The organism is Labrys miyagiensis (assembly GCF_030160835.1).
Classification (GTDB): Bacteria; Pseudomonadota; Alphaproteobacteria; order Rhizobiales; family Labraceae; genus Labrys; species Labrys miyagiensis.
On the sequence record NZ_BSPC01000009.1, the window covers coordinates 1 to 55818 of the forward strand.

56 protein-coding genes, 1 tRNA gene and 3 pseudogenes (1 of these 60 only partly in view) are annotated in these 55818 nt (G+C 60.9%); 40 read left to right on the forward strand and 20 right to left on the reverse strand.

Features of this window, described 5'->3' with window-relative positions:
- Positions 1-205: 205 nt before the first annotated feature.
- Positions 206-615, reverse strand: a pseudogene (locus QQL24_RS05615) (2Fe-2S iron-sulfur cluster-binding protein); the annotation flags it as partial.
- Between the two features lie 1933 nt (positions 616-2548).
- On the opposite strand from QQL24_RS05615, the gene QQL24_RS05620 reads away from it, so the two are divergent.
- The gene (locus tag QQL24_RS05620) at positions 2549-2719 is read left to right on the forward strand and encodes a hypothetical protein (protein ID WP_284310924.1); all 171 of its coding nucleotides are present in this window, start codon (positions 2549-2551) and stop codon (positions 2717-2719) included.
- Positions 2720-2948: 229 nt separating this feature from the next.
- Here the strand turns inward: QQL24_RS05620 and QQL24_RS05625 are convergent, their stop codons facing one another.
- Entirely contained in the window at positions 2949-3137 is a 189-nt protein-coding gene (locus QQL24_RS05625) for an Arm DNA-binding domain-containing protein (RefSeq protein WP_284310925.1), read from the reverse strand.
- Positions 3138-3587: 450 nt separating this feature from the next.
- On the opposite strand from QQL24_RS05625, the gene QQL24_RS05630 reads away from it, so the two are divergent.
- The 12 genes from QQL24_RS05630 to QQL24_RS05685 all read left to right on the forward strand — a co-directional run bounded on the left by QQL24_RS05630 (position 3588) and on the right by QQL24_RS05685 (position 11495).
- Entirely contained in the window at positions 3588-4796 is a 1209-nt protein-coding gene (locus QQL24_RS05630) for a tyrosine-type recombinase/integrase (RefSeq protein ID WP_284310926.1), read from the forward strand.
- Positions 4796-5473, forward strand: coding sequence for a hypothetical protein (locus QQL24_RS05635; protein WP_284310927.1), 678 nt, complete (start codon positions 4796-4798; stop codon positions 5471-5473). Before QQL24_RS05630 ends, QQL24_RS05635 begins: the two co-directional genes overlap by 1 nt.
- A gap of 120 nt (positions 5474-5593) precedes the next feature.
- Positions 5594-5797 carry a helix-turn-helix domain-containing protein gene (locus QQL24_RS05640; RefSeq protein ID WP_284310928.1) on the forward strand — a complete coding sequence of 68 codons (204 nt, stop codon included), beginning with the start codon at positions 5594-5596 and terminating at the stop codon, positions 5795-5797.
- Between the two features lie 273 nt (positions 5798-6070).
- The gene (locus tag QQL24_RS05645) at positions 6071-6562 is read left to right on the forward strand and encodes a hypothetical protein (RefSeq protein WP_284310929.1); all 492 of its coding nucleotides are present in this window, start codon (positions 6071-6073) and stop codon (positions 6560-6562) included.
- Entirely contained in the window at positions 6559-6978 is a 420-nt protein-coding gene (locus QQL24_RS05650; protein WP_284310930.1) for a hypothetical protein, read from the forward strand. Before QQL24_RS05645 ends, QQL24_RS05650 begins: the two co-directional genes overlap by 4 nt.
- Before the next feature lie 109 nt (positions 6979-7087).
- Complete coding sequence (locus tag QQL24_RS05655; RefSeq protein WP_284310931.1) at positions 7088-7405, forward strand: hypothetical protein; 318 nt, start codon at positions 7088-7090, stop codon at positions 7403-7405.
- Positions 7406-7410: 5 nt separating this feature from the next.
- Positions 7411-9615 carry a DUF3987 domain-containing protein gene (locus QQL24_RS05660; RefSeq protein WP_284310932.1) on the forward strand — a complete coding sequence of 735 codons (2205 nt, stop codon included), beginning with the start codon at positions 7411-7413 and terminating at the stop codon, positions 9613-9615.
- Between the two features lie 105 nt (positions 9616-9720).
- Complete coding sequence (locus QQL24_RS05665; protein ID WP_284310933.1) at positions 9721-10167, forward strand: hypothetical protein; 447 nt, start codon at positions 9721-9723, stop codon at positions 10165-10167.
- A gap of 9 nt (positions 10168-10176) precedes the next feature.
- Positions 10177-10380, forward strand: coding sequence for a hypothetical protein (locus QQL24_RS05670; RefSeq protein WP_284310934.1), 204 nt, complete (start codon positions 10177-10179; stop codon positions 10378-10380).
- Positions 10381-10418: 38 nt separating this feature from the next.
- Positions 10419-10826 (forward strand): DUF5681 domain-containing protein, encoded by a 408-nt coding sequence (locus QQL24_RS05675; protein WP_284310935.1) that lies wholly within the window; start codon positions 10419-10421, stop codon positions 10824-10826.
- Positions 10823-11185: a hypothetical protein gene (locus tag QQL24_RS05680; protein ID WP_284310936.1), complete on the forward strand. Its 363-nt coding sequence runs from the start codon at positions 10823-10825 to the stop codon at positions 11183-11185. The genes QQL24_RS05675 and QQL24_RS05680 overlap by 4 nt, the downstream gene beginning before the upstream one ends.
- Complete coding sequence (locus QQL24_RS05685) at positions 11169-11495, forward strand: hypothetical protein (RefSeq protein ID WP_284310937.1); 327 nt, start codon at positions 11169-11171, stop codon at positions 11493-11495. The genes QQL24_RS05680 and QQL24_RS05685 overlap by 17 nt, the downstream gene beginning before the upstream one ends.
- 247 nt (positions 11496-11742) lie before the next feature.
- Here the strand turns inward: QQL24_RS05685 and QQL24_RS05690 are convergent, their stop codons facing one another.
- Positions 11743-12000 carry a hypothetical protein gene (locus QQL24_RS05690; RefSeq protein WP_284310938.1) on the reverse strand — a complete coding sequence of 86 codons (258 nt, stop codon included), beginning with the start codon at positions 11998-12000 and terminating at the stop codon, positions 11743-11745.
- Between the two features lie 234 nt (positions 12001-12234).
- Entirely contained in the window at positions 12235-12492 is a 258-nt protein-coding gene (locus QQL24_RS05695) for a hypothetical protein (RefSeq protein WP_284310939.1), read from the reverse strand.
- 163 nt (positions 12493-12655) lie between these two features.
- Here QQL24_RS05695 and QQL24_RS05700 point away from each other — a divergent pair.
- Together QQL24_RS05700 and QQL24_RS05705 are read left to right on the forward strand one after the other, a co-directional pair.
- Positions 12656-13513, forward strand: a pseudogene (locus QQL24_RS05700) (ExeA family protein); the annotation flags it as partial.
- 276 nt (positions 13514-13789) lie between these two features.
- Entirely contained in the window at positions 13790-14539 is a 750-nt protein-coding gene (locus QQL24_RS05705) for an aminoacyl--tRNA ligase-related protein (RefSeq protein ID WP_284310940.1), read from the forward strand.
- Positions 14540-15137: 598 nt separating this feature from the next.
- Here the strand turns inward: QQL24_RS05705 and QQL24_RS05710 are convergent.
- From QQL24_RS05710 to QQL24_RS05720, 3 genes are all read right to left on the reverse strand, one after another.
- Positions 15138-15491, reverse strand: coding sequence for a hypothetical protein (locus tag QQL24_RS05710; protein WP_284310941.1), 354 nt, complete (start codon positions 15489-15491; stop codon positions 15138-15140).
- A gap of 59 nt (positions 15492-15550) precedes the next feature.
- Positions 15551-16090, reverse strand: a complete 540-nt coding sequence (locus tag QQL24_RS05715) for a recombinase family protein (RefSeq protein WP_284310942.1) — start codon at positions 16088-16090, stop codon at positions 15551-15553.
- A gap of 196 nt (positions 16091-16286) precedes the next feature.
- The gene (locus QQL24_RS05720; protein WP_284310943.1) at positions 16287-18284 is read right to left on the reverse strand and encodes an acyltransferase family protein; all 1998 of its coding nucleotides are present in this window, start codon (positions 18282-18284) and stop codon (positions 16287-16289) included.
- A 380-nt stretch (positions 18285-18664) separates the two neighbouring features.
- Here QQL24_RS05720 and QQL24_RS05725 point away from each other — a divergent pair, with 380 nt between their 5' ends.
- The gene (locus QQL24_RS05725) at positions 18665-19225 is read left to right on the forward strand and encodes a sulfite exporter TauE/SafE family protein (RefSeq protein ID WP_284310944.1); all 561 of its coding nucleotides are present in this window, start codon (positions 18665-18667) and stop codon (positions 19223-19225) included.
- Positions 19226-19292: 67 nt separating this feature from the next.
- Here QQL24_RS05725 and QQL24_RS05730 read toward each other — a convergent pair whose 3' ends face one another.
- The 4 genes from QQL24_RS05730 to QQL24_RS05745 are packed head-to-tail and all read right to left on the reverse strand — an operon-like array spanning position 19293 to position 20618.
- Entirely contained in the window at positions 19293-19622 is a 330-nt protein-coding gene (locus tag QQL24_RS05730; RefSeq protein WP_284310945.1) for a hypothetical protein, read from the reverse strand.
- 3 nt (positions 19623-19625) lie between these two features.
- Positions 19626-19946 (reverse strand): hypothetical protein, encoded by a 321-nt coding sequence (locus tag QQL24_RS05735; RefSeq protein WP_284310946.1) that lies wholly within the window; start codon positions 19944-19946, stop codon positions 19626-19628.
- The gene (locus tag QQL24_RS05740) at positions 19930-20190 is read right to left on the reverse strand and encodes a hypothetical protein (protein WP_284310947.1); all 261 of its coding nucleotides are present in this window, start codon (positions 20188-20190) and stop codon (positions 19930-19932) included. Before QQL24_RS05740 ends, QQL24_RS05735 begins: the two co-directional genes overlap by 17 nt.
- A complete protein-coding gene (locus QQL24_RS05745) occupies positions 20187-20618 on the reverse strand; it encodes a hypothetical protein (protein WP_284310948.1) in 432 nt (143 codons plus the stop codon). Before QQL24_RS05745 ends, QQL24_RS05740 begins: the two co-directional genes overlap by 4 nt.
- A gap of 150 nt (positions 20619-20768) precedes the next feature.
- Between QQL24_RS05745 and QQL24_RS05750 the strand changes: the two genes are divergently transcribed.
- A complete protein-coding gene (locus tag QQL24_RS05750) occupies positions 20769-21419 on the forward strand; it encodes an SOS response-associated peptidase (RefSeq protein WP_348536435.1) in 651 nt (216 codons plus the stop codon).
- A 117-nt stretch (positions 21420-21536) separates the two neighbouring features.
- Here QQL24_RS05750 and QQL24_RS05755 read toward each other — a convergent pair whose 3' ends face one another.
- On the reverse strand, positions 21537-22478 hold the full coding sequence (locus QQL24_RS05755) for a hypothetical protein (RefSeq protein ID WP_284310950.1): 942 nt from the start codon (positions 22476-22478) through the stop codon (positions 21537-21539).
- A 106-nt stretch (positions 22479-22584) separates the two neighbouring features.
- Between QQL24_RS05755 and QQL24_RS36545 the strand changes: the two genes are divergently transcribed.
- Together QQL24_RS36545 and QQL24_RS05760 are read left to right on the forward strand one after the other, a co-directional pair.
- Positions 22585-22875 (forward strand): ATP dependent DNA ligase, encoded by a 291-nt coding sequence (locus tag QQL24_RS36545; protein WP_431310643.1) that lies wholly within the window; start codon positions 22585-22587, stop codon positions 22873-22875.
- A 481-nt stretch (positions 22876-23356) separates the two neighbouring features.
- On the forward strand, positions 23357-24112 hold the full coding sequence (locus QQL24_RS05760; RefSeq protein WP_284310951.1) for a DUF3800 domain-containing protein: 756 nt from the start codon (positions 23357-23359) through the stop codon (positions 24110-24112).
- Between the two features lie 8 nt (positions 24113-24120).
- Here the strand turns inward: QQL24_RS05760 and QQL24_RS05765 are convergent, their stop codons facing one another.
- Positions 24121-24510 carry a hypothetical protein gene (locus QQL24_RS05765; protein ID WP_284310952.1) on the reverse strand — a complete coding sequence of 130 codons (390 nt, stop codon included), beginning with the start codon at positions 24508-24510 and terminating at the stop codon, positions 24121-24123.
- Positions 24507-24737, reverse strand: a complete 231-nt coding sequence (locus QQL24_RS05770) for a helix-turn-helix domain-containing protein (RefSeq protein WP_348536436.1) — start codon at positions 24735-24737, stop codon at positions 24507-24509. Before QQL24_RS05770 ends, QQL24_RS05765 begins: the two co-directional genes overlap by 4 nt.
- A gap of 126 nt (positions 24738-24863) precedes the next feature.
- Between QQL24_RS05770 and QQL24_RS05775 the strand changes: the two genes are divergently transcribed.
- From QQL24_RS05775 to QQL24_RS05795, 5 genes are all read left to right on the forward strand, one after another.
- Complete coding sequence (locus QQL24_RS05775) at positions 24864-25283, forward strand: hypothetical protein (RefSeq protein WP_284310953.1); 420 nt, start codon at positions 24864-24866, stop codon at positions 25281-25283.
- Positions 25280-25621 (forward strand): hypothetical protein, encoded by a 342-nt coding sequence (locus QQL24_RS05780; RefSeq protein WP_284310954.1) that lies wholly within the window; start codon positions 25280-25282, stop codon positions 25619-25621. The genes QQL24_RS05775 and QQL24_RS05780 overlap by 4 nt, the downstream gene beginning before the upstream one ends.
- Positions 25614-25838 (forward strand): hypothetical protein, encoded by a 225-nt coding sequence (locus QQL24_RS05785; RefSeq protein ID WP_284310955.1) that lies wholly within the window; start codon positions 25614-25616, stop codon positions 25836-25838. Before QQL24_RS05780 ends, QQL24_RS05785 begins: the two co-directional genes overlap by 8 nt.
- Complete coding sequence (locus QQL24_RS05790; RefSeq protein WP_284310956.1) at positions 25829-26149, forward strand: hypothetical protein; 321 nt, start codon at positions 25829-25831, stop codon at positions 26147-26149. The genes QQL24_RS05785 and QQL24_RS05790 overlap by 10 nt, the downstream gene beginning before the upstream one ends.
- A 208-nt stretch (positions 26150-26357) precedes the next feature.
- Entirely contained in the window at positions 26358-26846 is a 489-nt protein-coding gene (locus QQL24_RS05795) for a hypothetical protein (RefSeq protein ID WP_284310957.1), read from the forward strand.
- 325 nt (positions 26847-27171) lie between these two features.
- Here the strand turns inward: QQL24_RS05795 and QQL24_RS05800 are convergent, their stop codons facing one another.
- Together QQL24_RS05800 and QQL24_RS05805 are read right to left on the reverse strand one after the other, a co-directional pair.
- Complete coding sequence (locus QQL24_RS05800; RefSeq protein ID WP_284310958.1) at positions 27172-27528, reverse strand: hypothetical protein; 357 nt, start codon at positions 27526-27528, stop codon at positions 27172-27174.
- A gap of 1 nt (position 27529) precedes the next feature.
- Positions 27530-29119, reverse strand: a complete 1590-nt coding sequence (locus QQL24_RS05805) for a hypothetical protein (RefSeq protein WP_284310959.1) — start codon at positions 29117-29119, stop codon at positions 27530-27532.
- 313 nt (positions 29120-29432) lie between these two features.
- On the opposite strand from QQL24_RS05805, the gene QQL24_RS05810 reads away from it, so the two are divergent.
- A complete protein-coding gene (locus QQL24_RS05810) occupies positions 29433-32114 on the forward strand; it encodes a hypothetical protein (protein WP_284310960.1) in 2682 nt (893 codons plus the stop codon).
- 288 nt (positions 32115-32402) lie between these two features.
- Here QQL24_RS05810 and QQL24_RS05815 read toward each other — a convergent pair whose 3' ends face one another.
- A complete protein-coding gene (locus QQL24_RS05815; protein ID WP_284310961.1) occupies positions 32403-32672 on the reverse strand; it encodes a hypothetical protein in 270 nt (89 codons plus the stop codon).
- 219 nt (positions 32673-32891) lie between these two features.
- Positions 32892-32981 (reverse strand) — tRNA-Ser (locus QQL24_RS05820).
- 141 nt (positions 32982-33122) lie between these two features.
- Between QQL24_RS05820 and QQL24_RS05825 the strand changes: the two genes are divergently transcribed.
- The 6 genes from QQL24_RS05825 (at position 33123) to QQL24_RS05850 (ending at position 41621) form a co-directional block, all read left to right on the forward strand.
- Positions 33123-33443, forward strand: a complete 321-nt coding sequence (locus tag QQL24_RS05825) for a hypothetical protein (RefSeq protein WP_284310962.1) — start codon at positions 33123-33125, stop codon at positions 33441-33443.
- 213 nt (positions 33444-33656) lie between these two features.
- Complete coding sequence (modA, locus tag QQL24_RS05830) at positions 33657-34427, forward strand: molybdate ABC transporter substrate-binding protein (RefSeq protein ID WP_284310963.1); 771 nt, start codon at positions 33657-33659, stop codon at positions 34425-34427.
- A 422-nt stretch (positions 34428-34849) separates the two neighbouring features.
- Positions 34850-35536: a TetR/AcrR family transcriptional regulator gene (locus tag QQL24_RS05835; protein WP_284310964.1), complete on the forward strand. Its 687-nt coding sequence runs from the start codon at positions 34850-34852 to the stop codon at positions 35534-35536.
- Complete coding sequence (locus tag QQL24_RS05840) at positions 35533-37017, forward strand: DHA2 family efflux MFS transporter permease subunit (RefSeq protein WP_284310965.1); 1485 nt, start codon at positions 35533-35535, stop codon at positions 37015-37017. The genes QQL24_RS05835 and QQL24_RS05840 overlap by 4 nt, the downstream gene beginning before the upstream one ends.
- Before the next feature lie 174 nt (positions 37018-37191).
- Positions 37192-38439 (forward strand): efflux RND transporter periplasmic adaptor subunit, encoded by a 1248-nt coding sequence (locus tag QQL24_RS05845; RefSeq protein WP_284310966.1) that lies wholly within the window; start codon positions 37192-37194, stop codon positions 38437-38439.
- 2 nt (positions 38440-38441) lie between these two features.
- Complete coding sequence (locus QQL24_RS05850; RefSeq protein ID WP_284310967.1) at positions 38442-41621, forward strand: efflux RND transporter permease subunit; 3180 nt, start codon at positions 38442-38444, stop codon at positions 41619-41621.
- 120 nt (positions 41622-41741) lie between these two features.
- On the opposite strand, the gene QQL24_RS05855 is transcribed toward QQL24_RS05850, so the two are convergent.
- The gene (locus tag QQL24_RS05855) at positions 41742-42569 is read right to left on the reverse strand and encodes a class I SAM-dependent methyltransferase (protein WP_284310968.1); all 828 of its coding nucleotides are present in this window, start codon (positions 42567-42569) and stop codon (positions 41742-41744) included.
- Positions 42570-42832: 263 nt separating this feature from the next.
- Here QQL24_RS05855 and acs point away from each other — a divergent pair, with 263 nt between their 5' ends.
- Complete coding sequence (gene acs, locus QQL24_RS05860) at positions 42833-44776, forward strand: acetate--CoA ligase (RefSeq protein WP_284310969.1); 1944 nt, start codon at positions 42833-42835, stop codon at positions 44774-44776.
- 414 nt (positions 44777-45190) lie between these two features.
- Positions 45191-46978, forward strand: coding sequence for a chloride channel protein (locus tag QQL24_RS05865; RefSeq protein WP_284310970.1), 1788 nt, complete (start codon positions 45191-45193; stop codon positions 46976-46978).
- A gap of 102 nt (positions 46979-47080) precedes the next feature.
- On the opposite strand, the gene QQL24_RS05870 is transcribed toward QQL24_RS05865, so the two are convergent.
- Positions 47081-48283, reverse strand: a complete 1203-nt coding sequence (locus QQL24_RS05870) for a pyridoxal phosphate-dependent aminotransferase (RefSeq protein WP_284310971.1) — start codon at positions 48281-48283, stop codon at positions 47081-47083.
- 567 nt (positions 48284-48850) lie between these two features.
- On the opposite strand from QQL24_RS05870, the gene QQL24_RS05875 reads away from it, so the two are divergent.
- The 7 genes and pseudogenes from QQL24_RS05875 to queC all read left to right on the forward strand — a co-directional run.
- Positions 48851-49012, forward strand: a complete 162-nt coding sequence (locus QQL24_RS05875) for a hypothetical protein (protein ID WP_284310972.1) — start codon at positions 48851-48853, stop codon at positions 49010-49012.
- Positions 49013-49257: 245 nt separating this feature from the next.
- Positions 49258-49968, forward strand: a complete 711-nt coding sequence (locus QQL24_RS05880) for an NAD-dependent epimerase/dehydratase family protein (RefSeq protein ID WP_284310973.1) — start codon at positions 49258-49260, stop codon at positions 49966-49968.
- Positions 49969-50015: 47 nt separating this feature from the next.
- A complete protein-coding gene (locus QQL24_RS05885; RefSeq protein ID WP_284311051.1) occupies positions 50016-51287 on the forward strand; it encodes an aconitase X catalytic domain-containing protein in 1272 nt (423 codons plus the stop codon).
- Entirely contained in the window at positions 51284-51715 is a 432-nt protein-coding gene (locus tag QQL24_RS05890) for an aconitase X swivel domain-containing protein (RefSeq protein ID WP_284310974.1), read from the forward strand. Before QQL24_RS05885 ends, QQL24_RS05890 begins: the two co-directional genes overlap by 4 nt.
- Before the next feature lie 171 nt (positions 51716-51886).
- Entirely contained in the window at positions 51887-53974 is a 2088-nt protein-coding gene (locus tag QQL24_RS05895) for an elongation factor G (RefSeq protein ID WP_284310975.1), read from the forward strand.
- Between the two features lie 282 nt (positions 53975-54256).
- Positions 54257-55159, forward strand: a pseudogene (gene trhO / locus QQL24_RS05900) (oxygen-dependent tRNA uridine(34) hydroxylase TrhO); the annotation flags it as partial.
- A gap of 283 nt (positions 55160-55442) precedes the next feature.
- Positions 55443-55818, forward strand: the 5' portion of a protein-coding gene (queC, locus tag QQL24_RS05905) for a 7-cyano-7-deazaguanine synthase QueC (protein WP_284310977.1). Its footprint extends 320 nt past the window's final position; 376 of the gene's 696 nt are visible here — the first part of the coding sequence; the start codon lies at positions 55443-55445; its stop codon lies off the right edge, out of view.

Sequence of the window (55818 nt, forward strand, 5' to 3'; positions counted from 1 at the left end):
ATGGCGGCCAGCAGTTCGTGCCTTGACATACCCCGCTGGAGTATCCCCGGCAGTTTCAAGCGGGTAGGCCGTCACGAACCACCGAAGCGGTTCTCGGCGATGTCGGCGGATAGCATACGGTGCCGCCGAATGCGCCTACCGGCGTCGGAGTGCGGAAAATCCCACCCGGCGAGCTGCACACAAGATGTGTGGCATGTCCAACGCATCAAAGATCGACCACGACGTCGCCCTGAGGCTGGGCGCAGCATACCAGCACACTGCCGGCCGCTGGCGGATCGATCGGATAGGGCCGGTAGGCGACTGTTCCGGCCACAAGCCCGGTTTCGCAAGTGTGACAGATGCCTGAGCGGCACGACCATCGTGTGGGGATGTCGCACGCTTCGGCAAGCTCCAGGAGGGTCTGAAAGGCCGAACCCCACCGGACGCTCAGGCCGCTCCGGGCGAATGACACCAGCGGTCCCGCACCAGGCGGCCCTGGTGGCTGGTGGGGACGATGCGATGAGGTGGCGATGCCTGGTGTAATCGATGGTCCCGAGCCGAACAGCTCCGTATGGATGCGGTCCGTCGTGATGCCCCAGCAGTCAGGTCACTTATAAAGGCGGATGGTCCACAGATGGCTTTGGAGAGGCTCCGAGAGGAGTGGCGCCAGCGTTACGAGGAAGAGGCGCGCCAGCGGCGCAAAGGGCCGAAAGCGACGAAAGCGAAGACCACCCGCAGCAAGTGGAGCAAGATCTCTCTCTAACGGCTGGCCGCCCTGACCTGCTCGGCGCGCAACCGCTCCTCTGCCTGGCGCTGTGCCTTGTCCGTCGGCTCGATCCAGAAGCCTCCGAAACGATCCTGGAAGGTCTGCGCCACCTTGGACCGTCAAATCAGGCTAATAGTCAAGATTAGATACAACATATGGTGAGATTAAAACACAAACCCATACTGCAACGAGAACTATGAGCCAATGAAAGGCACTGTCCCGCCGAAATAATATCGATGCAATTCCACTAGCTGCGATTAAACATGCCAGGAGTAAAAATATAAGCCTAACTAAATCAACAGTGTCCACTAGTTTGCTCGCACTCTGCGTGCTCATCTATATAATATTGTAGACGTTACCATTAAGCGTCAATTCTGCAAATAGCGGTAATAGTAGAAGAATAAGGGGGATACCAACAAAGTCAGGGAGGTACCCTGCAATAATCCTTCGGCGGATTCCACACTCGTTCCACCTCCCGCCACGAAAAAGCGCATAACTTCAGCACGCTGATGACGCGATACCGATGGCAAGACGTGCTTACTCCTAATGCACCACGCCACTCTCCATCGGCCCCCAGTTCTGCGTCGACCTTGAAGTCTCAATCTGGCGAATACCCCCGAAAGACCCTATCCTACCGGCCGCGGCGCGTCCCTGGGCAGCACCTTGTCTCGGCGAGGTGCGGGCCTGTCGCTTCCAACTTCAAGCCTTGGGGCGTGTAGATCCTTCTTCGTGCCAGTGCAAAAGCGCAGACGTCGGGCACTCGCAAGGACAAGGGCTATGCCGTCGTAAGACCACTACTACAAACATTCCCAGAGCGCCCTATGTATCTGGAAGCGCATGCCAGTGGGCGCGCCAAGCCGTCGATATCGGCAGATCGGCGTAGGAGGTTCTGGTGTGGACAAGTCTCCTCACTCTTTGTCTCATCATTGCGACGCTATTAACGGGGCTCAAGGCCGCCCGAGATTGGCGACGATCGACAACGGTGCCGATCGCTTCAGATTGGCAATGGTGGTCCGAGCCTGTCGGCGCCACTCAGAGAAACGAAGCCTAGTCGGCTGAGATAATGAAAGCCGCAAACATTTCAAACCGATTGAACTATTCGGCCGCATTCTGGGCTGCAATCGCAGCGGTTTTGGCCTTCCTGGCGGCATTAAGTGGCTTGTGGTCTCAATTTCCCGCGATTGTTGGATGAAGGCATTCGCCCCATTCTGCCCCGTCGATTGCCGGCATTATTGTGCCGCATCCCGCGGAGTTGATGGCCATGTGGCCGATATCGAGCAAGGTCAACAGCCCGAGCTACAACCAGCCCGATGTGGCAGATCTGATCGACGGGCCAGGGCCGCCGCCACCGTCAGAGGATGGCTTTACAGACGAACCAGACCTCATTTGAATGCGGTGAAGACGCTGACCTTTCCTTTCAATTTGCTGGGACCGAACTTGTGGGGTCTCCTTGAAAAAGCGATGGAAGATTTTCAACAGAACCCACGGCTGCCTTAGCTTCAAGGCGATTCCCTTGGGTCCTCAGAAACGTAAAAAAAGCCCCTCCAGCCCGAAGGCCAAAGGAACTGATCTTGACGTGCTGGGTTCATCTTGCATTCAGATCAACCTGCTAGACATTGAGGCATGGAACTGAGGGAGGTAGCTATGAAACTCACCCGAAATCTGCTTATCGCAGCTTGCCTGGCGGCCGGAAGCATGACGATTGCTCCGCAGATTGCCTCGGCAATGCCGATAGCACCATCTGCGCAATCTCAGGCTGACAACGGGCTTGTCCAGCAAGCTCGTCGTTTATGTCCCTATGGGATGCACCGCTCCCCCTATGGCTGCATCAGAGATCGGTATTATGGCTATGGCTATCGCGGTTACGGCTATGGCTATCGCGGTTACGGCTATGGCTATCGCGGTTACGGCTATGGCTATGGCCATCGCGGTTACGGCTATGGCTATCGTCCTCGCATGTATTATCGCTATTAGGCCGGTCGGCCCGAAACGGCGATCTTGGCCAACTTACATGGCGAACACAAAATCCGCTCTGTTTGATCGATTCTAGCCGGATTCGCCCATCGCACTGTAAAGAGCCGCCCGTTTTACTATCATTAGATGCGGTTCACGCCTGCGTCAAAGGGCGCCAAAACGCAAATGAGCCCGCTGCCCTTCGGGGCGGCGGGCTCAATGCTTGCCTGAGATCGATGACAGGCGGCGATCAAGGACCGCCGCTGATCAGCCTCTTTGCGAAGGCCAGCACCTCCCAGAAATGCGTGAAGAGCATCCAGAGGCCCCTGCCGAGCATGGATAAGGCCAGGCTGGCGAGCGCGAAGATCCGCTCCTTGCCATGAAATTCGTACCGATAGCGCCAAAGTTTGCCGCCAGCGGTCGAAATTTCTAGGTGCAAACCACCTCCATCGGACAGCCGATAGGCCTTCTCTCAGCCTTCTTCGCCTTTCGGATCTGTGCGTCGGTGAGTTTGCCGATCATTCCCTGCCACCTGGTTCATCACCGTTTGATATAAGGTTTCCCGAAGCAGGATATACGGTTTGCCGAGGGCCATATACGGTTAGATACCCGGTTTTGCGTGCGCTTACATGGGAAGACCTGGGATAGGTTGGGAAACGATAAAGCCCGATACGCCAAGCTTTTACAGGGCATTTGGGCAGGCTTGGGAATGTCTGGGAATGAAATATGGCGGAAGGGGCGTCCGCTGAACTACCCTTCACCAGCCTTCGTTAGACTGTCGAGAGAGTCCTGATTATCTTCACTTATTTAGGCTCCCGTGTCATTATCCTTCATAGCGCTTCGCAGGAAATCGCGTTTCTTGTTGGGGTAGAAATTAGGGTAAGCCGAAATGGCACGGGAAATAAATCGACTGAATGCCCGCTCGGTTCTTTCGCTCGCAAAGCCGGGGCGCCATGCCGATGGCGGCAACCTGTTCCTTGTCGTCGATAGCAGCGGCGCCAAGCGCTGGGTGTTTCTGTTCCGATGGGAAGGCAAACTGAAGGAGATGGGCCTTGGCGGTCTGACTTCAGTATCGCTTGCTCGAGCACGGGAACTGGCTACGGATGCTCGTGCGCAGGTTGCCGACGGGGTGAATCCGATTGTCGCGAGAAAGGCTGAAAAGCCGGTCCCTACGTTTGGCGAGGTGGCCGATGACCTGATCAAATCGATGTCCTCAGAATGGCGCAACGAGAAGCATCGGGAGCAGTGGTCCATGACCTTGCGCGAATATGCCAAGCCTTTGCGCGGCATGAAGGTCAATGCCATCACCACTGAGGACGTTTTGCGTACGCTGAAGCCCATCTGGGTGGACAAGCCCGAAACGGCGTCCCGAGTCCGGGGCCGAATTGAGCGCGTCCTCGACGCGGCCAAGGCCCTTGGGCATCGCAACGGCGAGAACCCCGCGGCCTGGCGCGGCAATCTCAAGAACTTGCTGCCAGCTGCCAGGAAGCTCTCGCGCGGTCATCATGCGGCCCTGCCGTATGCCAAATTGCCGGCCTTTGTGCAGGATCTGCAGAAACGGGAAGGCGTTGCAGCTTTGGCACTGGAATGGACCATTCTCTGCGCCGCGCGCACAGGCGAAATAACTGGCGCGACGTGGGCAGAGATAGATACGGCCGCAAAGGTCTGGTCGATTCCCGGCAGCCGCATGAAGGCTGGACGCGCGCACCGTGTCCCCTTGAGCGGCCGTGCAATCGAAATTCTGGAGCAGGCGGCGAAGGTGCGAACGGACGAGGAGCCAGAGGCTTTCGTTTTCCCTGGCCTGCGTCCTGGCCGGCCGCTCTCTAATCAAGCCATGGAAATGCTTCTGCGGCGCATGAAAGTCGACGTGACGACTCATGGCTTCCGGAGCACGTTTAAGGATTGGTGCTCAGAAGCCACTTCGACGCCCAACGAAATAAGCGAAATGGCGTTGGCGCATGCTGTCCGCGATAAGGTTGAAGCGGCTTATCGCCGTGGCGATTTGTTCGACCGGCGTCGCCAGCTGATGGAGAGCTGGGCAGCCTTTTGTATCACGCCACCTGAGGAAAACGTGGTCTCGATCGGCAAGAGGGTGTGATGGATGATCCCGCCAACGTTGACCTAAACGCTGCCGTCGAACGCATCGTTGCGGGGGCCGAAATGCCCGATAATTGCGACAGAACCGCAATACGCAATTTTATCAACCCGTTCGGGTGGCGGGCTGCGTTAGTTCGATCAAAGCTAGCTATCACGAAGAAAGGTCTCTGGAGCAACAGGAAAAAAAGATTGGCGAAGATCCACAAGACTGTCGTCGGCTTGAGGCAACTTCTTAATGAGGAGCGAGACTGGACACTTCGCGAAATGGAAACCTATTGGCCGCGCGACCCTCATAACGCACTCTTTGATATGGAAGTTCTAGCTGAAATCGAGACGGCCGCAGCCGCCTCGCTATCCCGCCGGAACTGGAACCACGAGTGGAAGGAGGGGATAAACGGCCAGATTAAAGTTGATGCCGGCAACTGGACGCCATTTCAACGGCTGGTAAATGAAGAAATTTTGTCGCTGTACCGAAAATGCTTGAGGAAGGCGCCGGCCGACACGGTGGAGCTGTCTGAGCAATTCTATCGGTTTGGGCAAATCGTCTGCGTAGAGATGGGAATAGGAACATACAAGCTGGACACGTTCCGCACCGCAATAGGCACCCACAAGATTAAGCCACTGCCGAAAATTCGCGCCGCAGGCGAAGGACGTGCGAGAAGAAAAACGAGCCGGTAGAACCGTTTAGCGCTCGGATAAATTTTTTAGAAAAAGAATTTTCATCCAAATCTGCCCAACTCGCCGGGCATCACGCAACGATGTCCTCACTAGGGACCACCCTAGGTCAAGAGGACGAACATGAACATCAACCCTGAGCAGATTGCTTACAGCGTGCCTGGCGCCGCGAAAGCAATTGGATCTGGCGAAACCCGCGTTTGGGAAGCCATCCGCCGCCGAGAGCTCCATGCCGTTCGCATGGGCAGACGCACCCTAATTCCGGTTGCCGCGCTGCGCGATTACATAGCCAAGCTGCCCCCGGCCCGCCCTCCCGAGAAGTCCTGAGACGGAAACAGCCCGCTGCTGATCAGAGCAACGGGCCGTCTCAATTCGTCTGCAATCCATCCCTCGCAAGGACAATCGCAATGACTAGTCTTATGCAGTCAAAGACCGGCAAAATCAACAAATTTAAGCGCAGCAAGCGCGCAATTGAGGCTTGGCAGCCTTCTCCTTCCCTGTCGCCAGCAGCCCGTCGCATCGCTCGCCGCTTTCGGCTGGCGCCCGCGACAGCCGAGCTCATTTGCCGGCTTTCCGGCCTCGGTCAAGAGGTCGGCGCCAATGGGTAAGCCTCTCCCTCAGACCTACAATGCGCTTGAGCCCGGCCGCCATCATCATATCTATGACAAGGCGGTACTCGCCGGCACGATCATCCAGCGCGATGAGCATTTCGGTGCGTACTCGGTTCACGGATATTTGGTCGGACGCTTCTGTGATGGCCATGACGCCATCCGCTCGCTTATTACAGCCGACAACATAGCCGCCCGCCATACCGACATCCCGGCCGGCATTCAGGTTGCGTTCTCCGCGGGCGCAAATATCGCAGAGCGGCTCAGTGAAGTTGAAGGCGTGTTGCGCCGTTACACAAGCGATCCTGCGATCATTGGCGACATCACCAGCCAGTTAATGATCCCCCTGGCGGTGAGCGAAGCGGCGATGATTCGTACCGCACTTCGGATATCAGGTGCGACCCAAGCTGAAGCTGAGCTGGGATACACCAAATATATCGAGGGCTTCGCCATTGCCTCCACACCGTCGGGAGGCAACGCATGAGCAAGCATCCTCAACCCGGTCACTGCCAGATCATTCCTTTCCGGCCGCAAGGCGAAATCCAGATCTTCGAGGAAGAGCCCGGCGACGTCTGGTCTGTCTGCCACGTCCATAAAGGCAATCGGTGTTCGGTCTTTCCGTTTGGCTTTGACCATCCACAGAAGGCCGTCGCGCCGGCTCGACAATACGCGAAGGATACCGGAATTCCATTCGCCGAAAATGGCGACGTAAGCCTCCACCTAGAAGCGGATGGTTGGTGCGTCGACCATTTGTCTCGAAGCGGCGATTCCGCTGCCCTCCTGGAGCGCGGTATCCGCACCCAGGCTGAGGCAGCCCTCCTCGCCGAAAAATGGGCCTCCAAATTCGGGGCTCTGTTTTTCCGACCCTACATTTATGTTCCGAAGGGCGGCGCAGCATGACCGCGACCAGTACTCGTATTCCTGTGCGGCCAAAGATGCCGCCAATCGGCAATCTGTTTCAGTTCGTCTTTGTCCTGTCTTCTGACGATGAACCGTCGGGAGAGCCCTGATGCTGAACTTTCCTCACACGCATCGTCACATCGACTTCGACGCCGTCAACGCTGCCGCACGTGCCTGCCTGCCTGCACTCTGTGCACGCTGGCTTCCCGGCGGCAAGCGGCATGGGCGCGAGTATTTCGCGCTCAACCCGCGCCGCTCCGATCGGGCGCCAGGCAGCTTTGCCGTCAACCTCGTGACGGGGAAATGGGCCGACTTCGCCAGCGGTGACCGCGGTGGTGACGTGATCAGCCTTGCCGCATTCGTATTCAATTTATCCCAGATCGAGGCCGCTCGTCGCGTTGCCGAGATGCTTGGAATTGAGGTTTAGTCATCATGGAAGCCCACTCTCACAATTCCGATCCATTTTCGCGGCTGGGGGATGACGAGGCTGCTGCAGGCGCCGTGCCGCCAGGCGATGGCTGGCAACCGCTCGTACCCGTGCCCGAGCACGCTGCAAAGTTGCCTCGCTCACTCGTCGATCGAGTGGCCCCGGCCGGCTTCTCGTTTGGTGCGATCTGGAAGTACGTCACGGCCCACGGCGAGCGAGCTTTCTTCGTTGCGCGCTACGATAAGCCGGCTAATGGCGTACCTGCCGGTAAGCAAATTCGGCCATTCACCTATTGCAGGGACCAGGCCGGGCAGGAGGACTGGCGCGCTAAGGCGATGCCTTCAGGCAGGCCGCTCTATGCATTGGATAAGTTGGCAGCCCGGCCCGACGCTCCGGTGCTTGTCGTCGAGGGCGAGAAGGCTGCGGACGCTGCCGCACTACTTTTCACTGATTACGTGGTGACAACGTCGAGCAGCGGCTCGAAGGCAGCAGGCAAGACAGACTGGACCGCTCTCCGAGGTCGCAAGGTGACGATCTGGCCGGACAACGATGCTGCCGGCCTCGCGTATGCTGCAGATGTCGCCGGCCTCCTTCATCAGGCCGACGTCGCGAGTGTCGGAACCGTCCCGGTTCCTCAATCCTGGCCGGTTGGCTGGGATCTAGCAGACGAGCTTCCCGCAGGTGTCGACCTATCGAAGCTAACGGAGCTAATGGCCCTATCGGCACAGCAGGAGCCGGAATTCGGGAGCTGGGAAAATCCAGATCTAAGCCTGCTCGGGACAGGTCGGCGCCCTGCTCCAGGCTTTCCAGTGGAGTTGCTGAACGGCTGGGGCGAGTGGGTTGAAAAGCGGGCCGCAGCTTGTTCGGCTCCCTTGGACTACGTCGCCATTTCGCTGCTCGCCAGTGCTGGGGCGGCTATCGGAAACGTGCGGTGGCCAATGGCCGGCGCCAATTGGTTCGAGCCGCCCCTCCTTTGGTGCGGACTGGTGGGCTCGCCGTCTTCCGGCAAGTCTCCTTCTATGGATGCGGCCTTTGCCCTGGTACACCATGCCGAGGAGCAGATGGCTGCCGGCTACGACGATGAGCGCCGCGACTATGAGACGAAGCGCCAGACCGCCAAGGCCACGCGAGAAGCGTGGGAGGCCGAAGTCAAAGCCTCGGTAAAGGCTGGCGAAAATCCGCGCCAGATGCCCGCCGAGGCCGCGATCCCTGACATGCCTCCTCGTCCGCGTGTTCGCGTCGCTGATGCCACGATCGAAGCCATCGCGAAGCTGGCCTCATCGTTGCCGCGCGGGCTGCTACTCGTTCGGGACGAGCTGTCGGGCTGGTTTGGGGCCTTCGACAAATACGGTGGCGGGGGTGCCGATCGTGCCTTCGCTATCGAGATGTATGGTGGTCGCGCCTATGTTGTCGACCGTGTGAAGAATGCGGAACCAATCCGCATTCCTCATCTGTCGATCGGCATCCTTGGCGGTGTCCAGCCCGACAAGCTCGCGGACATGCTCTCCGGGCCTGATGATGGCCTAGTTGCTCGCATGCTGTGGGCCTGGCCGGAACAGCTCCCCGACTTCTCGCTGCTTCGCGAACTGCACTCCGACCACAAGGCGAACTCAGCCTTTGCCCGGCTCGTAGAACTGCCGATGAGCGCGGATCAGTTCGGCAACCCCGAGCCCAAACATATCCAGCTCACCAGCGAGGCCGAGGACTTTCTGGAGCAGTACGCGCGCTCTGTCGCGATACGAGCCCACCAGGCAACAGGTGTCATGGCCGGTGCTCTCGGCAAGGCTCGAGGTCACGTTCTGAGGCTTGCTGCCGTGCTTGAATATCTGTGGTGGTGCATCCAGCCGAACGACAGAGAGCCGGACAAGATCAGCGCTGACGCCGTGCTGGCAGCAAGCGGAATCGTCGACGGCTATTTCCTGCCGATGGCCGAGCGCGTTTTCGGGGATGCCTCCATACCGCTCAATGACCGACTCGCCATGGTGTTGATCAGAAGGCTGCGCGACGCTGGGGGGCTTACGTTCAACTCGCGCGACCTCCGTCTATCTAAAGGTGGTCCACTGAGAGATGCGTCAGCGATGGAAGTGGCGTGCTCCGCACTTGTGGAATCCGGCGTCATTCGCCCCGCGCCCGACCGTGAGGGCGGCACAAAAGGACGCTCTTCGAAGAGGTTTGAAGTGAACGGCCGCCTGTTCAGGAAAGCGGCATGAGAAATCTATAGGTGCCAGTCCGTTAGCTCCATTAGCTCCGTTAGGTGGCAGTGCAGCGACCTATGGAGGCTAACGGAGCAAACGGACCAAGGGTTGGAGATTTACATGAGCGAATGGCTTGCCTTGGCGCTGAACCGCGTCGCAACCAAAACGCGGGATATCGAGGTCCACGACGACCTGATAGAGTCGGCGCCAATCGTAACGACTGTCGCAAAAGTCATGTCGTTCCAGCCACCATACCGCGGCCCGTACGCCGAGGCCCTCGCCGCTCTTGAGGCTGCCAATCCGACGGATGATGAGCACCGCTGGGAGCAGGCAAAGGCCGACGCTCGCGCCTTCCTCGACCAATGGGCGGAAGAGGTTTTCCTGCTCGGCTGGGCCGACCTCGATCTGTTCGGCCTGCATCCCACTCACCCGCTCGCCCGACACGACGTCATGGGTTTGCTGTGGCTGCTGCGCGGCCGATCGGTCGTCGGGATCGAGGCACAGCGCGCCAGACTGTCGAACGGCGGCAGCTTCTATCGCGGCCATTGGCCGGCATTCGTCAATTGAGGATTTAGCATGGAAAATCCCTTCATTACCGCCGTGCGCGACCTGGTTGGCGAGCTCAACCGAGAGAGCGCGTCCGGCCTCACCACCCGCAAGGCGCTCATCGCACTCGACCGCGTTCAGCAGCTTCTCGAAGCGATGCCGCTCGACGCCGTAGCGCCGCCCGCGCAGCTCTCGCCGGTCGAACAATCAAAGATGCCAATCAACTCACTTTAGGTTAATCTGCAGCTAGAAAATACAAGGCGCATACAGTCATGACCTTCAAACCCGGCCAGTCCGGCAACCCCGCTGGAAAGCCTCCAGGATCCCGCCACAAGGCCACCTTGGCGGCCGAAGCGCTGCTGGACGGCGAGGCGGAGGGCTTGACGCGCAAGGCCGTGGAAATGGCCCTGGCGGGCGATAGTGTGGCGCTGCGCCTCTGCCTGGATAGGATCGTGCCGCCTCGCAAGGATCGGCCCGTCAGCTTCGCCCTACCCGAAATGAGGACGGCCGCGGACGCCGTGAGCGCCATGGGCGCCGTGGCCAATGCCGTGGCCGGCGGCGAGTTGACACCAGGCGAGGCAGCCGAGTTCGCCAAACTGATCGACACATTCACCCATGCACTCGAAACGCTCGAATTCGACGAGCGCCTGCGCAAGCTCGAGGAGAAAGCCACGCCATGAACCGCAACCTTGCATCACGCCTTGAGAAGCTCGAAGGGACGCGCAAGGACAGTGGCCGGGTCATCGTCATTGAGTGCGACGAGAGAGGGACTCAGGACGGCGCCAAGGCCTTCTTCGAGGAGACGACGGGATCGGTAGTCGAGCAGAAGGATTTCATCATGCTGGAGCGGCGCTCGCAGAAGGGCACCGACGCCGCCGCCGAAGCATCGTCACAGATCTATGCAGTCGTGGGTATCTTCGACGGGGCAGAGTTCTGGGCTGAGATTTTTCGAATGATCGACGGCAAGTCGCGAGGCTTACCCAAGCCACGGGAAACGCGAGTGTCTGTCTGGGAGGCCCACAATGCCCAGATCAATTGATCTCAGGCTGCAGCGACTTGAAGGCGCCGCGAATGATAGCGGCGGACTGGTCATCATGTCCTGCCGCCATGGCGGCACTCACGAGGGCGCAAAAGCCTTCTTCGAGGAGACCGTGGGTTGCCCTATTGAACAGAAAGGCAGCCTCGTGCTGGAAAGGCCTCGATGCGGGACGCCAATCGCAGAGGCCGAACCAGGGCTACCGCCCTATGAGATCAGGGCCATCATGAGCGGCGCTGAGCTGGGTCAGCTTATACGGGCGGTGAATGGGAAAACGCGGGGGCTGCCGGCGACTATTCGCCGTGATGTCTAATCAGCGTGAGCGGGAGGGCCGGATGACGACGGCTGGTCGCTCGGTGACGGAAACGGCGGAGACCAACTTCAAGACGGCCAGGGCCTGAGGTGAGGCGCTCAAGGCGGCTGTCGCCTGCCTGATTTGAGGTAGTCACGACGAGTAAAAATGCAAGGGCTAGGACAATGAGCGAGCGTTTATACGCCGATCTCTTCGGCGCTATGGCTATTGATTCGAGCGTAACTGCTGCTGAAGCTCTAACGCGCCTTCAATTTGCCAAGGAGCCAAACGGAATGTCGAAAACTCGGGCAATCAACATCAAGGAAAGATTTCGCATTTCTTCCATTTTCTCAGAAGAAAACTTCGTACGGATGCTGACAGCCGCATCAAGTGCTATTCGCCGCTTTGCACCTTGATCCATCTTTTCAAGTGCATTGGCCGTTGCCACTATCGAGACGCTCAGGACCTCGACCTGAGCCTGTAAGACGGCCACTTGCTCCCGAATATATTCGATTTGAACGGCCATGGTTCCCCCCTGAGACCCCGGTCTGATCGCCGAGCGCCGTCAGCTAGGTACTTAGGCCGTGACTCTAACGTGAAGCCGTTGAGGCTTTCATGATGAAAGAGCAGCTAAAAAAACGCCCTAGCCGTACCCGGCTGGATCTCGCTGTATTTCGGTCTCACTTGAGCTGCAGGCTGCAATGACGACCCGGCTGGAGCCGGTGCCGGAGTGGGATCCTTTTGAAGATTATTGATGGGGCTACGCCAGAAAGGGCTTGTCCTTTCCGTTGATACAGTCGAAGCCCGCCAGAAGCTCCGTGGTCCAGTTCAGAAGCTCAAGCTCTTCGTTGACTTCTCCTTCGCAATTGTCTCGCACCTCCTGGTAGGCATCGCCGAGGCGTTTGAGAAAGCGCTCTTGAAATGTTGGATCAGACTCATTTAGCGTCTGGACAATGCACGCGGCCAAGACAGCAACGCCCCGTTTAGCGCGATGCAAGTCAGTTAATTTGGTTGCCATTCCATGCGCTCCGTCGCCGTACACCGAGACAGGCCTCAATTTAGACCCTCGGCATGAACTTCAAAACCGGAAAAGTAGGCGTTGGAAGCTCGGCCGACCAGTCAAGTGGGCATGGACTGACTTAAAATAGGTATAAGTTGCACGCAGCACGCGATCGAAGGGCGACGGTCGCCTGATTGCCATCACCGGCCCGATCGGCATCGGCAAGACTTCTTTCCTGCACCGCCTGCAGGACGAAATTGCCCGGGAAAAGAAGGTGATCGTGGCCGAAAGCCTGTCGGTCGACAAGTCGCGCACGACGGTGCCGACGCTGATATCGGCCCTTTTCTATGACCTCTCCCGCGAGAAAGAGCCGAAGATCCCGACCCAGGGCGAAAAGCGTGAGCGAGAACTGCAGAAGCTGGTGGCTCGTGGCGGCAAACCGGTCGCCCTCTTCGTTGACGAAGCACATGACCTCCATGGCAAGACCCTGAACGGCCTCAAGCGATTGATGGAGGTCGTTGCGCGTGGCGGCGGAAAATTATCCGTCGTGCTCGTCGGCCACCCCAAGCTACGCAACGATTTGCGCCGGCCGATCATGGAAGAAATCGGAAACCGCACCGACGTGCTGCCCTTCGACGGGATTGGCGAAGACACGCGTGCCTATCTCGACTGGCTTCTGAAGGCCTGCACTGTTGAGGGGACGGACATCGATCAGATGATCGAGCCGGCTGCCCTCGATCTCCTGGCGACCCGCTTGAGCACGCCGCTGCAGATCGCCGAGCACCTCAGTCGTGCCTTCGAGGAGGGCTTCCGCCTCGGCGAAAAGCCTATCACGGCGGAAATCGTCACTGCGACCCTCGCTCCGGACTTCGATGCCCTGGAGCCGAAACTGACGCGGCAGGGCTATTCCGTGAAGGTCCTGGCTGACCAGTTCAATGCCAAGCCGGCCGAAATCCGAAGGTTCCTGAGCGGCCAGCTCGACGCTGGTCGGGCTCATGAGCTTGCCGACGAAATGCGTGCCGCTGGGATTGCATTGTAACGTGGCATTCGCAACTCAGGGCGCGCGCCTAAGATCCCTTGCAAGGCAAATCTTTGACAATCGGATTCGTGAGATTTAGAGGTACGCTCCATGACTTCCAGTAGCGCGCCCATCTCCCGACATGACCACACCTGTCTTCAGGCTGTGGCGCTGCGCGCTTTTGGCGGGCGAGGTCTCCGCGTCCAGTCGTGACGTCCGGACCTTCAAAGTGTCCGGCAAACTGCTGGACGTAAAGCTGCCGCCATATCGCTAGGGTTGCCAGGGAGACAAGGCACCGTGCTCAATCTTTTCAACGTCAATTCGCTCGTCCACTGGGAAGAGCGCGAGATCAACATGCGCGACCACATGGTCCGTTTTTTTTCCGAGGAGGTACGAGGCTTCCTTCGATCGGTAAACCCAGCTTGGGATTTCCGCAGGGTCGAGGCCCCAGCCCTAACGCCACGTTCGCTTGTCTCGAACGCCTACACGAATGCCGATATCTGGGTTCAAGAGCAGTTAGCCGAGACCGATGTGCCCCTCGTCCTACGGCCGGAAACAACGCCTTCTACCTACGTCTACATGCAGCACATTCTCGGCAATCATTCCAGAACACGCCTGCCGCTTTGCGTCTGGCAGGCAGGTCGCTCCTACCGACGCGAACAGGAGCAGCCGACCAAGCACCTGCGTCTCAAGGAGTTTTGGCAACTGGAGTTCCAGTGCGCATATACGGCTGACAGTGGGAACGACTATCACGCCATCGTACTGGAGCCTGTGCGCCGCATGATTGCTTCTCTCATCCACCTACCAACCCGCATCGTACCGTCCGATCGGCTGCCGGCCTATTCTCAGATCACAGTCGATGTAGAGGTCGATAACGGCGACAAGTGGATGGAAGTATGCTCGATCTCCCGGCGCACCGATTTTCCAGATCGTTACAGGACGCAGCCCAAGAAGGGACAACCCGTAGAACACGATGTCCTCGTGCTCGAAATTGCCATCGGCCTTGACCGCTGCGTCTACAATTGGGAGACAGCAAACCGTCAATAGATCTCCGGAACCGGCTCCCAAAAAAGGGCCGGTCTCCATGCAATGCTCGTACTGTCATAGGGTGATCGTGAAGCAGCCATGGCCAAATCCGCCTCTCTGCTTCACGCTGTGGCTACAGTCTCACGACTGTGAGCCCGTCGCAAATAATTTGAGCCCGGTCTCGCTAAATGTGAGCCCGAGGCGGATTATGATCTCAGCTAATCTGAGCCAGAAATTGCGATGATCTCAAGCCCGAGCCCGGATGATCTCGATCCGCTACAACTACTCCCCCAACGATCACGAGACCTCGCGCATTCTCAACCCACAGTTGATTGCGCCGTATCCCCTCCAAGGCGGAAGGCCAAAGACATGGCACCCTTCCAGCTCCCAGGTCCGAAAGCCTGATCTCAGCCTCGTAGACGGCATCGGGCTCAAGAGCCGAGCCATCATCGTCGAGTGGCTTACGGGCAAACGGGCAACGGACGTTTGGGCATAGATCAGGCTGATTAAGGGTACAGCAGCCCCGAGCGTCAATGAGTTGCGTGCCAGATCTGTGCCCCGTTGATCGTGCTCGCCGCGTTGTGCACCGTACCTTACTTCATGTATAAAAATTGAAGCATCAGTGCTTTGCCGACGATTGAGCTTTCAGCACGTTCTCGCAATGTATTAATTCGCGTCGCAAAAAATCGATGGCGCGCTGATCTACTTTGATCGCTATGGAACCAAACTCTGCCGTTTTGAGAACCACGGCGACTTCCCCTGTTGCCTTTAAACCAGACTTCGAGGCCGTAACATTCACGGTCACTTCATGCCCTGGAGGCCTCATGAAGAGCAGCCGAATTAGATCTGTCGCGGCTTTGTGGGTGAATACGGCCGAGTGAGCTACATCTCCTTCCCCTAGAAAATTGACCTTGGCCTCCCCCGGCAAGTTTTCGATCGATAGCGCTGCTACAATTTTTGGTTCGTTAGCCATTTTAGCGGGTACCCCTATTCCGTCATCTGCTCGACGAGCGATGCCTTGATGGTCGCCCCTCAACCGATAACCCGGTAAACGCTCGCCCTTCCAATCCTCAGCCTCTTTGCAATCTCCGTGGCGCCCAGCCCGCTGCCCTGCAGCTCTTTCACCTTGGCAGTATCGATGACCGGTTTGCGCCCCTTGTACACGCCGGCAGCCTTCGCCTTGGCGATGCCCTCCATCTGGCGCTCCTTGCGCAAGTTCGTCTCGAACTCGGCAAAGACACCGAGCATGTCGAGGAATGCCTTCCCCGCGGCCGTGCCGGTGTCGATCGGCTGCTCGGTGGCCTTGAGGGCCACGCCTTTGGCCTTGAGCATGCGAACGATGTCCTGCAGGTCGCCGATGCTGCGCGCCAGGCGATCAATGCGCGTGACCATGAGCGTGTCACCTGCGCGCAGAAAGGTGAGGAGCGTATCAAGCTCCGCCCTGCCCTCTCGGGTTGCACCTGAGCGCTTCTCCTCTCGGATGACATCGCACCCCGCCTTGCGGAGAGCCTCAATCTGAATGGTCAGATCCTGATCTGTGGTGCTGACGCGTGCATAGCCGTACGTGGTCATTCACTGGCATCCGTCTCGTTTGGTTCTAGACCCTTTCTCCATACCGTCTCATAATGCAAAAGTAAACCCAAATAAGACGCAGAAAGTGTCTCATCGGATTGTCTCGCTGGGGTATACCCATAGAGAACGGTTTCAAGTTGAGACATTGATGTCACGGTTGCGCAAGGCGCGGTCGCCGCCATCGGTTGCGGGAAATCTAGTCTAATTGTTTTTTAGCCGAATTCTCTTTGAGGGAGGCGAAGTCACTGTCTCTGGATCTGGCCAGGTCCCTGATCGAATCAAGCAGGTGCCGGCTTACATACTCGGCGCCGCCAGTTGTCAGATGGCCGTAGTCCCAAGTGATCAGGTCGTAAGGGCTGTCCGAGAACGTTGTCTTGCAGCCGTTTCCACTGCAAAGCAGATCGACCAGAGAGAAAAATCTAAGGCTGTTTTTCTCGGCAAATGCCCGAAGGTCGCGATCGACCCCTGCAGTCGCCCTATCTGGAACGCCGTCGAGGCTGACGGGCAAGCCAGCCTTTTTGTTTTCACTCCATTCTTTGAGGAGCAACGTCGGAAGGTCAGTTTTGAACACTGGGAACGGTCCGACCACAATAACCCGCGCACCAAGAGCTTTCAGCCGGCTGACATAATAGCCCAGTCCATTGATCGCCGACCCTGCCCGATATTGATTGGAGTACAGCGTCCATCTTGCGAACAGGATTACGATATCGGGGCGTTCATTCTCTAAAGCCTGAAATGCCTTCTCGTTAACTGGCTGGCATACCTCGCTGAAGTTCTGGATAGGTGGGCAGGCGCTTGACACGTACTCTGCGATTTTGATGTCGGATCCAGCCGTGCGGCGTAAACCGGGGTAAAGGCGTCCCGAATGTGAATCGCCCCAAATTGCGACCTTCAGACCATTTCGATCTTCTCCGAAGCCACAACTGCTGCCGAAAGACTGGCGTCTATCGGCGGGATCGATCCAGCACTCACCGACGCGAGCGTCTGTCACGTAATCGTAGTTGGCATAGTCGAGGATCGGCCTGACTTCAGGCGGATACCACAGATTGCTAACTGGAATTACCGACCCAACTACTGCCACCAGAGATGTCGCGGCCATCGCAAAAAAGAGCCGGATCGAAACGTCGCGCAGAGGCTCCATGCGGCGAATTGGCCGCTCCAGATATCGGTAAGTGACGGCAGCGAGCACGAAGCTCAATGCGATCAGGAGAAAGGAAAGATGCCTGAACAGGCGCGCGTCACAGTAGCGGGCCAGAACAAGCACAGGCCAATGCCACAGATACAAAGGGTAGCTGATCAGCCCGATATAAACCAAAGGCTTGGCTGCCAACACGCGGCTCCAGGGCGTGCCTGCTGATCCACTCGCGATTACCAGCAGTACCCCAGCGACCAGAAAGACAGCCTGCCAGACGTAAAAACCCTGCTGCTTCACCAAGAAAATGCACGCCGAAATAATCAGGGCGCCTGCTACGCCGAGCCAGCCATATACCACCTTCCTCATTGTGGCGGGGGAACAGATCGCCAATAACCCTCCCGCAGAAAGCTCCCATGCCCTGCTAAGCGGAGAATAGAACGCTGCTGCTGGATCGATGTAGGATAAATATATGCAGTATGAGAACGATGCTCCCGTAATCAGGCCCAGTATGTACTTCAATCGCCAGCGCCGTCGAAACGACAGCCAGAGTAATACGGGCCAAGCTATATAAAATTGCTCCTCGATACCAAGTGACCAGAGGTGGAGCAGCGGCTTTGTTTGTGCCAGGGCGTCAAAATACCCCACCTCGCGCCAGAGGAAAAAATTGGAGAGAAATAGTGAGGCGCCAAATATATGCCAGGAAAGCCCTTGCGCTTGGTTGCCCCAATAAACGAAGGCCGAGACAATGGCGGTGATCAAAATTACGGATATAAGGGCAGGAAATAGTCTTCTGACGCGGCGCTGGTAGAATTCGGCAAATGAAAACGTACCTGCCGTCAATTGATTTTGCAGCAAACCCGTAATCAGGAAACCTGAAATCACAAAGAATATGTCGACGCCCAGAAATCCGCCCGGCAAATTCCGTGGATATCCGTGGAACAGCACGACTGCCAGCACGGCGATACCGCGCAGCCCATCGATATCGGCCCGATAACTCAACCTTGCAGATCGAGGATCCGTCGAAGCCACGCCCGCCCACTGTTTGCTTTCCGGCGGCATGGATTGGGGCCACGCCATTGCCGAGCCTTATGTCAGGTGTCGAAAACAGACACCCCCCACATCAAACCGGATCAATAAGTGGAGGTTCCACGTCACTTCACCACATGACATAGTTTTTAGGAGGGTTTGTGCTCGCCACGCTCCTTGGGCAGGCCAAAAGACATAAACGGCTGGAAGTGCCACTTGCTGCCTATCGCGCAGCAGATGCCAATTTGTTCAACTTGGTCTGGCAGCGTCGCGCCCTGGCCGTTGAAGTGGTGACGTGGCGTGTCGCTCAGTCCGAACGTCCGGGGAATTCACGACAAAGTCACAACGGCTATTGCAACAGATAGTAGGAATGCGATGATAACGAACTTGGCCGCAAGGCAACCGGATTGGCAATGGCGAACATCGACAAAATTGCGTCAGGCGCCGCATTCGGTCTTCTATCTGGCGGTCTGATTGGCTTTTCAATTTCGCCTGTTGTAGCGCCATTCCTGGGAGCCCTGATGGGCGTAGTTGGCGTTGCCCTGGGGATCAGTGACCACTTATCTAGCAAAATTAAATTGGACCATTGGCAACTGGCTGCCTTCGCGCTTCTGTGCGCATTTTCCGTTACTGGCGGTGTATATATTCGTGCAAATGGCTATCTGGGACCTCGGTACAAAGACCAAATAAAACAAGTAAAAAGATGGACTAACCAAGCAAATATTACTGCAGAATACGCAACCTATTTGGTTACTGGAAGTGCAGAACCTCGACGGGGAGAGGAAAATAACATCAACAGTTCAATAAAAGATAATAACACCAACGAAAATCCTGATGGTGATAAGATTGCGCAGCCGTTCTCTCCAGGCTCTTGGCGCGCCCCTGCCATAACCAATTTGGCCGATCCTTGTTTACAAGATATAAGTTCTTTCGATTGTATACTTAAGAACATGCAGCAGGGTAAGAGAACCTGAATTTATCTTGGATATAGGCAATGTATAGTGTTTAATCCGGTCGACAGGTTAAATTTGAACTGGGAGACTACTCTGAGGGGGCAGCGCGTTCGGCGCGCAACCGCTCCTCCACCTGCCGTCGCGCCTTATCCGTCGGCTCGATCCTGAAGCCCCCGAAGCGATCCTGGAAGGCTTGCGCCGCCTCTTCCGTCTTGAAGCCATAGATGATGTGCTCAGTTTGGCCGCGGCCTATGCAATTAAACCGCGGCGCCTCGTTCATGGACCGATAGAAGGCATCCAATTCGCCATAGAACGCGAAGCGCTCGCGCGGGCTCTCGCGGTGAATCAAAATTGCCACATGGAAAGGATAGAACCTGTCCAGCGTCGAGAGATGAAACTCGCCCTTTCGATAGACCATCGCTCACCACCTCCCTGGGCGCACCACGTAGCCATCGACGATCAACACCGGCTTTTCATGCCAGCTCTCCAGGCCCTGAAAGTTCGCCGATTTCGCGAGTTTTGCTGTCCGGGGGCGCTGCCCGCATTGACTGCACTTGGCCCGGGCAAAGATGTCCGCCAAGCGGGAGCGTCGATACCACTCGTCCATGTCGCGGAAGGTCAGCCGTCCGAAATGGGGGCATTTTGCCCGAGGACAAGGCGGACACTCAACGACCAGCGCCTCCCAGCCGTCGGCCATGGCCTGCTGGACAGTCTGCGGGGGCTCTTCACTTTCCAGCACCATCTGGTGACGCGACCTTCGTTCGCATGAGGTATCGCTCCCGGCGCCCCCGCGAGTAGCCGCGTGAGACGTCAATGGCGAGCCTGGCTATCTCGGCGGCCAAGTCGTTGATCTCGATTTGCTGGTGATGCATCGCCAGGAGCAGCACGCGCACAGCCGCCCGCGCGTCGCCGTCACAAGCGGCGATTGCCTCATCCGTCATGTTCTCGAGATCAGCGGGCGCCGGCTCTTGGGCCGGCTGGGTCATTTAGAATCGACGGGACCTTGAGGGCATCGTGATGGATCGCGCCAATCGCGCCCGCGCGATTCTACCGCTTCCTCCCAACCCACCGCGTCGATGTAATCGAGTTCCTCTTTGGAGAAGCCGAGGTCCTCATCTTCCTCCTGCTCATTCCGCAGCTGCATTCGCTTCAGAATATGCGCTTGCAAGCGTTCCCGGTCTTCGACCATAGGTGCCAGCCCGGCCTTTTCCTGATATTCGGCCAATTGCAAGCGCGCGATATCGCGTTCGTCCTCGACTTCGATAGCACGTTCAATCAGGCGCTGAAGTGCAACCATCGGGTCGCCGCCGGCGCTCCACATGAGGTCTCGAAGGATATCTTTGGGGGTCCGGTTGATGTCGAGCCGGTCCAGACGGTCCAGTTCTTCTTCGGTGAATTCGTGGGCTTGGGCCATGTTCGCCTCCATAGCAGCCGTGATTTGAGCGGAGGCTAACTCTGGCTCAGCAGAGAGTCGAGTCTTTTGTTCCTTTTTTGTTCTCATGACAGCCGGGCCTTGCGAAGGACGCTGGCACGAAGCATGCTGCCAGCAATCGGAGGCCCGGCAATGTGTAATCTCTTCGGACAGCGAATGACGCAGGCGGAGATCCGCCTCCTCGGCGACGTGATCCGCGATACGATCAACTGGCCTGATGCGGTTGATATCTACCCCGATTATCCGTCTCCAATCGTGCGGACCGGCGCTGATGGCGTACGGGAACTGGTGACAGCGCGCTGGGGCATGCCGACGCCGCCTAAATTCCTGGAAGGCAAGAAGACCGATCCAGGCGTGACCAATATCCGCAACGTGTCGTCGCCGCACTGGCGCCGCTGGACCGGCCCTGAAAACCGGTGCCTGGTGCCGATGACGTCCTTCTCCGAATATTCAGACAGCGAGACCAACGAGAAGGGCCGCAAGGCCCTCAAATGGTTCGCGCTCGACGACAGCCAGCCCCTCGCCTTCTTCGCCGGCATCTGGACGAACTGGACCAGTGTGCGGAAGGTCAAAGAAGGGCCGGTCACGATCGACATCTTCGGCTTTCTTACGACCGACGCGAACGCCGTCGTGAAGCCGCATCATGCCAAGGCGATGCCGGTGATCCTCCGCGAGAAGCAAGAGTTTGACGTCTGGATGCGAGCGCCCTGGAGCGAAGCAAAGGCGCTGCAGCGGCCGTTACCGGATGATGCGTTGGTGGTACTGGCTTCGCGGCAGGCATAGAGCGCCGCGCGGGCGATGTGACATGGCCGCAGCCGAGGGGCTCGTATGCATCTGAGCCAAATGCCTGGCGACGATCGGGCCGATTGAATAGGGCGGCTGGACGGTTTGGGCTGTCGCCTAAACGTGCGGTGGCGCTCCCGTAGACATGAGCGCGCCGAATAGTTGCTGCCCGACTTGGAAGATAGCCGCCACACCGCCGCAGACGAGCGTGAAGATCGGCTTATCGCTTTCGATGACGCGGGCAAATAACGTCATAATCGGAGATTTAAGTGGGCGAAATATAAATGAAAGTAAAAACAACAAAGCGAGAGCGAACCGCAACGCGTTGACCAAAAAATTAATTAGAAATATGAATAATCCGTATAAAAGTGACGGTAAATCTGGTACCGGCCCTTGCTGCAGTGTGCGAAATAGCGGGTCTAAGGGATTGAGCGATGGTGGTAATATTGCGATGATTTTGACTATCGCTTCCCGCCATACGTCGTTCAATTGGTTTATCGTAGTGTCTGGAGAATGAAGGCCCAGGAAATAAGGGATGTAACCGCACATTAATACTATCAATGAAATAATAGCCATAAGCCCCAATAATAATCCCCACACCATAATCCCATATTGCAGGACAATGGCGGCAACAAAATAACAAAAATTAATATATATATTTTCGGATAATAATTTGCTGCCTGCCATTCTTGCAATAAATATCGTAATGCTTAATGATATATTGAAGCTTACGATCAATAGAACAGCTACCAAAATGAGACTCAAGATGTAGAGACTTGCACCTCCCTCACTTAAAACTATAATGCATCCGATACATACCAGCGCCAGCGAGATAACGATTCGGCGAAACGAGAAGGTGAGACCGAAAGTGCGAGTGATAGTGACGGCGGCGAAGAGCGCTTCTTCTCGTCCAAAGTTGCCCCATCGCACATAGCTCATGCGCAGCCACCAGTCCTCCAATCGCTTTTTGACAGCGGTTTGACCAGCTTTTCCCAGCATGAAGTCAATGAATGCGCCAAGGCAGCTAAAAAAGCCGATTGTAGCAATAGCGGCGCCCATGGCGGTCCCCCAAACAAGGTCGGTTCACCATGCGTCTTAGGATACCACCTAAACTTGAACTTGTGCGTGAAGTGCGTTGCTTCGCGGTTCCTTACTACAAATTCGTGTGCTCCTCGCCGATGCACCATCGTATAGAGCGGGCTTCACATGTCGGACGGCCGCCGACCTCAAGAAGCAGCCGCGGCCCCTCGTCGTCAACAAGCCGCCGGCGGCGCATCATGATCCGGACGTGCTGTGGATCGAGCCAAAGCTCATAATGGAGATCGAGTTCCATAGCTGGATGGACGATCAGAAGCTGGGGCATGCCTTGTTAAAGGGCTGCGAGAGAAGGCGGACGAGGCAACTCCCCCGCCGGGTCGCAGCAACGTTGTTCGCGGCCGTTATCTCGCCCGCATGAGGCTGCCGAGTTTCACTGTCAGCTCTTCTGCATCTTTCCAAGGACTTCTGCGAGCGACGCTCTCAGATCGTGTCTCGAGGGAGCGTCGAAGCTCTTGCCCGTCCTTCTGGGCACGACCCCACCACGTTTTGCCCCTCCGGTAGACATTGGCCATTCTCTCACCTCTATGACCTGAGAATCCCACCAACGGCGAAATGCGGCAAGATCGAAAACCCATGTACCATTGCGGCCTGATGGCTGCCTGGCACCGGGTATTCTACCGCTCGAGGCTTGGCGCACCCAATGGCGCGGCGTGAAGCCGTACTCTGCCGAAATATCTGCTGCGGATACGTATTTCATTGATTGGTCTCAACGATTGAAAATGTGGTCGTTGTGTCGCGCATACTCACCGTTTGTATTATTAGTTGATGTAGATCTAACGCCGTCATGTCGAAAAGTTCGGTATAGTAGCGCTCAGAGTCGAGCGAACGATAGGCGTCGTATGGGTGACGAAAACGTACTGCGTCTTCCTCCGCGCTCGATGATCGTTTTCATAGACGAAACGGGCAACGAGGATCTGAGCGACCCGAAAAATCCGACCTTCGGGCGTGGTGGCTGTGGCGTCCTGTTCCCAGATTATAAGAACATTATCGCGAAGCCTTGGCGTCGTCTCAAGCGCGAGCGCCTTGGAGGAACGAACAGACCTTTCCATGCGACTGAGTTTGAACAGACACGCCCTACGAACTATCAGATATCAGGCATTAATAGCTTTCTTAGCTTGAGGTTCTGGCGTTTCGCGGCCATGTGCGATTCAAGAACACAATTGCCGCTTGGGCTCGACGCCCACGCTGCAATATCGCTGATGACCCTGAGCTATTTGCAAAAGGAGTTGGCGCGTTACGATGTCGACGTCCTTGCGCTCGTGTTCGAAAGGTCTGAACGCGGCGACTCTCTTGTAAAGAGAGACTTCAACTTATCTCAGGCGGCCTTTAGGAATGTCCGGGGTCAGCCTATCGAGCTCGAAGGCTGCTTCATGGAGAAGAGCCAAATGGAACCTGGCTTAGAGGTGGCCGACTTAGTTGCCCATACCGCTGGCAGGATGCGACGCCATCAGCTTCGAGGCGGATCCGACGTCTTAAAGGATTTTGAGCAGATGTACTGGCACTCCCCGATCCCTCCCGAATTTATCGCGATGACCAGCATTGAAATCTCGGAGGAGGCGAAAGCAGGCGCAGATCTCCTGAACGGAAAAAAATAGCGTTAGGCTCAGGGCGTCATATCAGGCGGAATTGGCGGCCGAATCTCCGCGGGCATGGCGCTGAAAGGACACGTACTGATTTGATTGTGGAATATGAAATCGGCGAGGATCTCATCATATTTCATTTCGCCTAGATCGTGCAGCGTAATATCCACGAGGGTTCCATCTTCGAATTGAACAACTGAGTGTTTAATGAAGTGGCCATCGAGCCTGACAAGCCAGCCTTCAGCGGGGCGATGCTCAGGATGTTCCGATACCCAACGTTTTACATTGTTATGGCAATCTGCAGGTTGAGATTTGAATTGTCCAAGCTCGGCCACATTTACCGGCCTCAGCTTTTCTACTTGCCCACGCTCCAAGGCCAACATCAAATCGCTGGCTAAGGCATCGGGGTTCATGCCTTCCTAAGCCTCACGCCAGGCCCCTCGCCATTCTCTGCGACGAAGATTACGCCGGCATTTTCGAAGGCATTCATAAGGACGACCAGAGTCGCATTTTGCGGCGAGGACTTGCCACTTTCAAAGTTGCGGATAGTGGCGTTCCCAACGTTGGCGGCTTCGGAAAGCTGCTGCTGGGACCAATCGAGAAGCGCCCTTGCGGCGCGGCATTGAGCGGGAGTCATCATACCTAGGCTTGTACCATGATTTCTGCTGGATTTCGATAGGGCTAGCGAAAATCGCTTGAACTATAAGAGATAATCCTTTATCGCTATGGGTAGCGAAAATCGCTAATCTCCTTAGGGATATCCACCATGTCGAAACACATCATTTCGGCAGCCGCTATCGGCTTGCCTGAAGCTTCCCGCCGCACGGCTCTTGCCGGCGCCGCGGCCCTGCTCGTCACTGCGTGTTTGCCGCGCTCGGCAAAAGCCGAAACGCCGACGCAGCCCGAGCCCATCATCGCACTCATCGAGCGCTATAGGGCGGGCCTGCGGTTCTTCGAAGACCACGCTAGCGCTTTGGGCGATCCCGAGTTCACCGCCCTGGCTGATGCCACCTACAGGCCGCCGCTCGAAGAACTGCGCGCCTGGATGTCGCCCATTCAAACGCGGGCCGGCGCGCTTGCGGCGCTCCAGTTCTGCTCGGAAGACATGGTGGAGAATGACGAAATCGAGGTCATCGGCCCCCTCGTCAATGCTGCCCTGGTCTATTTCAAGGGAGAGACGGCATGAGCGCATTTCCGAACCACACTTGCGGCACTGATCCACTCGTCGCTGCTGCAGACGCTTATTTCGCTGGCCTCGACGCCTATGGGAACGCCGACCTGACCGGCATCTCAAACGAGGAGGAGAACGCCCTGTGCGAGCGTCTCTACGGCGCCGCTCAGCGCCAGCTTGAAGAGCCAGGGAGGATAGCGACCTTTGCCGGCGCTCACGCTCTGGTGCGGTTCCTCCAGCACGACAACGAGGACTGGGGCCAGGAGGTGTGGAAGCCTCTGCTCGCCGCCCTGGAAGAATTCCTGAGGGTGCAGGCTGCGTCGATCATGAACGGAGGGCGCGGCGATGTCTGATGCCCTTTCAGCTCCCGCTTGGAGCTCCCGTCGCCAGGTGGAAGATGCGATCGAGATGTTGATCTCTCTTCTCGATGCGCTCGATCCGGATCCCGATCTGGAAGAGGACACCCATTGCGAGGATGTTGACATGGACGAGGCAGTCGATGAGCGGCCTTGCGACGACTGCGACCAGGACTGCGAACCCGACCACCGGCCAGAAAGACTATGGGCATGACCAGCCATCACAACGCTGCAGGATCTGCGGACACCACCTACGCCGACACGCAACGCGCGCTCGCTCGTGCTGCTCGCGCCACGCCATTCGACGCCGCCGCATTTCTCGCGATGCATGGGGCTGTCAACGAGACTGTCACGGTCGACGGCGAGGACGGCATCCAAATCTACATAGGCGACTCGACCGGCACCCCCGACCTCACCGAGATGTGGGCGGCGAGCGACTGGAGGAGGCGTACGCCGGATTGGATCAAGCAGGTTCGAGCGCTTCTGAATGAGGAGAAGATCAGTAAGCCCAGCGGCGCGCAATAGGGTCTCGATCAGTAAGCCGTCACCCGAAGGTGGCGGCGTCATCTTATGCATATTTCAAGTTAGGCTAGAGTTGCCGCATGACCGCGTGCGCCCCTCCGCCAAGCTGGAGTAGACCCTGTATATCCGTCACCGGGGCGGCGCACGAAGTTTTGTTGAGTCAAATTGGTATTTCAAATAAGATGTCGATGGTCGAACAAAGGCAACGCAAATGCAAGACGACTTCGACAGGGAGTTGCGAAGTATTGGCTTTGCTTCTGGCGCTATTTATGAGCGACACGTGCAACGCCAACAAGACGAGAGGTATCTCGATACTGATTGGATCGAACTGACCGATAGTGCGCGCGATGAACTTATTAAGGCACTAAAAACAAAACAGCCAAAATTCGATCATAAGCACATCCCTGCCGGATACTTACAAAATTGGGGAGGAAGTGCACGGTTTCTTACGGCTTTCATTAGGAATTTCTTGAAGGAATTGCGAAATATAATTTGTAAGAGCAAATCAAAACTACCCAGTCGTGGGGCAGTGAGTGCTAAAGAGGTCGCGGCTGGGGTCGCGGGCTATTTGACCGGCCTAATAGGCACAAGCGCTCCCCTTGCGGTAGGGATTGGAGCTGTGGTCGTTCTGACGCTATCAACAGCGACCAAGCGCGCGTTCTGTAATATGACTGACGAGCAGGTCCTGAAGGTTCTTTGACCAAACGCTGCCTAGTATCTTGCCCGTATCACCAGCGAAAGGCCATGAAATGCCTCGGCGAGCTCGCTTCACCCAAGCCGAGATCAATCGGATCTTTGGGGCCGCTAAAAGCGCGGGCGTTCATGTGCGGATCGTGCTGACGAAGGACGGTTTTGTCGTCGAGACGATCGATCTTGACAAAGAGCCCGCGGCCCCCACACCTCGAGGCCTTCGCGTGCTTGAGGCCAAGGACATCGTCCTTTGAAAGGCAAGCGGCAAATAAGCAACCGTGGGCGTTCAGAAGCAACCTTGGTGCGGGCAAGCGCAGGCTGTTCGGTTGTGGAGGCTAAGCGGTAGGCTGGAGCAGCTCTGCAGCCCGGTCGTTCCCAAAGGCCGCGACAAAGCCCTGCTCAATCATCGGATAGAGCGGATCGGTGGTGGTAAGCGTCTGGCTGTCAGCCCACATGCGCTGCAGCCGGATTGGGGCGGCCTTGAGCTGAGTGTCGATGGTGACCGCTTCATCGTCAGTGGCTCGGCGCCAGATGTCGGCCTTCAGGATGACGGTGAGCTTAGGTTGGGAGCTTTGAATATAGGCCACCACTGCAGGATCATCGTCGGGCAGGAATTCCTCCGCATACCCGTCTTGCGCCCAGGTATAGACGCCGACGATAGCTCCTGCGCCATTGCGCTCGACAAACGGCATGTCACTTCCCTCTTGTGTCAAGCCAGCCAACAGTGAGCACGCCCACCACAGTGGTGGCCGACGAAGCCACGACCTTGCTTCTCACCTGAGCGCTCGTGTTGGTTTTCACAAACTTGGCGCCGAGCGCCCAAGCTGTTGTCGAGGCATAGCCAACCCCGATATCGGCGTAGCCGGTCAGCGAGCCGTTCCAGGCCTGCATGGTGGGATCAGTCACATCAAGGGACCCAATCAGCATCGTGCTGCCGGTCGACCCGTAGAAGAATGCCAGAACGACCTTGGCCTGGACGATTACGCCAGTGGGGACGCTCAACGTGCGTGTAATGGCTGACGTGCCGGGATTGGTGGCGTTGACATCGATCGGCGGAACGTCCCACAGGAACTCATCGCCAAGCTGAAAGAACTTGGTGATCTGGGATGAGCCGTTGGTAAGGATCGAGCCAATGCGACGCCGAGCCGTGTAACCGCCAGGCATGGCGGGTGATGTGGCGCTGAGCGACAGCAGCACATCGATGGAGGCGTCCGCATCCTTGCGGATGATGTGGACGTGGTACCAGGTGCTCGCGGCAATCGAGCCCGTATCGAGCGAGCCGTTGCCCGTTCCAACCGCCCACGAGGACAGTGATTTCGTGAAGGCAGAGCCCAGCGTCATATTGCGGCCGGCGCTGCCATCCTCATTCACCGTGGATCCCGCGGCAACGCCGTAAGTCGTGACGCTCGCAAACGACAGGTTCATGCCATACAGCGTGCCAGGCGCCCAGATGCCCGCGCTGTTGAAGTAGCGAACGGCGACAACCCAGTTCGTGCCGTCTCCCTGCATCCAGAGGAATTCGGAGGGGAGAACCGTCAAGGTGGTAGAGCCGGATCCACCAGGGCCGCTAAAAGTGCCGGAAGGAATGCTGAGCATTTGGGTGACGGTGCTGGCGTTGTAGACCGTCCATTCGCCGCCAGTTGCGGGCGGAGCCGGCAGCGTTGTCGTAAACGCCGTGGAGCCCGTCAGCTCGATGAATCGGCCGATATCCGAGGCGGTGTAAGTGGTGTTGGCGCTGATCGAGGTGGGCTTGCCAACGCGCTCCGAGTTGGTGATCAGGATCAGGTTGGATCCGTTGCTGACGACCTCGACGGGCTGACCGGTAACCATTTCGCCACCGCTCAGCGCAACAGGGCCAGCAGGGCTGTATTTGAGGATGCTGACCGGGCCGATGGCGGGAGCCGTAACCGTCAGCGTCGTAGCGCCAGTTGGCGTAAATCCTGGCGTGAAAACCAGCCGATTGCCAGCGGCCATGGTGAACGATGAAGGCGTGATCGCAGCCAGGATCTGCGCGTTCGCCGTGCCGGTTGTCGTGCCGCCGATGAAGTTCGAGCCGTTGGCGTCGACATAATTCTTCGTCGCGGCATCGGTGGGAACGGTAGGATCGGCCAACAGAATGATTTTGTTGCTGTTCATCGGCAGGTTCGCCGACATCCCCCTGGAACCGTTCGTCGGCAACGAATTGGTGATCTCGTTCCCGATGTCGGCGATCAGGTTGTTGTACGGGGTCGCGAATATAATTTGCCCGTCGACACCCGCGGTGCCCGCTGGCTGCAGATACACCCCACTCCCGTTCCGAGGCACTGGCATAACTCCTGTTTGCAGTATTAGTACAGGATGGCAGTGCGTCGTGCAATATTATGAGCCTAAAGGCCTCGTGTTCTGAAAGCTACGCAACCTGTAATCGCTATAATACACTAGCATTCATTATCATTCACAAGCGTTTAACGGTAAATCATTCCGACACTAACTGCCAAAGTGTCGAATTTGTTGTGTAATGAACTAATTTAACATAAAATCAGAGCCAGCGATATCTGCTGTGCGCCGCGTTGGATGCCTGCCTTTGTCGCCTTCGATCGAGCAAGGGGACATTGGAATGTCAGGCTATCTTCCCGCCGCACTGATGAACCAGCCGATGAGGACGCCGCCCGTTCCTGCGCCTGGCGCAATGCCCCCTGGCATGCCGACGAACGTGCTGGCGAGCGACCCGTGGGCAGCGGTGGGCGATCCAGTGTCGACCATGACCTGGGATCAGGTGGGCGTTCCGGTTGCCGACATTCCGCTCCCCGGCGACAGCAACGCCAAGGGCAGCGGCCAGGGCAAAGGCTCGCGGCTGGTGCCTGTGACGGACCCCGATGTCATCAAAGAACTTAACGCCATGCAGGCCCCCGGCCAGCAGGGCGGGGGGAAATGGTGGGAGGCTGCGCCCCTTGCATCAGCTGCGGGGCAGCCGGACCAGGGCAGTAAATGGTGGGAAAAGGCTCCGCCAGCAGACCAGAAGAGCAATCCCTTCGATCAGTTCGACACCCCTCAGCAGCAGGCTGCGAAGCCCAACCCGTTCGATCAGTTCGACACGCCACCAGCCAGAGCACCACGCCTGGTGCCGGTGCAGGGCGATCCATTTGCCGACGAACAGACGGGGCAGAACGGCGGCCAGTCCGGTATGGTCCGCGTCCCGATTGTAGCCGGCAAAGCTGGCGTTGTCGGCTATCGCATGGTGCCTCAGTCGCAGCTCAACGCCGGCACGACAGGAGCGCTGGAAGACGCCGGGCGTGTTGCTGCGAATGGCGCCACGCTCGGTGGTTTTGACAACGCCGTAGCCGGGGCACAAACCCTGTTTCAGGATCCACTGACCACTGCCGATCTTGTCGCCGGCAGGAAGCCCTCGACCTTTGAAGAAAACCTGGCCGCTCAGCATGCTCTGACGCAACAGGCCATGCAGCGGCCAGGCTCTGGTTTCCTCTACAATTCGGCTGCGCTTGCGCCTGGAATGGTTGGTGCCGGTGGGGCGGCGTTGGGAGCAAGGGCCTTGGGGGGTGGCCTGGTCGCGAATCTCGGGACCAATGCGGCCGCGGGTGCGCTGTTAAGTGGGGCAGATGCTTTCAACTCAGCAGATGGATCTATTCCTGATCGTTTTCAGGCCGCCAAGATGCCAGCGTATGTAGGCGCCGGCCTTGGAATTGCCGTGCCTCCGGTTGCCGAACTGCTCGGCAACCTCGCCAGCGCCGGCGCGCGCAAGGTCGCGAACGCATTCTACGATACTCGCTATGGGACTGCGTTGCCGAGGGCAGCCGCCGATCCCATCTTGGCCGGCATCAACATGCAGGGCGGCAGCGTTCCGCAGGTCCAGCAGACACTGAGCACACTTGGCCCGGGCTCTACGCTGGCCGATACAGGCGAAGGGTTGCTTGGGCAGACCAATCGTCTCGCCAACAACGATATCGCAGTTCGTCCCGGCATTTCTCAAAATCTGAACGATCGGCTTCTGGCGCTTGATCAGCGTCTTGGGGCTGCCGTCGATCAGAATTTCGGCCAGGACGTCAATGCTGTCACGCAGATGGAGAACCTGAAGGCCCAAACAGCAGCGAACGGAAAGCAGCTCTACGGCCAAGCCTTCGCCAATCCGAATGCAGTGGATGTTACGCCGATTCTTGCCAAGATCGACCAGCAGATTGCACCGGGTGTTACCGGCATGGTTGGCAGCGGCGTGAAGGATGATCCGATCACCGCAGCCCTTCGCCAGGCGCGCTCCTACATCGCCGGCAACGGCTCACAGGCGGCCAACATCCAGACGTTGCATCGGGCGCAGGACGTCATCGACGACATGGCTGCCAGCGCCTTCAGGAGCGGCAACAATGCACAGGCGCGAGCGCTGTGGGGTGTTCGAAACGACTTGCTCGGGCAGATGGATGCGGTGAACCCCGAGTATGCTGCTGCCCGCCAGCAATATGCCTCGGACAAGTCTGTGGAGAATGCTTTCGAAAATGGCCGTAACATTCTCACCACGCGGCAGGATGGACAGGTTTTTGATCCGGATCTGCTGGAAAGCCGTCTTGCCTCCATGTCCGCCCCCGAGAAGCAGGCCTATCAGCTTGGCGCTCGCAAGGCCGTAACCGACGTCATGGGGCAGGCTCGGAGTGATCCGGCTGGATTGCGTACGAAGCTGGCGAACGACAATGGCTATGCGGTCGGCAAACTGCGGCAGGTGTTCGGTGACGGGCCAGTCAATAGCATGCTGGGCGAGCTCGACGCTCAGGCCACCATGCGTAACACCAACAATGCGGTGCTGGGCAATTCGGCTACGGCGTTCAGATCGGCAGCGGACGAAACCATTCCGGGCTTCAGCAAGGAGGCTCGAGCGACGGGTGGTGAAGGCGCCGGCAGCCTTCCGCTCTCAATCATGGGAGGCAAAGAGGTCGGCGAGCAGATCGGATCGATGTTCGGCCATCCAGAGCTGGGCGCTGCAGTGGGGGCGGTAGCGGGGCCAGCCTTTAAGTGGGCCGGTGGTAGGATTGCCTCGTCGAGACTGGCAGCCAGTGAGGGCGAACAAGCTGCTGCACGAGCAGCTATTGCCGAGGCTCTTTCTTCGTCCAGTCAGCCCGCCAGATTGAACGCACTCTTGGCACGCGAGCGCATGAGCAGCGCTCCCTCGAATGCGAGCGAAGGCGCCAAGGCAGTCACGCGAGCAATACTGATGCAGCAGGCGGCCGAAGGGCGGAATTCAGTGCTCTATGCGCCGGCGCAGCGTTTCCTGCCGGCGCCGCTGGTAGGGCAGTAGCCCGCGGCGCCAATTACGGTATGCGGCGAAGGCGCAGATCGCAGCGATGGCGAGAAACAGAACGGGCAACGACCAGTCGCCAAGATGGCTTGTAAATACCAAGGCACCTGGCTCGATGATCCACACCTTAAGCGGCCAGAGGACCAACAAGGTAAGGCCGATCATCATTAGGACCCAAAGGCCTTCCGGGAACCAGTCAGGGCGCTTCTGTTGCATGAGCGAAGACATACCACGAACGACGTGAGGAAGCGATGGACGACAATATCTGCGTTGAGCCTTATAGGAAGCTCATTGGGGAAATTTGGGAGGAGATTGCCGCGAGCGTTCCTCGTTCAGTTCCTCAAGCCCGAAGAGTAGCCGTTCCAAACGACGATAGATCAACTGAGAGCGATCAAGGTTCATCGCGTCGATTTGAAGCCTCAGGCGGTCGCAGAATTCCTGGAGAGGAATGATCTCCTTCAGGTGCAGGATCTCGGCGATCAGCATCGTCGTGACCTGATCGACCTGGGCTGCTGCCGCGATCTGCTCCTTCACCCAGGCCTTTTCCTCGTCGTTCATCGGCGCCCACTCCCTTCTGCAGCAAGACCGAATCCGTGGCGCAACCGTCCGGCACCGGAAGGCCAAATATCGCACTGTCAACGCGCAGACGCCATTCACCGTTCACCAGCCTTCGCTGGCATTCGTGGCAAATCGTCGCAACTGTTGGGGTATTTGTTAGGGCAGCCAAAAATCTGTTGCCAAATTCGTCCTATATCTCAAATACTTAGACGAATTTCATGGCGGAAGGGGCGGGATTCGAACCCGCGATACGGTTTCCCGTATACACACTTTCCAGGCGTGCGCCTTCAACCACTCGGCCACCCTTCCGTCGAGCGGTGCTTATGGCGATGTCGGGGCGGTTTGTAAACCTTAGTTTGCAGGTTTTTCGCGTGGATTCCCGGGATATGGCCCTCCCCTGCGCCGACGGGATCGCCTAAGCTCCGGCATCGTCCCGCGAGAGAGACCGCCATGCGTTTCCTGGCCCGTGCCCTCGGCCTGTTCCTGGCCGCTGGAACCTTCGTTGCCGTCATGGTCGACGGCACCCGCTCGATCGCCGACAACCAGATCCTCTATCTGTCGATCCGCGGCTTCTGGACCTGGCTCAATGTGGCGAGCCTGGCGCGGGCGCAGGCCTGGGTGGAAGCCTATCTGTCGGCCTTCGTGCTGGAGCACATCGCCATGCCGGTGCTGGAACTGCCTTTCGCCTGCCTCATGGCGGTGCTGGCGGTGCTGTTCCTCTGGCTCGGGCGGAAGCCCGCGAGCCGGATCGGCTATGTGTCGCATCTGTGAGGAGTGGCGGTCTCTGACCGCCATCTTCCTACCCGACAAGCGCAACGGTTCCAAGATGGCGGCCGGAGACCGCCACTCCATGTTTGGCGCGCTTCCCCTCATGTCAGCGCTGCTAGAGGTCGGCTGGAAAGCCGGCGGTCCCGGGCTTGCTGTCCGGCGCGCCTCGCTATATCCCTTGAAACATAGCCATAGCGGCTCACTGGGGATCCTATCATGCTGCGCTTTGCCCGCCGGGCGTTCCTTGCCCTTACCCTCGGCCTTGTCCTCTCGCCGGCACTTGCCCAGACGCAGGACGTCACCGTCTTTGCTGCCGCCAGCCTCAAGGGCTCGCTCGACGATGCCGCCAAGGCCTGGACCAAGACCTCCGGCAAGAACGTCAAGATCTCCTACGCCGCCTCCTCGGCCCTGATGAAGCAGATCGAGCAGGGCGCGCCCGCCGACATCTTCGCCTCGGCCGATCTCGACTGGATGAAGTACGGCCTCGACAAGAAGCTGATCAAGCCCGACAGCGTCTCCAACCTGCTCGGCAATGCGCTGGTGCTGGTCGCCCCGGCGGACTCGACCGCCACCATCACGCTCGGCCCGAATGCCGACCTTGCCGGCGCCATCGGCGACAGCAAGCTGGCGGTGGGCGAGGTGAAGACGGTGCCGGCCGGCAAATATGCCCTCGAGTCCCTCACCAAGCTCGGCATCCTTGCTTCCGTGCAGCCGAAATTCGCCCAGTCCGACAATGTGCGCGCGGCGCTCGCCTTGGTGGCCCGTGGCGAGGCCAAGTTCGGCATCGTCTATGCCACCGACGCGGCGGCCGAGCCCAAGGTGAAGGTGGTGGCGACCTTCCCTGAGGATTCGCACGCTCCGATCATCTACCCCTTCGGCCTGACCGCTTCCTCCACCAATGCCGACGCGGCGGCGTTCCAGGCCTTCCTGAAGACGCCGGACGGCCAGGCGGCGTTCGCCAAGGCCGGTTTCACGTTGCTGAAGTAAACAGCGCTTTCGAGGCTTGCAGGCGTGGCGGCCTCTGGCCGCCATTTTTGTTTTGGGGCGGGTCTTTTTGCCAGGATGGTGGTTCCAAGGGGCAGGCGAGACGCCTGCGGTCCCAGGTACTGGCCGTGTCTCCGGTGCTCTATCCGGAGAGGCTCGGGCGGAAGAGGCGTTCCTGGGATCGCAGGCGTCTCGCCTGCCTCTTGGATGCGCGTTCTATCCGGAAATGGCGCGCGGTCCCCAGGAAGGGCCGCCTTCCTCCCGCTCCTTCACATCCCCGAAACATAGCTCACACAAATGTGCGCGTTTCGCGAGCACCCTTTGAAGTTGCAGCGTTGAATCCCGCATATTTTCATCACATTTCAGGTCATAAACGAAACTCTGTAGTTTCATTCGTTACCGCCGGGTTTTGATTCGAGGCCGCCATGGATTCGCTGACTGACGACAAGGCTTCGGGCGAGGAGAGGTGGCGCGACATCCGCCGCAACAATCTGCTGGATGCGGCCAGCCGCATCTTCGCCCGCCAGGGCTATGAGGCGACCTCCGTGGAGGACATCGCCTTCGAGGCCGGCATCGGCAAGCCCACGGTCTACCGCTATTTCGCCTCCAAGCAGGCCCTGTTCGAGGCGGTGTTCGGCCAGGCCATCGACGATCTTGAGATCCGGCTCGACGCCGCCCTCCTGCAGGACGGCCCCTTCGAGGATCGCCTGACACGCCTTGCCCTCGAGATCGTGCCGACCTTCCGCACCCATTTCGGCTCGATCCGCAATATCAACGAGGGCGAGACCTCCAAGCGCCGGCTGTTCCGCCAGCGCCGCAGCCAGATCGAGCAGCGCCTCAAGGGCGTGATCGAGACGGCGCAGCGCCAGGGCGAGGCCCGCCCCTTCGATGCGGGCATGGCCGCCAAGCTGATGATCGGCATGATGTGGAGCGGCGTCGGCGCCGACTATCTCTCCGATGCCGAGGTCGCCGAAGCCGTGATCGGCATGGCCCTCAACGGCATCGGCCGGAGCCAGGCACCGCAAGGCCGCACGCCGCGGGAGCCTGCGACCGGCGGCACGGTCACCGTGCTGAAGCCCCGTGGCCGCAAGGGTGGGAGCCCCCAGCCGTGAGCCAGGGCCGCATTCCCAAGATCGACATACCCTCTGGCCGCCTGCTGCCGCTGATCATCGCCTGCGGGCTGTTCATGGAGAATCTCGACTCCACGGTGCTCTCCACTGCGCTGCCGACCATCGCGCACGATTTCGGCACCAGCCCGATCTATCTGAAGCTGACGCTGACGTCCTACCTTCTCTCGCTCGCCATCTTCATCCCGACCTCCGGCTGGATGGCCGACCGCTTCGGCGCGCGCACCGTGTTCCGCGCCGCCATTGTGGTGTTCGCACTGGGCTCGATCGCCTGTGGCCTCTCGACCAACCTCACCGAGCTCGTCTTCGCCCGCATCATCCAGGGCATGGGCGGGGCGATGATGACGCCGGTCGGCCGCCTGATCATCCTCAAGACCACGCCCAAGCACGATCTCGTCAATGCCATGATGTGGCTGACGCTGCCGGCCTTGCTCGGTCCGCTCAGCGGCCCGCCGCTGGGCGGCTTCATCACCACCTATTTCCACTGGCGCCTGATCTTCTGGATCAACATCCCCATCGCCGTGCTCGGCATCATCCTGGCCACGCTTTACGTACCCAATGTGCGCGAGGACGACCGGCGGCCCTTCGACCTTGTCGGCTTCGGCCTGCTGGCTCCCGGCCTGGTGGCCCTGATGAGCGGGGCGACGCTGTCCGGCCTCGACCTCGTGCCGGTGGGCTACAATGTGGCGCTGGCGGTGCTGGGCCTCGTGCTGATCGGCCTCTATGTGCCCCATGCCCGCCGCTCGGCCAATCCGCTGATCGAGCTCCGCCTGCTGACCCTCCCGGCCTTTCGTGCCTCGATCACCGGCGGCTTCCTCTTCCGCATCGGCGTGGGGGCGACACCCTTTTTGCTGGCGCTCTATTTCCAGCTCGGCTTCGATTTCAACGCCTTCCAGTCCGGTATGCTGACGCTCGCCACCGGCGCCGGCGCCATGGCGATGAAGGCCCTGGCCGGGCCGATCCTGCGGCGTGCCGGCTTCCGCCGCGTGCTCACGGTCAACGCGGTGGTCTCCTCCGTCCTCGTGGCCGCGCCGGCCCTGTTCTATGCCGGCATGCCCGTCTACCTCATCTCGCTGACGCTGCTGGCGGCCGGGTTCACACGCTCGCTGCAATTCACCAGTATCAATACGGCCGGCGTCTCGGACGTGCCGCCCCATCTGATGGGGCGCGTCACCAGCATGACGTCGGTGTTGCAGGAACTGGCGAGTTCGGTCGGCGTGTCGGTGGCGGCGCTGGCGCTCGAGGGCTCGATGCGCCTGCACGGCACCACCAGCCTGACGGCGGATATTTTCCCGCCGGTGTTCGTGATGATCGGCCTGATCGCCGTAACGTCGACGCTGATCTTCAGACAGCTGCCGCGCGATGTCGGCAGCGAGCTGCTGGCGCCGGCGCCTGGGGCACCGTCCCCGCGCGCAGTCCCCGGCACGGTTGTGCCTCCCGCGGGAGGTCCGGTGCCTGCGGAGTGACAACTCACTTCGCATCACAAACGGGTTAAATAACGTTCAGTATTGATCAAATTTTCAGCACTGAAACATTACTTAACACAGCGTCATACTTTTGACGACCTAAGCATTCTAAATTACGCTCGAGATTTTTTGTGTGTACGCAGTTAAGGCGTATGTATATCCGTGGGTATAGACATGGCTAACGAAGAAGAAAAGCAGAAGAGGCCGCGCCGTCGCTGGCCGGTATTCCTGACCATCCTGGTGGCCGGCGCGGCGGGCTATGGCGGCTGGCGCCACTTCATAACCGATGCCAAGCCGACGCCCCAGCCTCAGGCCGAGGCCGCCGCGCCCGCCAAGGTGCCCGTCACCTTCATCGAAGTGAAGAAGGCCGACTATCCCGTGCACACCTATGGCCTGGGCACAGTGATGCCGCTCAAGACGGTGACGGTGAGAAGCCGCGTCGACGGCGAGATCACCAAGATCCTGTTCAAGCAGGGCCAGATGGTGAAGCAGGGCGATCCGCTGTTGGAGATCGACAAGCGGCCCTACCAGGCAGCGCTCGACCAGGCGGTGGCCAAGAAGGCACAGGACGAAGCCAATCTGCGCAACGATCAACTCAACCTGCAGCGCTTCCAGAACCTCGCGGAGAAAAGCTTCGAATCCAAGCAGGATGTCGACACCCAGCAAGCCCTGGTCGACCAGGTCAAGGCGCAGATCGAGGGTGACGAGGCCGCCATCGACAATGCCCAGACCAATCTGAGCTACACCACCATCACAGCCCCGCTCACCGGGCGCACCGGCTTCCGCCTGATCGATGCCGGCAACATCGTCCACGCCTCGGACTCGACCGGCATCGTCACCATCGCCCAGCTGCAGCCGATCTCCGTGCAGTTCACCGAGCCGCAGGACCAGTTGCCGGCCATCACCAAGGCGTTCGACAAGGGCACCGTGCCGGTCGAGGCGATGAGCTCCGACGGGACGACCACTCTCTCGCGGGGACGGCTCCTGGTGATCGACAATACCGTCAACCAGGCCACCGGCACCATCAGCGTGAAGGCCCGCTTCGACAACCAGGACAATGCGCTCTGGCCGGGCCTGTCGGTCAACACCCGCATGCTGATCAACACGCTTGCCCAGGTGATCGTGGTGCCCAGCGACGTGGTGCAGCACGGCCCCAATGGGCTGTTCGCCTATGTCATCGGCGACGATGACAAGGTCAGCGCCAAGCCGATCAAGGTCAGCGTCAATGGCGACGGCAACGCCGTGATCTCGGATGGGCTCACCGTCGGCCAGAAGGTGGTGGTGGAGGGCCAGTCCCGCCTGCAGATCGGCGCGCTGGTCGATGCCAAGCCGATGGCCTCCGATGCCGAGAAGGTTGCCGAGCAAACCATGCCTCCGGCAGACGGCACGGCCGGCGATGCATCCCAGAAGAAGGCGGACTGATCATGGCCGGCGGCATCTCCACCCCCTTCATCCGCTTCCCGATCGCCACCTCGCTTCTGATGGTCGGCATCCTGTTCGTGGGCATCATCGCCTATCCGCAATTGCCGGTGGCGCCGCTCCCGGAAGTCGACTTCCCGACCATCCAGGTCTCGGCCAGCCTGCCCGGCGCCGACCCCGCGACCATGGCATCCTCGGTGGCGCAGCCGCTGGAATCACAGTTCGCGCTGATCCCGGGCGTGTCGGAGATGACCTCTTCGAGCCAGACCTCATCGACCCAGATCACCCTGCAGTTCGACCTTTCGCGCAATATCGACGGCGCCGGCTCCGATGTGCTCGCCGCCATCAACGCCGCCTCCGGCCAGTTGCCCAAGAGCATGCCGAGCCCGCCGACCTATCGCAAGGTGAACCCGGCCGACTCGCCTATCCTGCTGCTCGGCGCCACTTCCGAAACGCTGCCACTGACGGAGGTCTCGGACGAAGCCCTCACCAAGCTCGCCCAGGCCATCAGCCAGATCAACGGCGTCGGCCAGGTCAGCGTCGGCGGGCAACAGACACCCTCCATCCGCATCCAGGTCGATCCGGCGAAGCTTGTCACCATGGGCCTGTCGCTGGAGGATGTGCGCACGCCGCTGGCGGTCACCACCGTCAACAACCCCAAGGGCACTTTCAACGGCGCCACGCGTTCCTACACCATCTACACCAATGACCAGCTCACCGACGCCAAGAGCTGGAACGACGTGATCATCGCCTATCGCAATGGCAGCCCGATCCGCGTGCGCGATATCGGCCAGGCCATCAGCGCCCCGCAGGACGACACCCAGGCCGGCTGGGCGGACGGCAAGCGCGGCGTGTTCCTGGTGATCTTCAAGCAGCCCGGCGCCAACGTCATCAACACCGTCGACAGCGTGATGAAGGAGCTGCCGCATCTGGAAGCCGGCATCTCTCCCGCCATCAAGATCTCGGTGCTCTCCGACCGCACGCAGACCATCCGCGCCGCGGTGAAGGACGTGCAGTTCACGCTGCTGCTCACCATCGGCCTCGTGGTGATGGTGATCTTCATCTTCCTGCGTAGCGTCTGGGCCACCATCATCCCCTCGATCACCGTGCCGCTCGCCCTGCTCGGTGCCTGCGCGTTGATGTGGATTGCCGGCTACAGCCTCGACAATCTCTCGCTGATGGCCCTCACCATCGCGGTCGGCTTCGTGGTCGACGACGCCATCGTCATGCTGGAGAACATCACCCGCTACATCGAGGAGGGCGAGAGGCCGATGGCCGCCGCCATCAAGGGCGCTGGCGAAATCGGCTTCACCATACTCTCGATCTCAATCTCCCTGATCGCGGTGCTGATCCCGCTCCTCCTGATGAGCGGCATCATCGGGCGCCTGTTCCGCGAGTTCTCGATCACGCTCGCCATGACCATCGTGGTCTCGGCCTTTGTCTCGCTGACGCTGACGCCGATGATGGCTTCCCGCTTCCTCAAGCCCATCCATGACGAGCATCACGGCAAGCTCTTCCAGCTCAGCGAACGCATGTTCCAGGGCCTGGTGAACGGCTATGAACGCGGCCTCGACCTGGTGCTGCGCTTCCGCTTCATGACGCTGCTGGTGTTCTTCGCCACGGTGGTGCTCACCTGCTATCTCTTCGTGATCATCCCCAAGGGCTTCTTCCCGCAGCAGGACACCGGCCTGATCACCGGCGTGGTGGAAACGGCGCAGGACACCTCCGTCTCCGACATGGCCAAACATATGGAGGAACTCGGCGCCATCGTGCTGAAGGACCCGGCCATCGCCCATATGGCGATGCGCATGGGCGGCAACGGCAATACGCTCAATGACGGCACGATGTATATCACCCTGAAGCCGCTCGACGAGCGCACGGCCTCGGCGGACCAGGTGATCCGCCGCCTGCAAACCCAGACCTCGCAGGTGCAGGGCGCCCGGCTCTTTCTACAATCGGCGCAGGACGTGCGCCTCGGCGGCCGCCCCTCACGCACCCAGTACCAGTTCACGCTGCAGGGCACCGACATCGACCAGCTCAACGAGTGGGCGCCCAAGCTCCTCGACAAGATGAAGACGATGCCGGAACTGCGCGACGTCGCCTCTGACCAGCAGGCCTCCGGCACCACGCTGACCCTGTCGATCGACCGGGACCAGGCGGCGCGCTACGGCCTGACGCCCGACCTCATCGACGCCACGCTCTACGATGCCTTCGGCCAGCGCCAGATCGCCAATTTCTCGACACAGCTCTCCACCTATTACGTCATTCTGGAGGTGCTGCCCTCGCTGCAGAAGAACACCTCGACGCTGCAGCAGATCTATCTGCGCTCGCCCACCACGGGCGGCGAGGTACCGCTCTCGGCCTTCGCCAAATGGACCACCGATCCGGTGCGCCCGCTCGCCATCAACCACCAGGGCCAGTTTCCCGCGGTGACGATCTCCTTCAACCTGGCGCCCGGCACCGCGCTCGGCCAGGCGACGACGGCGATCAACGCCATGGAACAGCAGATGAGCGTGCCGGCGACCATCACCTCGACCTTCCAGGGCACGGCGCAGGCCTTCCAGGACTCGCTTGCCTCCGTGCCGCTGCTGATCGTGGCGGCGCTGATCGTGGTCTACCTGATCCTCGGCATCCTCTATGAGAGCTACATCCACCCGCTGACCATCCTCTCGACCCTGCCTTCGGCCGGCGTCGGGGCGCTGGCCACGCTGCTGACCTTCCACTTCGACTTCAGCCTGATCGCGTTGATCGGGGTGATCCTGCTGATCGGCATCGTCAAGAAGAACGGCATCATGATGGTGGACTTCGCCATCGTGGCCGAACGCGACCATCGCATGAGCCCGCAGGAGGCGATCCGCCGCGCCTGCCTGCTGCGCTTCCGCCCGATCCTGATGACCACCATGGCAGCCATGCTCGGCGGCGTGCCGCTGATGCTCGGCCACGGCACCGGCTCGGAAATCCGCCAGCCGCTCGGCTATGCCATGGTCGGCGGCCTGATCGTCAGCCAGGTGCTGACGCTGTTCACCACGCCGGTGATCTATCTCTATCTCGACTCGTTCTCCAAGTGGGTCAGCCCCAAGCGCGTCGAGGGCGAGTTCGAGCCCGAGGAAGCCGCCCTGGCTGGCGAGCCGGTCGAGAACCGCGACGTGATAGAGGCCAAGCCGCAAAGCATCGCTGCGGAGTAGCGCTGGGAGCGCGGATCGTCGCGTTCAAAAGAGAAGGCTACAGCCAACGGCATGGCCGGAGCCTTTTTCTTGAGCGCGACGTTTCCAGGAACGGGCAAGATGCCCGTGCACCCGGAGCACTCACACCGCTCGGGCGATCATTTCGATCGGCGCGATCAAGCCATCGGCCAGCGCCGACATCACATTGCCGATCCGCATCGGCGCGCTCTCGCCCATCAGCACCAGCGGCCCCGCCGGGGCGGCACCGTCTTGCGCTGCCTTCTCGCGCATCTCGCGGCCAATCTTGAGGGCGAGGTCGCGGTGGCTGCGTTCGAGGTCGATGGCGAATCCCGCATCCTCCAGGTTCTTGCGATAATGCGCCGGGGCTTCGACGAAGCTGGTGTCCATCGTCATCGCCCAGGGCATGGGATAGGGCAACTCTCCCTCGGCCACACGCATGATGTCGTAAACGCCGAAGCGCGCACCGTGGCGCAGGACCCGGCGCACTTCCCGGAACAGGGCGGGTTTGTCGGCAATGTTCATGCCCACATGCAGCATCGCCGCGCCGTCGAACTCACCATCCGCGAAGGGCATGGCAAGGGCGCTCGCCTGCACGAAGGAGACCTTGCCCGAGAGGTGGCAGCGCTTGGTCAACGCCTTCGCGACCTCGACGAATTCCGGCGTGAGATCGACGCCGACGACATCGCAGCCGAGCAGGCGGGCAAGATGGCGGGCCGGGCCCCCGATGCCCGAGCCGACCTCCAGGATCGTCATGCCATGCTCGAAGCCGAGGTCCTCCGCGAGTTCCTCGGTGGCCGAGCTCCAGCCGAGATGGAACTCGTCGATGTCGGCAAGGTCCTCGATGGCGAGATTGTCGGGATCCTTGCCGCGCGACTGCAGCGCGGCGAACAGGGTCTTCTCCAGCGAACCATGCGTGTAGTGGCGCGCGACAGCTCCTTCGACGTCCATGGCGGCATCCCTTCATGATGATGAAACGGTGGCACGGCATCGCGATGAGAGGAGTATAGCACCGGGCGAAGGGACCGCCGAGGGGTCCTTTCCCGGGATCGCAGGTGTCTCGCTCCCAGGCGCCGACTTTGCGGGCGAAGGTGGAATCCTAGCCCTCCCAGGGGGACTTGCCCCCGGTAGCGGCTTTGCCTTAAGCCTTTCGTCACGATAACGCGCCAGAACAGGCCTTGCGGCAAGGTCAAGCCGTGCGGTGGGAGGAAGACATGTCTGAGACCAGGATTTACGACGTTCCGCGCGAATGGGCCGAGGAAGCCTATGTCGACAACTCCCGCTACCAGGCCATGTATGAGGCTTCGATTGCCGATCCGGAGGCTTTCTGGGGCGAGCACGGCAAGCGCATCGGCTGGTTCGAGCCCTATACCAGCGTCAAGAATACCCGCTTCGCCCCCGACGTCTCCATCCGCTGGTATGAGGACGGCACCACCAACGTCGCCTGGAACTGCGTGGACCGGCACGTGGCCGAGCAGGGCGAGCGCACCGCCATCATCTGGGAGGGCGACGATCCCTCGCAGTCGCGCCACATCACCTATCGCGAGCTCGGCACCGAAGTGCAGCGCTTCGCCAATGTGCTGAAGGGCGAAGGCGTCAGAAAGGGCGACCGCGTCACCATCTACATGCCGATGATCCCGGAAGCGGCTTTCGCCATGCTGGCCTGCGCTCGCATCGGCGCCGTCCATTCGGTGGTGTTCGGCGGCTTCTCGCCGGATTCGCTGGCGGGCCGCATCGCCGACTGCACCTCCACCGTGGTCATCACCGCCGACGAGGGCGTGCGCGGCGGCCGGCGCATCCCGCTGAAGGCCAATGTCGATGCCGCCTGCGCCAAGACGGGTGGCGTCGCCTCGGTCATCGTGATCCGGCGCACCGGCGCGAACGTGCCGATGCTCGCCGGCCGCGACCATTTCTATGACGACCTCGCCGCCACTGTCTCGGACGAGTGCCCCTGCGAGGAGATGGCGGCGGAGGATCCGCTCTTCATCCTCTACACCTCCGGCTCCACCGGCAAGCCCAAGGGCGTGCTGCACACCACCGCCGGCTATCTCGTTTATGCCGCGATGACGCACCAATATGTCTTCGACTACCACGAGGGCGACATCTACTGGTGCACGGCGGATGTCGGCTGGGTCACCGGCCACTCCTACATCGTCTACGGCCCGCTCGCCAACGGCGCGACGACGCTGATGTTCGAGGGTGTGCCGAACTACCCCAGCGTCTCGCGCTTCTGGGAAGTCGTCGACAAGCATAAGGTGACGATCTTCTACACCGCCCCCACCGCCATCCGGGCTCTGATGGGCGCCGGCGAGGAGCCGGTGAAGCAGACCTCGCGCACCTCGCTCCGCCTGCTCGGCTCGGTAGGCGAGCCGATCAACCCCGAGGCCTGGGAGTGGTATCACCGCGTGGTGGGCGAGCATCGCTGCCCGATCGTCGACACCTGGTGGCAGACCGAGACCGGCGGCATCCTGATCACGCCGCTGCCGGGAGCCACCCGCCTGAAGCCCGGCTCGGCTACGCGGCCCTTCTTCGGCATCCGCCCGGAGATCGTCGACGCCGAAGGCAAGGTGCAGGAGGGAGCTTGCGAGGGCAATCTCGTCATCGCCGATTCCTGGCCGGGCCAGATGCGCACCGTCTATGGCGACCACCAGCGCTTCTTCGAGACCTATTTCTCCGCATACAAGGGCAAATATTTCACCGGCGACGGCTGCCGGCGCGACGGGGACGGCTATTACTGGATCACCGGCCGTGTCGACGACGTCATCAACGTCTCCGGCCATCGCATGGGCACGGCCGAGGTCGAGAGTGCACTGGTGGCGCATGAAAAGGTCTCGGAGGCCGCGGTGGTGGGCTATCCGCACGATCTCAAGGGCCAGGGCATCTATGCCTATGTCACGCTGATGGCCGGCGAGAAAGGCGATGACGGCCTGCGCCGCGAGCTCGTCGCCTGGGTACGCAAGGAAATCGGCCCGATCGCCTCGCCCGACCTCATCCAGTTCGCCCCCGGCCTGCCCAAGACGCGCTCGGGCAAGATCATGCGCCGCATCCTGCGCAAGATCGCCGAGGACGAATTCTCAGCGCTGGGAGATACCTCGACCCTGGCGGATCCGGCGGTGGTGGATGACCTGATAGCCAACAGGCAGAACAAGAAGGGATGAGGGAAGGGGTACCACGGAAAGCCTCCCCCACGAAGCTGGGGGAGGTGGCACGACGAAGTCGTGACGGAGGGGGTGTGGGCGGAGTGGGGCTCAGTGTGAGTGGCAGGCCGTGGCATCCCATGCTGAAACGGACTGAGGGTCAGCGGTTCGGGTGCCTTATCCTAGCCACACCCCCTCCGACCTCACTTCGTTCGGCCACCTCCCCCAGCTTCGTGGGGGAGGCTCCCCGCACCCATTCTGAGGAGCTTATAGCCGACACTAATCTACCCACTTCATCGACATTATAGCTCGGAGTTCGCTGCAAAATTCCGTCGCTGGGAGACTTCTTGCTTTCTTCGCAACCGTCTAAACAGGAAGCGATCCGCTCCTCTCGCACCCCTCCCCGCACGGGCCAGGGGTAGTCTTGTTTTTGTCATGTCCGTTGCCAGCGACGATACCAGCCCTCTCTCCCGCGCCATCCCGTCCTGGATGCGCGCGCTCGTGCGCCGCAGCGAGAGCGGCATGGTGCTGCTAGCGGCCATTGTCGGCGCGCTGGCAGGCCTTGCCGTCTTCCTGATCAGCGACACCGCGCAGCGCGCTCATGAGCTCTTCTTCGGCCTGCAGTCGGAGGAGCGGCTCAGCGGCACGCTCGGCCTGCCGATGATCCTCGCCCTCAGCGTGCCGGCCTGCGGCGGCCTGATCCTCGGGCTCGTCAATCTGGCGATCGCGCGCCGCCGTTTCCCGCGGCCGATCGACCCGATCGAGGCCAACGCCCTGCATGGCGGGCGGATGTCGCTGAAGGGCAGCCTGATCGTCTGCCTGCAGACCTGGATCTCCAACGGCTTCGGCGCCTCGGTGGGCTTGGAGGCCGCCTATTCGCAGATCGGCTCGGGCATGGCGGCGCGCTTCGGTACCAGCTTCCATCTGCGGCGGGCCGACATGCGCCTCATCGTCGGCTGCGGCTCGGCTGGGGCGATCGCCGGCGCCTTCGGCGCGCCGCTCACCGGCGCCTTCTATGCCTTCGAGATCATCATCGGCTCCTATGCGGTGTCCAACCTCGCACCGGTGGCCGCCGCCGCCATCGCCGGCACCATCGTCACCCATCTGCTTGGCCTCCAATCCTATGCCGTGGTCGCCGGCGTCGCCTTCCAGCCGCATGCCGCCGGGGCCGCCACGCTCTGCGGCCTCGGCCTGTTCTGCGCCGCCGTCGCCGTGGGGGTGATGCAGGGTGTCGCCTGGATGGAGAAACTGTTCCGCCGCGTCCGCCTGCCCGTCTGGCTGATGCCCTGCCTCGGCGGCCTCCTGGTCGGCGGCTTGGCGCTGATCTCGCCCAAAGTGCTGTCCTCCGGCCATGGCGCGCTGGTGAACATGCTGGTCGGGCCGCCAGCACCGGTGCTGGTGCTGGGCGGGCTGCTCCTCCTGAAGGCGCTGGCCTCGGCCATCTCGCTCGGCTCGGGCTTTCGCGGCGGCCTGTTCTTCGCCTCGCTCTTCCTCGGCGCCCTGGTCGGCCAGTTCTATCTCGGCGGCTTGCAGTTCCTCGTCGCCGACACCGGCCTGACACCGCATGCCGCGGCCCTGGCCGGCATGGCGGCGCTAGCAGCGGCCATCGTCGGCGGCCCCTTGACCATGAGCTTCCTGGTGCTGGAGATGACGGGCGACTTCCAGCTCACCGTCGCCGTGCTGATGGCGGTGATCGTCGCCTCGATCACCGTACGCGAGACCTTCGGCTATTCCTTCGCCACCTGGCGCTTCCATTTGCGCGGCGAAGCCATCCGCAGTGCCCACGATATCGGCTGGGCGCGCGATCTCACCGTCGGCCGTGTCATGCGCACGCCGGTGCCCACGGTCGACAGGAACGCCTCGCTGGTGGTGTTCCGCAATGCCTACCCCCTTGGTTCCACCCACTATGCCGTGGCCGTGGACACGCTCACCAACCGCTATGCCGGTCTCATCCGCGTTGCCGACGCCTGGCAGGCCAATCCCGAGCTGCCGGATGGCGGCAAGGCGGTGGAGACCCTGGCCCTGTTCCGCGACCAGACGCTCATGGCGGGCATGACGCTGAAGCAGGCCACGCAGCAGATGGAGCGCTGCGAGGCGGAGGCGCTCGCCGTGGTGGACGAGGCCGGCCACGTCATCGGCCTGCTCTCGGAAGCGCATGCGCTCAGGCGCTATGCCGAGGCAGCGGATCGGGCGAGAAGGGACCTGGCCGGCGAGGGCGTGTAGGCTGGGAGCGCGGACGTCCCCAATCGGTGTGCCCTCTCGCCCTCGCTTCTCGTTTCCAAGAGGCGGACAAGATGTCCGCGCTCCCAGCGATGCGCTCCCAGATTAAACCAGCGTGTTGCAGAACCTCTGAATCCGCCGTCCTGCCTCTTCCAGCGCCTCGTTCGAGGTCGCGTAGGAAATGCGGAAGTTCGGACCCAGACCGAAGGCCGAGCCATGCACCACCGCCACGCCCTCGGCCTGCAGCAGTTCGGAGACGAAATCCTCGTCCGTCTCGATCACCTTGCCCGAAGGCGCCTTCTTGCCGATCGTGCCGGCGCAGGAGGGGTAGACGTAGAAAGCGCCTTCCGGCGTCGGGCACCGGATGCCCTTGGCCTGGTTGAGCATGGAGACGATGAGGTCGCGCCGGCCCTCGAAGATCTTGCGGCGCACGGGGATATAATCCTGCGTGCCGTTGAGGGCCTCCACCGCCGCCCATTGCGCGATGGTGCAGGCGCCCGAGGTCTGCTGGCCCTGGATCATGTCCATGGCCTTGATCAGGGGCTCGGGCCCGGCGGCATAGCCGATGCGCCAGCCGGTCATTGAATAGGCCTTGGAGACGCCGTTGATGGTCAGCGTGCGGTCATAGAGCTTGGGCTCGACCTGCGCCGGCGTGAAATAGGTGAAGTCGCCATAGACGAGATGCTCATACATGTCGTCGGTCATCACCCACACATGTGGATGGCGCATCAGCACGTCGGTGAGTGCCTTCAATTCGTCCCGGCTATAGGCCGCGCCGGAGGGGTTGGAGGGTGAGTTGAAGATGAACCACTTGGTCTTCGGCGTGATTGCCTTTTCGAGCGCCTCGGCGGTCAGCTTGAAATTGCTGGCGATCGTCGTCGGCGCGAACACCGGCGTGCCGCCGCACAGGGCCACCATCTCCGGATAGGAGACCCAGTAGGGCGTGGGGATCACCACTTCGTCGCCCGTGTTGAGCGTCGCCATCAGGCCGTTGAACAGGATCTGCTTGCCGCCCGTGCCGACGATGGTCTGCGAGGGCTTGTAGTCGAGCCCGTTCTCGCGCTTGAACTTGGCGGCGATGGCTTCGCGCAGCTGCGGGATGCCCGAGACCGGCGGATATTTGGTCTCGCCGCGCATCATGGCGTCGATGGCCGCCTGCTTGATGTTGTCGGGCGTGTCCATATCCGGCTCGCCGGCGCCGAGGCCGATGATGTCCCGGCCGGCCGCTTTCAATTCGCGCGCTTTCTGGCTCACCGCGATGGTCGCGGAGGGCTTGATGCGCGAAAGGGCGTCGGCGAGAAAGGCCATGGCTGGGACTCCTGATGAACCGTTTAAATTTGCGGGCGGACCCTAGAGCAAAGCGCGTTTAGGCGCAAACGCTGCTTTGCTCTAACTCTTTGTTTCGACGCGTCTTTGCGATTCTTGCCGATTCCGTCAAATCGCAAAACGCTTTAGGCGCGCCATGGCGCCGGTTCAAGGGGAAGGATGGCTTTTTCTTCACGCCTCGAAGGGAAATGCCAGCCCCAAACCCGGGGTGGCAAAGGCGAGGACAGCGTCATTCCCAGCGCGTCCTTACGGGCTTGCTCGTGCGTGGAAGGGAGACCCGGAATGACGAGCCTTTCTTCCCAACATTGCTTGTTTGTAACGACACAACATTGCCATGAAACTTCCTCACCACCGCCCGCTCACGTGCAAAGACCCGCCGTGATCGCGCGTATTCTTGGCACCATGGCCGATGCGCTTCGGAAGAGGTCGTGATCTGGTTGAGTGCCGCGTGCGTTTTGACACTTCGCGAGGGAAGGCGAATGTCTAAACGAAAAGGACGTTAGGGCGATACAAGTCGATTGCGTTGCAAGCACGTTCATGGAGATCACTATGGCAGTCAATCAGGCAGCTCCGCACTTCTTCAAGGCCGACACCCGCGCCATGCGCGTTTCGGCAGCCGAAGCAGAACGTCAGTTGACCCTGGCGTTGTGGCTGGTTGGATTGCTCGCTTTGGCGACTTTGATTACGGCGACCGTCGGTTTCTTCGCTTAAACCCCCCGCGAGCGAAGAGTACTGGTCGCTAACGCGCCGGATGGACCCCCCGCCATCCGGCGCATTTTTTTGGCCGGAGCGCACTGCGATTTCATCGCATCGCAATCTTCCCAATCGAAAAGTTAGCCAACTTTTCCGGAAATGCGTTGCCCAGCTTGGTACAGTCCTTCCTGTCGATCTTGGTGCTTTTTCCTGGCCCTTTCCGGGCGCAGCCTTTCGCATCAAGAGTCTGACAGGAGACCATCATGGGCCATCGCATCTTCCTCGCCGGGGCGTCCGGCGCCATCGGCCGTCCCTTGACCAGGCTGCTGGTCGCAGCTGGTCATGACGTCATCGGCACCACGCGCTCGGCCGAGAAGGCGGAGCAGTTGAAGGTGCTCGGCGCCGAACCCGCTGTCGTCGATGTCTACGATGCCGAGGCCCTCGCCGCTGCGGTGGCGGCCGCACGCCCCGAGATCGTCATCCACCAGCTGACCGACCTGCCGGCGGGAGTCGATCCCGCGCGCATGGCCGAGTTCGCCGTGCGCAATGCCCGCCTGCGCCGGGAAGGCACTGCCAATCTGGTGAAGGCGGCCATTGCGGCTGGCGCCCGCCGCCTGGTCGCCCAGAGCATCGCCTGGGCCTACGCGCCCGGCCCCCTGCCCCGCCGCGAGGACGATCCGCTCGACCGCAACGCCGAGGGCCTACGCGCCGTCAGCGTCGGCGGGGTGATCGCCCTGGAGGAGGCCGTGCTGGCCGCGCCGCTGGAGGGCATCGTCCTGCGCTATGGCCGGCTCTACGGCCCAGGCACGGGCGTCGAGACAGCGGCCGCACCCGCTGTACATGTCGAGGCCGCTGCCAAGGCGGCGCTGCTGGCGATGGATCGCGGCAGTGCCGGCGTGTTCAACGTGGCGGAGTCCTGCGAAGCGCTGTCGAGCGAGAAGGCGGAACGGGAGCTGGGATGGAAGGTGGGGTGATCCCCGGGATTCCCAATCGCCTTTCTTCGGTCTAACCTCAGCTGAACATCTCAGCACCGGTTGATTCCTTGCACCTCACTTCCGACGAATGTGCGATGCGCGATGGCGGACACGGTCCGGCCGTGGCCTTCGCCATGGACATCCTGCTGCGCTTCGCCGAGGCGGTAGGCGCCCCAAAACTCCTCGCGATCAGCCAGGCCCATATCGACGGCTGCCTCTATCACGGCCAGGTCAGCCTGGACTTCGTCGAACGTCTGGTCACCGACGGCGGCAAGGTCTGCGTGCCGACCACCCTCAATGTCGGCTCGATGGACCTGCTGCATCCTGAACTGATAGGCGGCCCGCAGGCCGAGCGCGCCGCCGGGAAACGGCTGATGGAGGCGCATCTGGCGCTCGGCTGCGAGCCGAGCTTCACCTGCGCGCCCTATCAGACGCGCTTCCGCCCGCGTTTCGGCGAGCAGATCGCCTGGGGCGAGTCCAATGCCATCGTCTTCGCCAATTCGGTGATCGGCGCCCGCACCAACCGCTATGGCGACTTCATCGACCTGTGCTGTGCGCTCACCGGCCGCGCACCCGCCTTCGGGCTGCATCTCGACGAGCATCGCCGTGGCGAGGTGTTGTTCCGCCTTCCGCAACTGCCGCCGGCCTGGCGCGACTCGGATGCGCTCTATGTCGCAGTCGGGCATGTCGTCGGGGGAAGGTCGCGGGGCAGCGTGCCGGTGATCGAAGGCCTGCCACCACCGCCCTCCGAGGACCGGCTCAAGGCTCTCGGCGCCGTGGCTGCCTCGTCGGGCTCGGTGGCGCTGTTCCATGCGGTAGGCATCACCCCGGAAGCACCGACGCAGGGGGATGCCCTTGGTGGGCGCCCGCCTGCCGAGACGATCGATCTTACCTTGGCCGAACTGAAGCATGCCTTGGCTGGCCTTTCGACCGCCGCCGAAGGTACCCCGCTCTCCGCCGTCAGCCTCGGCACGCCGCATTTCTCGCTGCAGGAGTTCAAGACGATGGCGCGGCTGATGGAAGGCTTCCACAAGGCGCCGGGCCTTGCCTTCTACATCAACACCAGTCGCGAGACTTATCACACCATCCATGGGCTCGGCCTGCGCACCCTCTTCGAACACGCCGGCATCACCCTCCTCACCGACACCTGCACCTATGTCACCGCTCTGCTGCACCGGCTCGACGGCGTGGTGATGACCAATTCCGGCAAATGGGCCCATTATGCGCCGGGCAATATCGGTGTCGGCGTTGCCTTCGGTTCCCTGGCTGATTGCCTCGCCTCGGCACAGGCGGGCTATGTGATGCGGAGCGCGCTATGACGTCGTTCACCGCCCGCACTTTGGTGGAAGGCAGCGCCGAGGGCCTGCTCGCGCTGTTGACCGCGCCGCTCTCTTTCTGGGGCGGCTATGACAGTGGCACGGGCCGGGTGATCGACCATTCGCATCCCGCCTTCGGCGCGGAGATCGCCGGGCGCATCCTCGCCATGCCCTCCGGCCGCGGCTCCTCCTCGGCGAGTTCGGTGCTGGCCGAGGCGATCCGGCTTGGCACCGCGCCGGCGGGCATCGTCCTCGCGCAGGCGGACTCAATCATCACGGTCGGCGCCATCGTGGCGGCGCGGCTCTATGGCAAGGCCTGCCCGGTCGTGGTCTGCGGACCGGAGACGATGGCACAGCTTCGTCCCGACGCGCGCTTGAGCCTTGTCGCGACAGCCGATGGCGCCCGGCTAAACTTAAGCACCGCTGTGTAAATCTGCGTCGCGGAGCTGTCATTTTTCCCTTGCCAGCACGCCCAAACGGCGCGACGTTTCCTCTCAGCCGCCGTCAAGAGCGGTGGCCCGAAGCGTTTTGCGATCTGATGGAATCGTCAGAACCGCAAAGATGCGTCGAATAAAGAGCGACATAGCTGGGAGGTACGCGACGTGACGCAGGACACTCCAGACGACAGGACGCCAGCCAGCGGCAGACGATTTAGCGGGCCGCGCTGCATCGCCCTTGTTGGCCCGTTCCAAAGTGGCAAGACCACACTTCTCGAAGCCATCCTCGCCCGCATGGGGGCGCTGCAGCGCCAGGGCACCGTATCAGCCGGTTCCACCATCGGCGATGCCAGCGCCGAGGCCCGCGCCCACGCCATGAGCATCGAGGCCAATGTCGCCGCCGTCGATTTCATGGGCGACACCTACACCTTCATCGACTGCCCCGGCTCCATCGAGTTCCTGGCCGAGATGCGCCCGGCCCTGCCGGCAATCGACGCAGCCGTGGTGGTGTGCGAGGCGGACGAGAAGAAGGTCCCGGCTTTGCAGCTGATTTTGCGCGAGCTGGAAGATCTGAAGATCCCGCGCTTCCTCTTCCTTAACAAGATCGACAATTCGCACCAGGGCGTGCGCGAGGCCCTGCCTCTGCTGCAGCCCGCTTCCCGCCTGCCGCTGCTGCTGCGCCAGATCCCGATCTGGAAGAACGGCGTCGCCGTCGGCTATATCGACCTCGCCCTCGAGCGCGCCTTCATCTATCAGGAGCACGCGGCCTCGCAGGTGGTCGACATTCCACCCGATGAGCAGGACGAGAGCAAGGATGCCCGCTATTCCATGCTGGAGCGGCTCTCCGACCATGACGACGCGCTGATGGAGCAACTGCTCGAAGAGGTCGAGCCCCCGCGCGACCGTGTCTTCGACGACCTCGCCCACGAGTTGCGCGACGGCCTCGCCGTGCCGGTGCTGATGGGCTCGGCCCTCAACGGCAACGGCATGCTGCGCCTGATGAAGGCCCTGCGCCACGAGGCGCCCGGCATCGCCGAGACGACGGCGCGCCTCGGCGTGACGCCGGGCCAGGAACCGAACAGCTCGCCGCTCGGCTATGTGATGAAGACCTTCCACACCGCCCATGCCGGCAAGCTCTCGCTCACCCGCGTGCTCTCCGGCAGCTTCCAGGAAGGCATGACGGTGACGACCTCCTCGGGTGAGAGCGGCCGCATCGCTGGCTGCACCCGCCTGCTCGGCCAGACCACGCAGAAGACCACGCAGGCCGGCCCCGGCGACACCGTGGCACTCTCGAAGGTCGATGCCGCCCATACCGGCGACATGCTGGCCGTGGGCAAGACGGTGCCCTCGCCCGTCGCCACCGAGGCGCCGCAGCCGGTGATGGCGCTCGCCGTGCGTGCCCGCGACCGCAAGGACGACGTGAAGCTCACCGCGGCCATCCAGCGTCTGCTGGACGAGGACCGCGCGCTCAGCGTCGAGCAGAACGCCGAGCTCGGCGACATCATCCTGCGCGGCCAGGGCGAAATGCACCTGCGCGTCGCGGTGGAGAAGCTCGCCTCGAAATTCGGCGTGGCGGTGAACTCGCATGCGCCTCAGATCGGCTATCGCGAGACCATCCGCAAGGCCACGACCGGCGTGCGCGGCCGGCACAAGAAGCAGTCCGGCGGCCATGGCCAGTTCGGCGACGTGGTAATCGATGTGATGCCCCTGCCGCGTGGCGAGGGCTTCGCCTTCATCGACAAGATCACGGGCGGCGTGGTGCCGCGCAACTACATCCCCTCGGTCGAGGAGGGCGTGAAGCACTATCTCAAACGCGGGCCGCTGGGCTTCCCGGTGGTCGACGTCGGCGTGGCGCTGACGGACGGCTCCTACCACACGGTTGATTCTTCCGACATGGCCTTCCAGACCGCGGCGCGCATCGGCATGAGCGAGGCAATGCCGCAATGCAGCCCCGTGCTACTGGAGCCGGTGCTGGCGGTGGAAATCGCCGTGCCCTCGGACGCCACCGCCAAGGCCAACGCCATCGTCTCCTCCCGCCGGGGCCAGATCCTCGGCTTCGACTCTCGCCAGGGCTGGGACGGCTGGGACGTCGTGCAGGCGCTGATCCCGGAAGCCGAGATCACCGACCTCATCATCGAGCTGCGCTCGGCCACGTCCGGGGTGGGCACCTTCAAGGCGAAGTTCGACCATCTGGCGGAATTGTCGGGCCGGCAGGCCGATACGATCGTGGCCTCGAAGCAGGCCGCGCAGTAATCCTGGGAGCGCGGACATCCTGTCCGCTCTTGAAACGATGACGGGTGAGGATGAGGTGCCTCTTCATTCTCATCCGTTTTTGTTTCCAAGAGGCCGGCTGAAAGCCAGCGGCCCCGGGAAGACGCGCCCTTCCTGGGACCGCTGGCGTCCTCGCCGGCTCTTGGAAGCGGTAGGCCCGCAAGATAGGGCGAGCCCCTCCCCACAGGCCTTCGTTTCCAAGAGCGGACTGGAAGTCCGCGCTCCCAGGTTTACCCCCACCCCCATCCGCGCTATCTACCGCCGATGCAGCCCATCGAGATCGCCGCCTTCTATCATTTCGCCCGCCTGCCGGATTTTGCCGCCCTGCGCGAGCCGCTGGCGAAGCTCGCCTGCTCGCTCGGCATCAAGGGCATCATCCTGCTGGCGCCGGAAGGCATCAACGGCACGGTGGGCGGCACACCCGAGGCGATGGCCGCCTTCCATCCCGGGCTGCGGGAAATCACCGGCCTTCCTGCCATCGAGCACAAGACCTCTTTCGCCGATGAGATGCCCTTCCTGCGCATGAAGGTGCGGTTGAAGGAGGAGATCGTGACCCTCGGCGACACCAGCGTCGATCCCACCGCGCGCGTCGGCACCTATGTCGAGCCTAGGGATTGGAACGCCCTGATCGCCGATCCCGAGGTGCTGGTGATCGATACCCGCAACGATTTCGAAGTGCGCATCGGCAGCTTCCGGGGCGCCATCGATCCCCACACCAAGACGTTCGGCGACTTTCCCGCCTATGTCAGGGACAATCTCGACCCCGCCCGTCACCGCAAGGTGGCGATGTTCTGCACCGGCGGCATACGCTGCGAGAAAGCCACCAGCCTCATGCTGCGAGAGGGCTTCGAGGAGGTCTACCACCTCAAGGGCGGCGTCTTGAAATATCTGGAAGAAATCCCGCCGCAGGAGAGCCTGTGGCAGGGCGCCTGCTTCGTCTTCGACAAGCGCGTCGCCGTGGGGCACGGGCTAGCGGTCGAGGACTACCAGCTCTGCCATGGCTGCCTTTCGCCACTCGATGCCGAAGAACGGCGCTCGCCCGACTACGAGGAAGGCGTGAGCTGTCCCCATTGCGCCTCGACACTGACGGAGGCGCAGAAGGCCTCTTCTCGGGAGAGGCACCGGCAGGTGGTGCTGGCGGAAAGGCGTGGCGGCACGCATCTGGGGCCGGTCGGCGACGCCGCCACGATGCAGGGCGCGACGCGAGCCTCCCCTACGAGGCTGAGGGAGGTGGCCGAACGCAGTGAGGTCGGAGGGGGTGTGGTCCGCTAGCTGCACATAGCAAGAAAAGGCTGCGCTTGTTTCTTAAGCCGCGCCCACTTTTCCCTGTGAAGTCGAGCCCGTCGGGCCACACCCCCTCCGAGCCGACTTCGTCGGCCCACCTCCCCCAGCTTCGTGGGGGAGGCTCGCGTCGCGCCCTTCGATCCAAGCCCCTCCCCGGACCTCACTGATGCCTGAAACCGCCCTCGTCCTGTTCTCCGCCGGCCAGGATTCCACCACCTGCCTCGCCTGGGCGCTCGAGCGCTTCGACCATGTCGAGACTGTGGGCTTCGATTATGGCCAGCGTCACCGGGTGGAGCTCGACATGCGGCCGACGGTGCTGGCGGCCCTGCGGCAGTCCTTCCCGGCCTGGGGCGCCAGGCTCGGCGAGGATCATCTCGTCGATCTCGGCGTGCTGGGCAAGATCAGCGAGACCTCGCTCACCCGCGATGTCGCCATCACCATGCAGGCGAACGGGCTGCCCAACAGCTTCGTGCCAGGGCGCAACCTGCTCTTCCTGACCTTCGCCGCCACGCTCGCCTATCGGCGCGGGGCCAGGCACCTCG

Bases quoted from the DNA above. Each gene is read 5' to 3' on its own strand.
- QQL24_RS05620 (WP_284310924.1), top strand. From the start codon at position 2,549: ATGCACCGCTCCCCCTATGGCTGCATCAGAGATCGGTATTATGGCTAT.
- QQL24_RS05630 (WP_284310926.1), top strand. From the start codon at position 3,588: ATGGCACGGGAAATAAATCGACTGAATGCCCGCTCGGTTCTTTCGCTC.
- QQL24_RS05635 (WP_284310927.1), top strand. From the start codon at position 4,796: ATGGATGATCCCGCCAACGTTGACCTAAACGCTGCCGTCGAACGCATC.
- QQL24_RS05640 (WP_284310928.1), top strand. From the start codon at position 5,594: ATGAACATCAACCCTGAGCAGATTGCTTACAGCGTGCCTGGCGCCGCG.
- QQL24_RS05645 (WP_284310929.1), top strand. From the start codon at position 6,071: ATGGGTAAGCCTCTCCCTCAGACCTACAATGCGCTTGAGCCCGGCCGC.
- QQL24_RS05650 (WP_284310930.1), top strand. From the start codon at position 6,559: ATGAGCAAGCATCCTCAACCCGGTCACTGCCAGATCATTCCTTTCCGG.
- QQL24_RS05655 (WP_284310931.1), top strand. From the start codon at position 7,088: ATGCTGAACTTTCCTCACACGCATCGTCACATCGACTTCGACGCCGTC.
- QQL24_RS05660 (WP_284310932.1), top strand. From the start codon at position 7,411: ATGGAAGCCCACTCTCACAATTCCGATCCATTTTCGCGGCTGGGGGAT.
- QQL24_RS05665 (WP_284310933.1), top strand. From the start codon at position 9,721: ATGAGCGAATGGCTTGCCTTGGCGCTGAACCGCGTCGCAACCAAAACG.
- QQL24_RS05670 (WP_284310934.1), top strand. From the start codon at position 10,177: ATGGAAAATCCCTTCATTACCGCCGTGCGCGACCTGGTTGGCGAGCTC.
- QQL24_RS05675 (WP_284310935.1), top strand. From the start codon at position 10,419: ATGACCTTCAAACCCGGCCAGTCCGGCAACCCCGCTGGAAAGCCTCCA.
- QQL24_RS05680 (WP_284310936.1), top strand. From the start codon at position 10,823: ATGAACCGCAACCTTGCATCACGCCTTGAGAAGCTCGAAGGGACGCGC.
- QQL24_RS05685 (WP_284310937.1), top strand. From the start codon at position 11,169: ATGCCCAGATCAATTGATCTCAGGCTGCAGCGACTTGAAGGCGCCGCG.
- QQL24_RS05690 (WP_284310938.1), bottom strand. From the start codon at position 12,000: ATGGCCGTTCAAATCGAATATATTCGGGAGCAAGTGGCCGTCTTACAG.
- QQL24_RS05695 (WP_284310939.1), bottom strand. From the start codon at position 12,492: ATGGCAACCAAATTAACTGACTTGCATCGCGCTAAACGGGGCGTTGCT.
- QQL24_RS05710 (WP_284310941.1), bottom strand. From the start codon at position 15,491: ATGGCTAACGAACCAAAAATTGTAGCAGCGCTATCGATCGAAAACTTG.
- QQL24_RS05715 (WP_284310942.1), bottom strand. From the start codon at position 16,090: ATGACCACGTACGGCTATGCACGCGTCAGCACCACAGATCAGGATCTG.
- QQL24_RS05720 (WP_284310943.1), bottom strand. From the start codon at position 18,284: ATGCCGCCGGAAAGCAAACAGTGGGCGGGCGTGGCTTCGACGGATCCT.
- QQL24_RS05725 (WP_284310944.1), top strand. From the start codon at position 18,665: ATGGCGAACATCGACAAAATTGCGTCAGGCGCCGCATTCGGTCTTCTA.
- QQL24_RS05730 (WP_284310945.1), bottom strand. From the start codon at position 19,622: ATGGTCTATCGAAAGGGCGAGTTTCATCTCTCGACGCTGGACAGGTTC.
- QQL24_RS05735 (WP_284310946.1), bottom strand. From the start codon at position 19,946: ATGGTGCTGGAAAGTGAAGAGCCCCCGCAGACTGTCCAGCAGGCCATG.
- QQL24_RS05740 (WP_284310947.1), bottom strand. From the start codon at position 20,190: ATGACCCAGCCGGCCCAAGAGCCGGCGCCCGCTGATCTCGAGAACATG.
- QQL24_RS05745 (WP_284310948.1), bottom strand. From the start codon at position 20,618: ATGGCCCAAGCCCACGAATTCACCGAAGAAGAACTGGACCGTCTGGAC.
- QQL24_RS05750 (WP_348536435.1), top strand. From the start codon at position 20,769: ATGTGTAATCTCTTCGGACAGCGAATGACGCAGGCGGAGATCCGCCTC.
- QQL24_RS05755 (WP_284310950.1), bottom strand. From the start codon at position 22,478: ATGGGCGCCGCTATTGCTACAATCGGCTTTTTTAGCTGCCTTGGCGCA.
- QQL24_RS05760 (WP_284310951.1), top strand. From the start codon at position 23,357: ATGGGTGACGAAAACGTACTGCGTCTTCCTCCGCGCTCGATGATCGTT.
- QQL24_RS05765 (WP_284310952.1), bottom strand. From the start codon at position 24,510: ATGAACCCCGATGCCTTAGCCAGCGATTTGATGTTGGCCTTGGAGCGT.
- QQL24_RS05770 (WP_348536436.1), bottom strand. From the start codon at position 24,737: ATGATGACTCCCGCTCAATGCCGCGCCGCAAGGGCGCTTCTCGATTGG.
- QQL24_RS05775 (WP_284310953.1), top strand. From the start codon at position 24,864: ATGTCGAAACACATCATTTCGGCAGCCGCTATCGGCTTGCCTGAAGCT.
- QQL24_RS05780 (WP_284310954.1), top strand. From the start codon at position 25,280: ATGAGCGCATTTCCGAACCACACTTGCGGCACTGATCCACTCGTCGCT.
- QQL24_RS05785 (WP_284310955.1), top strand. From the start codon at position 25,614: ATGTCTGATGCCCTTTCAGCTCCCGCTTGGAGCTCCCGTCGCCAGGTG.
- QQL24_RS05790 (WP_284310956.1), top strand. From the start codon at position 25,829: ATGGGCATGACCAGCCATCACAACGCTGCAGGATCTGCGGACACCACC.
- QQL24_RS05795 (WP_284310957.1), top strand. From the start codon at position 26,358: ATGCAAGACGACTTCGACAGGGAGTTGCGAAGTATTGGCTTTGCTTCT.
- QQL24_RS05800 (WP_284310958.1), bottom strand. From the start codon at position 27,528: ATGCCGTTTGTCGAGCGCAATGGCGCAGGAGCTATCGTCGGCGTCTAT.
- QQL24_RS05810 (WP_284310960.1), top strand. From the start codon at position 29,433: ATGTCAGGCTATCTTCCCGCCGCACTGATGAACCAGCCGATGAGGACG.
- QQL24_RS05815 (WP_284310961.1), bottom strand. From the start codon at position 32,672: ATGAACGACGAGGAAAAGGCCTGGGTGAAGGAGCAGATCGCGGCAGCA.
- QQL24_RS05825 (WP_284310962.1), top strand. From the start codon at position 33,123: ATGCGTTTCCTGGCCCGTGCCCTCGGCCTGTTCCTGGCCGCTGGAACC.
- modA (WP_284310963.1), top strand. From the start codon at position 33,657: ATGCTGCGCTTTGCCCGCCGGGCGTTCCTTGCCCTTACCCTCGGCCTT.
- QQL24_RS05835 (WP_284310964.1), top strand. From the start codon at position 34,850: ATGGATTCGCTGACTGACGACAAGGCTTCGGGCGAGGAGAGGTGGCGC.
- QQL24_RS05845 (WP_284310966.1), top strand. From the start codon at position 37,192: ATGGCTAACGAAGAAGAAAAGCAGAAGAGGCCGCGCCGTCGCTGGCCG.
- QQL24_RS05850 (WP_284310967.1), top strand. From the start codon at position 38,442: ATGGCCGGCGGCATCTCCACCCCCTTCATCCGCTTCCCGATCGCCACC.
- QQL24_RS05855 (WP_284310968.1), bottom strand. From the start codon at position 42,569: ATGGACGTCGAAGGAGCTGTCGCGCGCCACTACACGCATGGTTCGCTG.
- acs (WP_284310969.1), top strand. From the start codon at position 42,833: ATGTCTGAGACCAGGATTTACGACGTTCCGCGCGAATGGGCCGAGGAA.
- QQL24_RS05865 (WP_284310970.1), top strand. From the start codon at position 45,191: ATGTCCGTTGCCAGCGACGATACCAGCCCTCTCTCCCGCGCCATCCCG.
- QQL24_RS05870 (WP_284310971.1), bottom strand. From the start codon at position 48,283: ATGGCCTTTCTCGCCGACGCCCTTTCGCGCATCAAGCCCTCCGCGACC.
- QQL24_RS05875 (WP_284310972.1), top strand. From the start codon at position 48,851: ATGGCAGTCAATCAGGCAGCTCCGCACTTCTTCAAGGCCGACACCCGC.
- QQL24_RS05880 (WP_284310973.1), top strand. From the start codon at position 49,258: ATGGGCCATCGCATCTTCCTCGCCGGGGCGTCCGGCGCCATCGGCCGT.
- QQL24_RS05890 (WP_284310974.1), top strand. From the start codon at position 51,284: ATGACGTCGTTCACCGCCCGCACTTTGGTGGAAGGCAGCGCCGAGGGC.